Raw genomic sequence first — 54394 nt, 5'->3', positions numbered from 1 at the left:
GCGGGGGAAAAGCTCCGGTAGTCTTTGCCGATCACGGCAGCGGAGCCGGATGCGCTCCAGTCCACGGCGGCATAAACGCCGGGCTTCTTGTCGCCGGTGCCGGCTTCCCACCGGCAGGACTTCGGCCAGGCGCTGGCCACGGTGTCGTTGTGGTCGAAGTCGAAATACGGTTTCCGTTCCGTGCGCAGGTGCGCTTGCAGGGCGGCATTCACCACCGCCGCGGTGTCGGGGCCGATGGCAACCGTTTTTGTCACGGGCTCCCCGTCCTGGCTGGCGTTGATGGTATGGGTGCCGGCCGGGAAGATCATGATCTCGGCGGGGATTTCCGTTATGTCGCCCAGGGCTTGCGGCGTGTCGAAATGGGCGAGGATCGGCGCGGGCGAGGTGTCGCGGGCAAGTATTGCGTATTTCATTTCCGGTTACGGGTTGCGGTTTGCGGTTTGCGAAAGGGAGCGGACGGCGGCGGCTTCGGCGAAGCCGGTAAGGAAGGCGGGGGCGAGGATGCGCTCGAAGGCCGGCGCGGCGGCGGGCACGCGGGCCAGCGCCTCGCGGGCGAGCACCGGGAGCGCGGCGCGGAATTGCGCGAGGGCGGCGCGCTGGTCCGCCTCGTCCGGGATGTCGGAGATGGCGGCGAGGCGGCGCAGGATCGGCTCCACGACGCCGCGCACGGCCGGCGCGGCCTCCCGCACGGCTTCTGCGGTGTAGATGGCATCGCTCTCCCTGTCGGCGGCCAGCAGTTGCTTCGCCATGACTGGCGGCCGGGACTGCCCGCCCGGGGCGGCAGAGGGAACGCCGGGGCCGGCGGCGACGGGAGCGCGGCCGACGATGACGGCCTCGCCATCGACCGGCACGGGGATGCCGTGGCGGTCGTAGAACCAGGCGCGGGGAAGCTCGATGCCGGCATCGAGCAGCACCTTGTCGCGCTCCGCGAGCTTGAGCGGGTCCGGCTCGTCATCGACATCGGCGACGATCACCGGCGGCTCGTCGGTATTGCCCCAGTTGGCGCGCAGGATCGCGGGCACAAGCTGGTAATTGAGCAGGTCCGCGCACCACTGCGCGGCGCCTTGCAGGCGGTCGGCGCGCACGCTGCCTTGCAGGCCGGCCGCGCCGCCGCCGAGGCCGGCTTTCTGCGCCGCGCCGGAGAGCTCCTGGCCGAGGATGAGCAGGTCGCACGCCTTGTCCGCGAGCTCCTGGACGACCACCTGCGGGTTGCCGGTGGCGTTTTGCGCGGCTTCCTTGAACTCCAGTTTCGTGCCCTCGGGGAAAGCGCCATAGCCGCTCGCGCCCATCGCCGCCAGCATGTCGCGCAGGAGCGCGCCGAGATGCGGCTGGTTCTTGTCGTAGGTCGCCCAGCGGAAGGGCACGCCGAAAATCTGCGCATTGGAGAGCAGCCACTCCCAGCCGAACGTAATGCCGGCCCAGTACGGCACGAGGCAGCGCAGGATGGCCGTGGCACCCGGCGCACCGGTACGCGCCTGCCAGATGCCGACGAGGAAGCGATCGGGCGGGAAGGGTTGCCAGCCGGTGCCGTCCTGCGTGACCAGGCCCAGTTCGGTGCCGGTCGCATTCCAGCCGTAGCGGCGGGAGGCGAGGACGTGCGAGCAGCGCGGCAGGATGCCGTCCGGCGTGCGCCCCCAGTGGATTTCCAGCGCGGAGGTGCCCTTGCCGTAGGCATCGAGCGCGTGAAACAGCGTGTCCTCGAACGAGAGTTCCAGGGTGCCCGGCTTCGGCCACCACTGGCGCAGGGACTGGTCAACCAGCGCCGAGCGTTCCTTCGCGCTCGCCGTGGCGGGCTTTCCGCGCTCGGCGCAGGGGTTGACGATATAGGTTGCGCGGGAGGCGGCCCGGCGCAGTTCGGAAAGATTTTTCGACAGGCGCGGCCAGGTGTCCTCCATGAGCGCGAACAGGTCCCATTGCGCATCGAGGCTGCCGGCGGCCGCCTGCTCAAGGACGAGGCGCGCTTCGGCCGGGGACATGCGCCGGCTGGCGAAAAATCCGCCCGCCCGGAAGTCGAGCGTCGTGGCCTGCGTGACGGCCTGCTCCACCTTGCCCGAGACAAGCGCACGGCCGGCCTTGCCGACAAGGCGCAGGGAAGCGGAAAGGCGGGCGAGGATCGGCGCGCTCATGCCCTGCCCTCCCCGGCCGGCCGGCCGACGTTGCCCGAAATGCGGTTGGCGGTCGCTGCGCAGGACCGCTGCAAACGGCATTGCAGCGCGTTGCAAGGCATGTCCGGGCTCAAATATGGGGGTTGATGCCCCAAAAAGGCTTTAATCGCGTTTTTCGGCATTTTTAGAAATGGCAGTACGGGCGGGAAAAAACGGGGCCGTTGGGCTTGCCCAGGACCACGGCTTGCAGGTCGGCGACGGTGAAGGTGCCGGGGTGAAGGATGGGGGCAGCGGAGCCGATCGCCTCGGCGAGGCCCGAATAGGCGTTGGCGAGCAGGAAATGGTTTTCGATGTCATCGAGGTAATCGCCCACCTCGCCGGTCTTCTGGTTTTTCTCGCGTTGCGAGCCGGCGAGGAAATGCGATGACACGGTTTCGAGGATGCCCGGCGCGCCCGGCGTCTGGATGGGCAGACGCATGGCAGGATCTTTCCGCACGCTGGCCTTGCCGTCCGGCCCCTTCACCACTTCCACGACGTTCTCTGTCGGGGTCAGGAACTCCCGCACCACGCGATCGATGCTCTCGAACCGGTTGCAGGCGATCATCGGCACGAACTTGGTGAGACCGCCTTCGAGAAACTCCACCGCGCCCTGATCGATGCCCGCGCCAAGCTGGTTTTTGGTGAAGCGGACGACGGCGCAGCGCAGGCCGCTCCATTGCTGCGTGCGGCCATCCCACACCAGGCCGGAAGGAAATTCCACATGCGTCTCCTTGCTCTTCCAGTCCACGTTGCGCGGCCAGGCTTCGGCTTCGAGGTTCGACAGGCCATTGAGCAGCAGGGCGAGCGTGCGCGCCTCGCTGACCGCGGGGCGCTCGTCGATGAAGAGGGTGCTGATGCCCATCACCTCGCACAGGATGGACACACGGGAGACCACATCGGCAACGGCGATCTGCGCGGCATGGATGAGGCGCTTGTCCGCCGCGCTCTTGACCTCGCGGGCGAGGAACCAGCAGCGGTCGCCTGTATCCAGTCCGGCATAACGGGCCACATCCTCGCGCCGGGCGCTCATGTAGAACGGATCGACCTTGCGGGCGCGGTCGAGGATTTCCGGCGAGAGCGCCTGCGATGCGCTCTTGGGCATCGCCTGGCGGTCGCACCGGAAGGTGATCATCTCTTCCGCATCGCCCACGGCGCGCACCCAGTGGGCCACGATCTGTTGCAGGTCGATGGCCGGCGTGCCGATCTGCGCCACGCGGAACGTGAAAAGCTGCATGCGCAGCTTGCCCGGCACGCGGTGATGCCAGAGCGGGCGATCGCAATCCAGCGGCTCGCCCGTCTCCGGATGCGCATAATAGTAGTGACCGCCGGGCACGTAGGTGGCGACGACCTCGTCGCTGCCGGGGCGGCGGAAATCGCCCTCCCACCCGAACACGGGATCGTCCGGACGCGGCGTGCCGGTGACGGCGCACCGGCAAATCTGCGGCCACGACTCCTCCGGATTGATGAAGCCGGGCGGCACTTCCAGGACATGGCGATGTCCGTAGTCTGTTTTTACATACCTTTCGGCGTCGAATGTGTCCCAGGTGAGGGCGGTGGCGACAAGGGTGACGCCCTGCGAGCCGGATGCCCACACCTTGTTTTGCCCGGCCCCGTGCACGCGCTGCGTGCCGATCTCCAGGTGGAAGCGCGTGGCGGATGCCGTCATGCGGCCCGAGACGTATTTAGCCATCGCGGGCTTGATGTCGTCTTTCTCGTCCTCGATCACCACGTCGGCCGTGAACGAGGTCGGCGGTTTTTGCAGCCCGCGGAACATGCCCACCGCCTTGCGCTTGCCATCCGTGACGAGAAACGCGCCCTTGGTGTTGACGGCCTTGCCCGACTCGTTGACGGCCCGGCCTATCTTCGTCATCTGCGCGAACCAGCCGATCTGGTCGATCACGTCGGGCCGGAACTTGGCATCCACGATGTCATCGGCGAGGCCGTCATCGGGCAGGTAAACGATAGGGTTGAGGAAACGGCACGCGGAGACGTAGGCGGAAAGGGCAAGCTCCAGCGTGGTCTTGCCGAACTGCGCGCCGCCGGCCAGCGCCAGCTTCGCATCCTTGAGCGGCACACCGGTCTTGCTGCCGAGAATGTGATCTACGAGATGGACAATCTCCTCAAGCGCGGCGCGCCCCGTGAAAGTATAGGGGCCATACGTGCCCGCCGCCTCGCCGCTCTGTATGCGCACGCGCATGACTTCGGCGAGGAACTGGTGGAACGACGCCACGCGGGGCATGTTGGGCACGGCCTGCGGCGAGACCTTCGCATCGAGCCGGGCGAGCGCGGATTTTTTATGACGATCGCGATCGGCCATCAGTCATCCCCTCCCGCGCTGCGCATGACCGCCGCCTTGAATCGCTCGAAAAGCTGCAAGGCCTCGGCATTGCCCTTGATCTCCGCGTGCAGGGCGTCGAGTCCCTTTTCGATGTCGCTCTTCACCTGCTGGCGGAATTTTTCCAGGTTGAGCGCCAGTTCGCGTTTCTTGATTTCCAGCTTCGCGGATTCCCCCAGGACTTTCGCCAGCGTGGCGAGTTCATTGATGCTCTCCGCGCCTTCCATGCGGGCGAGAATGAACGCCTTTTCCCGGACGAGCCGGAGGGTGGCCTGCTCGAAGTTCGCCCCGTCGCCTTCCGCGCTGGCGCAGATGGCCTCGGCAAACTCCCGTGCATGGTCGCGCTCCTCCAGACTCCGGCAGGTGGCGTAAAAATTCTGTATCGCGCCTTTCGATACCTTCACGCCGAAATCCATATGCACGCGCTCACGGGCGTCCTCGTAGGACACGTTTTCCTCCAGCAGCCAGCGGCGAAGCGTCTCCTGCTGGTGTTGCGGGAGCGACTTGAGCTTGGAGTCTGAACGCGGTTTTTTCATCGGCGGGCGAGGCCCCCCCGGGTCAAAGGATTGCAGCCGGCCGGCAGCGTGGGGGGACAATGGAAAACCCCCGTATTGCTTTCGCACGCCAGGCAGCGTGCGCCCTGTGTCACCGGGGAACCGGCCGGCTGGTTATCATGGTTACGGCCCCGGGACGCCGGGGAAGCGGTAACGGTGATGCTACGACGGGCACGCACCACGGAGCGGTGTTGCAGCGAGAATGTCATGCGGTCTCCGGCTGGCGTGCCGGCGTCGTAGCAAATCTGGTCGGGAAAAATCATTTCAGGGAAAGCCTGCCGTTGGTGGTGATTTTCCAGGCGTTGAGGTCGCGATCCTGAAGGTCCCAGGTGTCGGCGACGTAGTCGGCATAGCCGTGATCGCGCAGCCAGACGAGCTCCTGCACGAGGTCTGCCTTGGTCACCTCGGGGATGCGCTGCTTGACGAGCAGCAGCAGCGAGCCCTCGGTCAGCATCTCGGGCGCGGAGGCAAGCTCGATGAGGATGGTTTTGCGGATGAGGACGGGATTCATTTTTTATCGCGTAGTGCGTTTGTGATTACACCGGTCAGGTGCCGGGTCTGTTCATCCATCTTGTCGTAGATGCGGATTATCCGCTTCTCGCCGTCGTCGGACACTTTCACCAGAGCGGCTTTCACCTCGCCGGAAAACAGCTCGAACTCGCGGCGGGTGACGAACTGCACATGCAGGGGCGGCTTCGCCCGCGGCTCCACTTCGCCGGCCTCCTCACGGGCGCTCTTGCGCAGCTTCATCCAGAGGAAGAGCATGATGACTGAGGACGCGACGAATTGCGCGAAGAAGAGCGGCGTGACGAAGGCGGGAAAATCCATCGGCGGGAGGGCGGGCGGGTGACGTGCGGGTTATTTGACGACGGCTTCCTTGACGGCCGTGGCCACGCCTTCGGCGGCGTCGCCGATGGCGGCTCCGGCGGCCTTCACGGTATCGCCGAGGGCGGCTCCAGCCTTGGCATTGTTCTCGCCGGCCACGGCGAGCGGCGCGCTGGCATTGCCGGTGATCGAGTCCGCGGCCAGGGCAATGTCACCGAAGCGCAGACTGAGGTTCTGAAATTGCGTGTCCTTGGCGATCGTGACGGCGTAGGAAGCGCCGGCGGGGGAGGTCACGCGGATCGTGGTCGCCGCATCCTGCGGCGAGTTGTGCTTGAGCAGCGAGCAGCCGGGAGCGGCGAGCAGCGCGGCGGCGAGGAGGGCGAGCGGGATCAGTGTCTTCATGGTGTCCTTGACATTCGGATACGGTTGCGGAGGTTTTTTCTCCACGCGACCCACCCGAAGGCGCGGACCGCGAGGTAGATGGTGGTGCGGGGCACGAGGCCCACGCCGAGGGCGCGCATGGCGCGCAGGAAGATGCGGTCCGCCAGCACGCGGGGGATGAGCGGCCAGCGGCTGTTGTGCGGGCAAAAATGCTGGTGCCGGTAGAGCCAGTCGTGGACGACGGCGGCGAGGGTGTAGCGGCCGAAGGGAGGAAGAATCCGCCAGAAGATGCGGGGGACCGACGCGAGGTCGGTGACAAAGCCTTTCTTTACAAAAAAGTACTCGAACTCGTCATGCACCGGGAAGTCCGAGAGCACGGCAAACTTGAGCTCGTACTCGGCGAGCACGCGCAGGCCGAGGGGACGGGGGAACGTGCGCTCGATGCGGCGGCGGCGCAGGGTGAGTGCGCTGGGCTCGTGGACGATCGGAACCGCAACACCCGCGCTTGAACCGGCGGCGGTTTTTTGCTGTAGTGGATTTTCGGTTGTGTCGGGCATCGGTTGGAAGGCCCCATGATGCACCGATCCCCGAAAAGCGGTTAGCCCCCCATTCCGTCCATTCCATCCATTCCCGGAAAATTTCACGAAAGCCGGAAAATCCGGGCACGAAAAAGCCCGCTGCGACTTGGCAGCGGGCTTGCAAGGGCGATGCAGGGGGCGGTCAGTTCGCCCACGAGCGCCAGCGCGTCAGCTTCCAGTCATTGAAATGGTAATACGTGCCGAGGCTCCCGTCGTGGTAGTAGCACACGAGGTTTCCGTCTTCCATCGCGCCGGCCACGGTAACGATGCCCATGCGGGGAAAGATGGCTTTGAGCAGTTCCCAATCCATGCCGGCGGCGGGCTTCCCGTTGCGGATGCGCTCGCGCAGGTCGTCGGACAATTCGGGATGCGCGGCAATGTAAGCCTCGCGGCTCTTCACGGCTTCCGCCGCCCATTCCTTCGACACGGAAGCGTTGAGTATCCTTTCCCTGGCCTGGGCCATTTCTGCGTTATGTTTTGCCAGGAAGGCCTGACGCTCGGCGACGCGGGCCGCAGTCGCGGCGCGGTTTTCGGCATACATCCTCTCGGCTTCCAGTTCGGATTTCGTCGGCGGCCTCGGCGAGGCAGAGGAGTAGAGAGGCTGTGGACCGGCACCATTCGCGCAGCCGCCCAGCAGGAGGCCGACGAGGGGGAGAAGTGTGAGGAACGTTCTCATGATAGGAAACATGACGTGTCGTGAATCACGACGGTTTCAAGCGGATTATGGGAGCGACGAGGGACTCGATGCCGTGCGACAGAAATTCATCCAAGGGATGGCGCGTTTCTCAATATACTGCAATCGGCGGGTAAAATCGGCCAACTGCTTTCTCATGCCATCAGCCTCTTCCTTCATGGCGGAGATTGTTTGTTCCCATCCTCCGGGCTCAGCCCTCATTTCCTCCGAAAGTGTATCAAGAATCATCTGACATTTCTTGTTGTTTCTTATGCCGGTGATAGCAGCGGAAACGGTGTTTTTGCCAAAGTTGTGCTTACGTTCCCATTCTCGCTGCGTTGTTCCCATACGGCGGAAAAACTCATGGGCTGATTTTGCTGTGATGTTGTAGCTTTGGACGGGCGGGGCTTCGCCGAGGCGAAGGCTCCGGTATTTATCCAGCACGCGCCAGTTGCGCCCATTGTTTACCCATCGGCGATAGTGCCGGTAAATGGATTGGTAGGAAAATCCAGGTCGTTTTTTCTCTCCGGCATCCGTCGTTTTGTAGTGCTCAGCAATGTACTGGGCGCGCTGGAATGGGGATGGTGATTTATCCATGTCCATCACCCAGTCGAGAAGATGGATGATATAAGTGCGTCGAGTTTCATCCAGAGCCTGAAACTCAGGGTCGTCCTCACATGGGCGATAAGGTTGTAGGGGCGACGGTTTTTTTTTCCGGCGGGACATGGCGGGATTCTTAGCCTGTTCGCACGCGAACAGTCAGCCTAAAATTTTTTGTCCTCCGGAGGAACTTCCAGTGCTGACAGGCGAGAAATATCCAAGTGGAGACACACTTGCCCCCATGCGAATCCCAGCCCGCCAGGGACGCGCTCGGCAGCATCCAGATAAGCAGACACGCGGGATTCGATTTGCTCGCGTGTGATTGACGGGGGAGGGAGGCCATAGTCAGCAGAGGGAAGAATCGACACAGGCGATTTCATACGTCCTCGAACATAATCAGACGTTACGGCTGGCTCCCGTTCAGCAACAATCCCTGCCCGTTGCTCCGCCTCAAAGAGCTTTTTCCATGCCTTCGTGGTAATCGGATTCCTCCCCCCTCGATAGCTGTAAAGCATCGCCCGAGAGATTCCCATCTTCGCGGGCACCTCCTCTAGCCCACCGAGACGCGCAGCAAGTCTGTCAGTGCGCAAAATAAATGTATGAAAACCGTCTGATTTTTCTTGCATGTCTGAAATCCTATGTCTGATTTTTTGGATGTTCGCACGCGAACTGTTCGCGAGCGACGCGAAAAAACACTCATGATGACCGCAAGAGAAGCCAAACGAATCATGCGCCGCCGGGGATGGAGTTACCGGACGGCGGCTCCCCGCCTCGGCGTGTGCTACCAGCACCTGAGCGATGTGCTCAACGGCCGCCGCTCCTCCCGCGCACTGATCGGACGCGTGGCGGCCTTGCCGGAACAGCGAAAGGACGCGGCCTGATCCCATGTCCGCCGAGCAGCTACAACTCTTTGCCAGTCTCGACTTCCCCGGCCGCAGTACGCTGATGCTCGGGGAGATCGCCGACCGGCTGGGCTGCTCGCACCGGCATCTGCTCAACAAGATCGATGACGGCTCGCTGGTGATCATTGACCTCGCCACCAGCGGGCGATCCCGCCGCACCGCTCGCGTGCCGATCGAAGCCTACCGCACCTTCATCGTGAAGCACCTGAGCGGCCCCATGGACGCACGCATGCAATTCCTGAAAGACCTGCCCCGCCCCGTTCTCGCCGAACTTTTCGAGGAAATCAAGGCGCTCCTGAAAGCCTGAAACACGTAACCAAAAACAAACTACATCCGATGAAACTCACCCTGTCCAACGATCTCGTTTATACCGTCTGCCGCAAGTGTGCGCGAGACCTCTATTCCTTCCGGCTTGCCCGGCTTAACCTCCTGCATGATCCGCAATGCGCCGCCCTCGGCGAGTATGACCGCGAGCGCGGCGAGCACGCCCGCGACGCCATCCGCGGGCTGCTCCAGTCGGCGGAATCCACCGATGACCGCCGGATGCTTCACATCTATCTCCGTGAGAATTTGCGCTTCTATCGCATCCAGGGGGATGTGCCAGCCCGCTGGCAGGATCAGACATCGCGTGTGCTCCTTGCCCACCCGGATCATGTGTCCGCCCGCACGCTGAACAAGCTCAACGGCAGCATCGCCGCCGGCACCTGGACTCCCGCCACCACCGCCACCCTTGCCGCCTGATTTTCGTATGGCTAAACCAATGACAACCGCTCTCGCTCTCGTCGCCGATCCCGCCCTTGCGGTGAAAGGCGACGACCTCGACAAACTCAAGTCCGACACCGCGCAGATGGTCGCTTCCGTCGCGCAGATGCAGACCAAGGCCGCTATGGCCGCCGTGCTCTCCGGCATCGCCCTGCACCGCGTCAAGGCCTCGCTCAAGCATGGGGAGTTCGGGAAGTGGATTAAGCAAATTCGCACCAGTGGTGCGAATTTGAAAACCGCTGACCGTCAATGTAACTACTACATGCGTCTTGCGACAGCCTTCCTCGAAAAGGCCAAGGCGCAGAAGCCGGCGCTGCTGGCCCTCCCGGGCGACCAGACGGCGCTGGAACTCGGCGACAACCACCCGGCCCGCGACCTGTTCACCAAGCTGGAAAGATTCGTCGGCGGATCGTCCCTCAATGAACTGCTGGACAAGCACGGCATCAAGTCCGCGCCGAAGCTCGGCGGCAAGCGTACCAAGGGAGAGGATACGGACGACGGCGAGGAGCCGGAGAAAATCTCGCCGGAGGAACTGGCGGCGGCGGCGAAGGAAGAGCTTGGCGAGTGGTTCGAGCGCGGGCGGCAACTGCTCATCACGGAAAACCTCTGCGCCCGCCTCGCCCCCGCCGACATTCGCTCCGTGGCAGGCAGTTTCGACGCCCTGCGCGCCGAGTGGCGCGACGCCTATAAAAAGACCCTCAAAGCCTGATCCCCCAAACCCTGAACCCGAAACGCTGAACTCCAAACCGTCACTGCCATGAGCATCCTGCCTTCCGTCGTGGACTCCTACTCCCTCGCATCCGCCGGCTCCGCTGCGCAGACCGGCCTCGCCGCCCCGCTGCGCTTCGCCGTGCCGCTGATCGATGCGGACGAGGTGGCGATGCAGCTCAAGCCCAAGGCCCGGCATGACCTGACGCTGACCCTGCGTATCCTCGAAAAGGTGCATGCCCTGCGAGGCGGCCAGAGGGATTTTGTGGCGCAGGTGCACGCGCTGGCGGCGGGCTACCGGCACATCCGCGGGCTGTCCGCCACGCGGCTGCTGGCGAAGTATTACGCCTTCATCGAGGCGGGCGGCAACTGGCGCGTACTGGTGAAAAACTACAAGTCGCCGAGCAAGCAGCCCGCGGAGTTTGTCAGCTTCCTGCAAGGGCTGATCGAGCAAAACCACCGCAGCGTCTCGGCGGCGATCGACAAGCTGCTGGAAATCCTCTGGCCGGAGGGCGCGGAAATCCCCGGTTACGGCACCTGGCAAAACTGGTTTGCGCGGACGTATCCCGACCAGGCCGTGCCGGCGCGGTTCCCCCGCGTGTATCCCGCCGGGTGGACGCGGGAGAACCTGCGCCGCTACGCGCCCAGCCGCGCCCACCGGAAAATGTTCCAGCAAGGCCTCGCCGCCGCCCATGCGCACCTGCCCAAAATCATCCGCGACACCTCGCGCCTGAAGCCGATGGAATGGATCGTCATCGACGACTTCCAGCTTGATTGTTACTGCGCCTTCCCGGGCGATCCGGAGCTTGGCTACAAGCCGCAAGTCGCGCCGGTTGGCGGCATCCTGGCGATGGATGTGGCCTCGCGCAAGGTGCTGGCGCGGATCATCGGCCCGCTCATCACCCGCAAGGTCAAGCAGCCGGACGGCACGGAAAAGGAAGTCCGCTTCAACGTCCGTTCCGTGCATGCGCAGGCGTTGCTTTACCAGGTATTCGAGACGCACGGCATCCCCGATTATCCGGTGACGATCATCTGCGAAAACAAGACCGCAACCATCCTGCCCGCGGTGGAACTCATGCTTTCGTCCATATCCGAAAACAGGATACGTGTTCATCGGACCTCGCTGATCGAGCACAAGACGCTTCCCAACGGGTTCGTGGAAAGAGGCGGCGCGCCCTGGGAAAAGGGCTGGATCGAATCCGGATTCAACGCCCGGTGGAACCTCATGGGCGACATGAAGGGCTACAAGGGAAGCAACGAACGACTCAACGGACCGGCAAATATGGAGGCGATGAAGGAATACTTCCTGAAACTGGTCGCCTACGGGGAAGGGGTCAACAAGCTGAACCTCCCGCCCGAGGTCATCGCCCGCCTGCGCACACCGTTCCCGTTTGTCGCCGAGGTGGAAAAGGTCTTCGACTTCGTGACAGCGTGGCAGGAACAGCGGACGAACCATCGCTGCCTCGGCTTCGACACCGTGCGGGAATATTACTGGCCGACGCCGAAGCTCCCCGCGCCCGGAGGCATCGACGCGCACGGCCCCAACTCGCCCGAAGCGCTCGCCTGCCTCACTCCGGAGCAGCAATGCCAGATGGTGCCGGACGAGCGCAAGGAATCGCGCCTGGAGCGCTGGGAACGGCTCTCCGCGATGCACATGCGGAGGGCATTCCCCGCCAGCGCGCTGAAGATTTTCATGCTCTCGCCGGTGAAGGCGACATGGATAAACCATGCCGTTCAATTCTCGTATGAGAAAAAACCCTACTCCTATATCGATGATGACGGTGTGATGGCCGGCGTGCCCGAGCGCACCGACGTGCTCGCTTACGTGGACTTCCAGGTCCCGGCTCGCGCCCTGGTCATGCACCTTGACGGGCGGATGCTCGGCATCCTGCGCCTGTTCGGCGACGATCCGCGAGGCGTGAGCGTCACCGACGAAGAGGCGATCCGGGAGCAGAAAGCCCGCCGCGCCATCATCGTTCATCGCATAATGGGAGAGATTCAGGATCGCCCGCTGCACCAAGCGGCGAACGAAGAACTTGCCGCCGACCGCGCCCACAATGACGCCGTGGTCGCCCGCTGGAAAGTAGGCACGGCCGAACTGACCAAAGCCGAGCGCGTAGGCGCGGCGATGGGCGAGGCCGCGCAAGGCGCCGCCGAGCAGGCGGAGGAGGCAAAGGCCGTCGCCAAGGTCGATGTGCAACAACTTTTGGCCCGCCGCGCAGCCCGTGCGGAAGCCGAGAAACAAACACACCCAGCCGCGTCAAACGACGACGCAAGCTGGGTGTGAGGACTGACAATGACAGACAAATCCCAAGGCAAATCATGGATACGATAATGACAGACACCACAACAAAAACGAAACCCGACCTGGCCGCGATCTACACGCCCGGCCAACTCGGGGTGATCAACGAACTGCGCCGGCTCCAGGACGAAGCCGGCCTCAACGACGGCAAGTTTGCCACGGCTCACCTGACCGTAAGCGGAACGACCTGGTATCGCATCAAGGAAGGCACCTACGGGGCCGATCCGGCACTCACGCTCAACAAGCTGGAACTGAACCTGCGCCAGATGCGCCTGCAACGCGCCCAGGCGGCCAAACTCACCGGGGGGGGCGTATTCATCCGCATCCCCTCGCAACAGGCCGTCTTTGACGCCGTAACGGCCTGCAAGCTCAAGCCGGAAGACGACTGCGAGCGCATGGTGACTTTCCTCGCCGAGACCGGCGGCGGCAAGACGCGCCTGGCCCGGCAACTCAAGGTGGAGCATGACGGCATCCTCGTGGAGGCGTCGGAGCCCTGGCGCAAAAGCTACTTCGCCGCGCTCTTCGACATCGGCCTCGCCGCCGGCCTCACGGAGACCGAGCTCGGCAACGGCGAGGCCACCGCGCAGCGGGCCGTGGTCAGGCGGCTGCGCGCCAATCGTCGCGTGCTCATCATTGACGAGGGCGAGTACTTCGGCCCGCGCACGACCAACCTGCTCAAACTGCTGCTCAACCAGACGCCCACGGTGGTCGTGGTGATGGCCATCCCCGCGCTGTTCGCCCGCTGGCAGTGCGCCGCCTGGGTGGAGTCCGCGCAGACCACCCGGCGCAACGAAAGCGTGATCGAGTCCAGCCCGGTTTTCCCCGACGACGTGGCCGCCCTCGCCGCCGGCCGCGTGATCTTTGCAGACACCGCGAAAGCCGCCTGCGGCCTCATTGCGAAGAACGCGAACGAGTTTGGACGGTTCTCTTTCGTGGAGCGCACCCTCAAGGAACTCGCCCCGCTCCCGCACGCGACGATCGAGGACGTGACCAAGGCCTGCCTCAACGTCAAAGCCCTCCTGCGCCGCAAGGCGTGAGGGCATCCCCCCCGTCCCGATTCCCAACCTGTATCAGGAATAAAATACAATGGACCCTTTGACTCTCCCCGTCCCCGACAAGAAACGCCGCCGCGCATCGTGGTTCGCGCCCGTGGTCCGGCTCTGGCAGCATGATCCCGATGGCGGCATCGTGCGCTGGCTCATGGTCAGCCGTTACGACGGCTGCATGTCCGCCGGCGACCTGCCGCGAGATTTTTACTGCCGTCTGGCGGACAACGATCCGCGCCCGCGTGGCATCGAAAGCATGCCCCGCCGGATGTATCCGGGCGCGAAGGGTGACGCCATGCGCCGCCACTCCGCCCGCGAGCTCCGCAAGCTGCCCTTCGGACAATGGATCGAAGTCACCTTCGATGCTGGTGAGGAGCAACCGGCGAAAGACAAGCCGGTCCTGCTCCTGGCCGAACACTCCACCGTAACCGGGAGGGCGGCATGAGCGACCTGTTCAAATCGACCCCGATGACGGACAAAAACCTCGACGGCGCCGCGCAGGCGACGTGCGCCCTGCGCGCCGTGCTGGAGCGCATCCGCGATGTGCCGGCCGTGGGCTGGCATATCGGCCTCGGCACCGAAACCTTCGGCAAGCTGACCGAAGCCTACGCCACGCTGACCAGCCAGCCGGTGGAAGGCATCCGCCGCGCCTACCTCCCGCTCAACGCCACCAATCCGAGGGACGACAAATGAACGACGACGACAACCCCCTCGGCCTCGACATCGGCACGCGGATGATCTGCGTGCGCCGGAACGAAGGCGCATATGTCGCCAGCACCACCGGCTGGCGGCGCAATACGAGCAGCATGGTATCGGCCCGCGTGGCGGCGGAACGCCTGGCGGTCCTGCTCTTCGACGTGCCCGACACGAGCACGCTCCACATCAAGGAAATCGCCCCCGCGATCTTCATCGCCGAACGAAAGGGGGCGGCATGAGCGTGACCCTCACAATCCCCGCCGGTCTCACCGGCGGAACCGATGACAGCATGCGCGCCCTCCAGGAGGCATCGCGCAACTACGAGCGCGCCTACGAGGCGTGCGTGATCGCCGCGGCCCGGTTTCGCGAGGCCATGGCCGCATTGCCCCGGCCGTCGATGCCGTCCGACCTGTCCGCCATCATGGCGATTGTCTGCAACTACCACTTGCTGACCTTCGACCAGTTGCGCGGGCGTTGCCGGGACCGGCAGCATGCCGAGGCGCGGCAACTGTTCTGCCACCTGGCGCGACGGCTCACCAAGCACTCGACAACGATCATCGGCCGCGTCCTCTGCCGCGACCATTCCGCGATCTGTTACGCGGAGTTCACCTGGCAGGATCGCCTCGACACGGAGGGGCCGGAGTTTCGCCGGGAGTACGACCGGCTTTTCAAGACCGCCGCCGCCGCGATCGCCGAACCGCTCAAAAAACCCGACCATGAAAACACCCGTCCCCTGTGACACCCGGCGCACGCCGTTCGCCGAAGCCCGGCGAAGCCTGCGCCTCGCCGTCGCCGTCATCGCGGCGATGCACCTGACCGCCCTCCTCTGGATCGTCATCGGCTGGCACCTCGCCGGCCGGTGACTCCTCACCCGAAACCCGCACCCGAAGTCAAGACAATGAGTAACGACAAACCCGATACAAAACCCGCCATCCCCGATGGCTACCGTGAAGACGCGCAAGGCCGCCTCGTGCCGCTGGCGCAGATCAAGGAAATCGACCTGGCCCGCGACGAGCTCATCGCCGAAATCGCCGCCAAGGCGAAACAGATCAACCACCTGCTGCGCACGTTTCGCCTGAACACCTTCGCCGACATCCAGGCGTTCGCCGAACTCTCGGCGGAAAAGTACGGCGCGAAGATCGGCGGGCGAAAGGGCAACCTGACGCTGACCAGCTTCGACGGCCGCATCAAGATACTGCGCGCCATCAGCGACCAACTGACCTTTGACGAGCGTTTGCAGGCGGCAAAAGTCCTGATCGATGAATGCCTCTCCGCCTGGACGGACGGGGCGCGCACCGAACTGCGCACGCTGATCAACGACGCGTTCAAGGTGGACAAGGAAGGCAAGATCGACACCGCCCGCATCCTCACCCTGCGCCGCATGGACATCAAAGATGAAAAATGGCAGCGGGCGATGTCGGCGATCGGCGACAGCCTGAGCGTGGCGAGCTCGCGCAGCTACATCCGCATCTACGAGCGCGCCGGCAATACCGACGATTACACCGCGATCAACCTCGACCTCGCCAACGCATGATCATCATCAAGACATGGCCGTTCGGCGCTCGCCGGAATGTCCGCCTCCAGGTGGTGACATCCCGCTTCATCCTGGGCAAAGACGAGGACTCGGGCGAGGGTTACGCCCTGCTCGGGGGCGAGCATGAGGTGCCGCCGGTCGTCGGCCGGCGCTACTGCATCGAGTTCATCCCCGGCGGCCCGCTGTGCGGTCACTGGCGAATCGTTAGCGAATTGGAGGAAAAATGAAAACCGCCCGTCATGTATTCATGTTTCAGCCGCGCTTTGCCCCGCTGGTGGAGTCCGGTGAGAAGCTGACCACGGTCCGCCTGACGCGGAAGCGCAAGGTGCGCACTGGCGATATGATCGATGCCCGCGCCTGGCTCGGCCGGCCGTACTGGAGCGCACAGCGCGAACTGCGCATGGCGCGAATTGTCCAGGTGTCGAAGATCGAAATGCCCGCCTTCGGCTGCGTTTACCTGGGCGGCCGGAAGCTGCCGATGGAAGAAATCCATGCGCTGGCCCGCGGTGACGGATTCCCGGACCTTCTCACCTTTTTCGGCTGGTTTACCCGCACGCACGGTCTGCCCTTCACCGGAACCTTTTATCGCTGGAAAAAATGAATACACAACAACTCCGCCTTTTGCGCCTGGAAGAAAGCCGCTGGCGCGCCGTCCGCAAGGCCGTCGCCAAGCCCTGCGACGATGCCGCCCGTCATGCGCTCTATCGCGCCGCGATCGGCCGCGACAAGAGCAGCAAGGATTTTTCCAACCGCGATCTTACCGCCGTACTCGCCAAACTCCGGGCCGAGAGCGATCCGGCGAACTTCGATGCGCAGATGCACGCGCAATGCGACGACGGCGAGCGCAAGGCTCGTTACGAGAGCGAATGCTACGCCGTCATGGGCAGGATGGTGGAATGCGGCGGAAAGGACTTTGCCGGGCCGGACGCGATGGCGCGCTACCTCAACGGCACGGCCTGGGCCATCTGCAAGGCCCCGGTGAAGGCGCTGACCGCGGAGCAAATGCGCGTAGTGCTCGGCGCGCTGGAACGCTCCCTGAAACGCATGTCGCCCGCCCCCGCCTACGTCCCGCCCGCGCCGGCCGAGGACGTGCCCTTCTAGCCATGCTTCCGTCTCTTCTCAACAGGCCGCTCGACCAGGCTTGTTTTCCAGTCCGCGACGGAAAAGCCGAACGTCGGAGCCGGTTTCGAATCGTGAAACCAGAAATCCGTGAAGGGTTTCACATCCGGCGCGCAATACCAGTTCGCCTGCCCGTTGGCATCCATAGCCCACCAGCGGGCGTTCCTCGGCGCTTTTGACCAGTCGATTTCCATGCGTCTCGCATGGCACAAAACAAAACCGTAACCAAGTAATAAATACAATGACCGAAATAAAAAACGACGCCCCCGCGTGGGCGATCATCGAACTGATGGGCCATATCCGCTACGGCGGGCTGGTCAGCAAGGATACGCAATTTGGCACGCCCATGCTGCGCGTGGACGTGCCGCAAGCGGGCGATTCGTTCGTCTCGCAACTCATCAACCCGGCGAGTCTCTATCGCATCACCATGTGCACGGAAGAGCTCGCCCGCGCCGCCGCCTCGCAGGGCGATCCGGCCCCGATGCAGCAATGGGAGGTCCGCCACCTGTTGCCCCCCACCGCTCCGGCCCCTGAGTCCATCACCGACACCCCCGAATATCCCGACGATGAATAAGATGAAGACATTCAAAAGGCACCGCACACTGAAAGAGCTAAAAGCCGTCTGCAAAAAACTCGGCTGGAAGCTGGACACCACCCGCTTTGACCACGAGGGCTCGGATCATGTCACCATCATCTGGCAAACCGGACGCATGACCGGGCGGACAATGTTTAGCACGGTCAACGGCCGCTTCTTTGGCAAGCTGAAGGATGGCCGCTTTTATTCGTCGGACGAAGCGAAACACGACAAAAAACCCTGGTTCCGGGCGCTGCTGAATGCGGTTTATGTCTAGCACCTCGGCGGAGGCACGGAAGCCATGAGTACCAATAACACCGATACAAGCGAATCTGCTGCCTCCCCCGCATTGGTGGCATGTTCCCTCGACTCACTTTTCACGATCACCTGTGGCCGGTGCAACAAAACATCCCCGGCCCTGCAATGGAGTGAGCGGCCAATCTCCGGAGAGTTGCCGGCCGGCGAATTCCAATGCCCGGAATGTGATTTCGCGTTTCGCCGCCAACGCGCCACCGGCAATCCATTCCGCAAGGTCGATGGGGAATGGAAATACCAACCGATCGACCTGATTCCGATCTCACCCCGGCTGTGACTCACCTTTACGCCATGAATAATCTGGACGCTCTCATAATTATCCGCGGTGCCGCCCGCGTCTCCGCGCAGATACATACCCGCCAAGGCCGCACCGCGCTCAAGGTCGTTGAGAAAAAGATACAATCCTTGCTCCGCAAAAAAGCATGGCGTGAGGGGACCGGCACGCCGGTCCACATGGGCAAGCCCGATTTCACATACCCGATCCCCGACGATCCGGTTACCGCTGCGCTCCGCGAACTCCTGGCCGCCGAAGCCGAATTTGCCGGGTCAATCCAGGACCTGCGCTCGCCTCGCCTTCGCGCTGCCGTCGAAGCCGGCAACGTCGCGCTTGCCGGTCTGGAAAGCGCCGCGCTCGCTGGCTTGGAGAGCACTCCAGCGGAGGCATGTAAAAATGGATAAATCACTACAACAACCGGAGGCCGTGACTGACTCAAGATGGCTGCTCATCAACTACGGGATCAACTGCCGAAGTGGTCGGCGCATCGAGCATCGTTACGGTAAGCTCCGCATCAAAGGCCGCTGGCTCAATGACGACACCATGCGCAAAATTCACACCCACATCCGCCGCCGTCATCCCGGCTGGCTGATCACCGGCTACTGTCTGCTTCGGTGAAGCGCTTGGTTCGAGGATTTTTCCCATGCAAATAATAACGATAATCTCTGTAATTTTATGCCCATTACATTTAGAATAAAAGATGACGATGAAATCATCCTCCCGGCTGCTGTCCTCGATAGTAAGCTCTCTATATCGGAAATCGGAACGCTGGTTTTCCTCGTCGCGCTGAATGAGGGATTCGTCAACTTCGGTCATGTGCGCATTCTCGATCCCGAGATGTCCGCAGCGATGAAGCGACTGAAAGAGCGCGGCATCGTCAAAGTGACCGTCAATCTCGGCAAGGTGACAATCGAGATCGATCTCGACAAAGCCATGCCACCGGAGGCCGAAGGCTAACACCCAAACGGAGGCACGGCCATGACATGCGACGAATGCTCACCGGAATTTGGATGCTGGAACGACAGCCAGCCATGCCGCAAGAGGCCGTTGCCTCGTGCGAATGGTTCGGCGTTGTCCACGGAAGAACTGATCGAGGCGTATAAACTGATGCTCACATGCGCATTCAAACTTGGCGAAAGAGACGCAAAGGAGGGTGTGACGGTGCCGCCTGCTGAATTCTCAGTCCGCACGCAAGCAGCCGAAGCTTTGCGGGAGCAATGGCTGGCTGGTTATCAGTCGGCGAACACCTCAGCGGAGGCACGCGATAATGGATAAAACACTACAACAACCAGAGGCCGCGTTGCCTCCTGCGAATGGTTCCGCTCCGATTCTGACCAGCGCTCGATCCACTGTGGCCACCACGCTCGCACGAATGGAGGCTCGCCAACAGCAGGCATGGTTTGCGGGCGACATTGAAGTGATGCGCAACCCGGATTACGCCGCCCGCCTGCGAAAAGTGACCGCCGACTTTAACTCCTACTGCGCCGCGCTCGATTTGCGGAACCACCCGAGGTGACTCATGACTGCGGCCCAACAGACTCTCGAATTGTCGCTCGGCGAAATGCCGCAGGCATTGAGTCGAGCGACTGGTTCGGCAGGGGTGAAGCTCGACGCCGACACCTATCGCCATCGCTACGGATCGAAGGGGTGGCGAGATGCCGAAGCGCGGCGCATCACGCGCGAGGATGCCGCACAACGCGGCTGGCGACGCGAACTCTACGACCGCCGATTCCTGCGGTGGGTAAAGCCATTCATCGAGCGTGGCGAACTGCCTCCGCGCTCCGAGTGGCCGGTGCCTTTCCGGCAACGTAACGGAATCCCTTTTTAATGCCGAACACCTGAGATGAAGAGCGCCGCCATAGAGCTTGACCTTGGATTGGATGCCCCACCGGCGTCTCTTCTGACAACTGGTTCGCCGTTGCGCGTGCTGGTGGCCTGCGAATACAGCGGAGCCGTCCGGGATGCATTTCGGGCGCTGGGCCATGACGCCATGAGTTGCGACTTATTGCCCTCCGACGCTCCCGGCCCGCATTACCAAGGCGACGTACGCGACCTCCTGGATTACCCGTGGGACGTGATGATTGCACATCCGCCTTGCACTCACCTGTCGGTTTCGGGAGCACGGCACTTCGTCGCAAAGCGATTGGACGGCAGACAGCAACGCGCGGTCAGCTTTTTCATGATGCTGGCCCGCGCTCCCATCCCTCGAATCGCAATCGAAAATCCGGTCTGCATCATGTCCACGCTCTGGCGACCGGCCGACCAAGTTATTCAGCCGTGGCATCATGGCCACCCTGAAACAAAGGCAACCTGCCTATGGCTGAAGAATTTGCCGAAGCTTGTGCCATCCGCCGAGGTGGAACCGGACTACATGCGGAAGCCGGATGGCACCTACTACCTCGACAAAAAGGGGAAGAGATACTCCCGAATCCACTTTATGAGCGGTCGGATGAAGGACTCCGAACGCTGGAAAGAACGATCGAGAACCTACGCGGGAATCGCCGCCGCGATGGCCGCCCAATGGGGTGGAGTAGTCCAGGCGAACACCTGATGCTGCGAACGCCCCTTCGTATATCGTGAACATGTTCCAAGCCCGCCTTGAAGATCGCCAGAATCACGCCCGCAAGCAGGCGGAAGCGGATGCGCGATGGCTGCAAGAGCGTGGCGGCATCAATCCCGCCGAACGCCTGGAGCGTTGGGATGCTTGGTTGGCCGACATCCTCGCGCAAACCCTGCGCTGGCCGGAGGACGAAACCCGCCGAGTCCGGCTGATGGGCAAATGCTCAATGGAAATCACCAGCCTGGTGCGCAAGCTCCGCGGCCGGGGGTGGCTCTTGGATGGCGCGGCCCTCGCCGAGCATGTCCGTGCTTGCCTCGCCCCGATCGCCGCCGCCCAGGCAGCCGGCAAGGTCCGCGACCTTTATCCATACCTTGCGCGCAGCGTTGGGGATTATGTCGGCCAGCATGCGGAGGAAATTCAGGCGCACGCCCGCCGGACCGGAGCCGACGAGGCCGCGCAGTCGGTCGGCATGATCTTGGCCGGCCTCGTCGGCGATCGGCTCAAGCCACGCCCGCCCAGCCTCACAGAACTGATCGTTGCACGCGCCGGGGAGGTCAAAGAGGCCCGAACCCTACGCGAGGCCCAAGCGGCGCGCCGTCGTGCCGCTAAAGCGCAGGAATCGGCAAATGCACCGTTCCTGCTAGGTCTCTGAAACCACCGTGCAGCCTTGTTGCAAGGAATCGGGCGGGCGGCGGATTTTTCTCAAACCATTGATGGCGGGCCAAAAATCGGCCGGATTTTTCTCATTCAGAGGGGAGAGCGGCGGATTTTCTGTAAGTGGTTGGTGCCCGGGAACGGACAGGCTGGTTCCCCCTAGTCCGGGGATTTTTCAAAGCTGATGCTGACCTTCAAGGCGTTGTCGGGGGCGAATGCCGCCGGGGTGGTCGAGGGGCCGCGGCTGAGTCTGTGTCTGGCGGGAACGGCCCGCTACGAGGTGTTGACGGAGGGCGAACGAAAGGTGGTGGAGGTGCGGCGCGGCGAGGTGATTTATGCGCTGCCTCGCTGTCTGATGAAGGTACATGAGGCTTCGCGCTACCTGTCGCTCGGGTTGGTGTTCAATCCGGGGATCACGCGCTTTCTGGTGGCGTTGAAGCGGTATCCGATTTCGGATACTTCGGCGGACGCGGGGCATGGATTGTCGCACCGGTTTTTGCTGACGCACCACACGCCGGCGACGATGGATGCCGATGGCCGGGCGTTTCTGGCGGCGATGGCCCGCTGTGGCCGGCAGGAGAGCGCGGACGAACGCTACGTTTGCCGGCTGCTGGAGGTCATCCTGCTGAAGGCGCGGACGCTGCTGGACGACCACACGGCGGCGCCGGCGGGCGGCAAGGCGTGGTTTACGTGGCAGGCGGCCTGCCAGTTTATCAGGGAGCACATGCACGAGCCGCTCGGGCGCGAGGCGGTGGCGGAGTTTCTGCGCTTGCATCCCAACCACGTGTCACGGTTGTTCACCCGGTTTGGTGGTCATTCGTTCCACCGGTACCTGCTGGGCGAGCGGATGGAGCGGGCGCGGGGGCAGATGGAAAATCCGGCGGCCAACATCAGTGAGGTGGCGCGAGCCTGTGGTTTCGCGGACGCGGGGTATTTTGCGCGCTGTTACCGGAAGTTTTACGGCACCCCGCCGAGCCGGGGGAGGCGGGGCGCGTGAGCGTAGTGGCAATGAACCTGATACGCTTGTCGCGCATATTTCACCAGAAACGGAGAGAACAGCGATATGAAGGATGGGTCCGGGGAGCGCAACATCCGTTACGCGCTCCAGATTTCAGGATGCTCTAATCTTTGCTTTTGTTGAAGGCAGTAAGGCGGTCATCGGTCAGGTAATCTTTGCGCTGAATACTTTTTACCGATCCATCAATGTAGAGAACGTTCGTGCTCGAATTCTTGTCGTGCGAAGCAGAGGTCAGGGCTTGCGGCACAAAATCCGTAATCACGGCCTGGACCGGGTCGATTTGGCTGACCGGCACTCCCATGCCCTTGCCGTTCCTGTCACGCGCACTATCGTAATACCTGTGCCCCGCCGTGTAAAAATAGGATCCGAAACCGTTGTTCGCCTCCCAACTCTCCGCAGTGGGATAATCGGGGCATCTGAATATCTTTGAACGATTGAGGCCCTTGATGCTTTTGCCGGTAACATTGCCCAGATAACCTTCATATTGCAGGTATCCATAAGCGACAGGTGATCCGCTTGCGTTATCACCATCCCAGATACAGCGACCATCACTGATGTACGCGGGAGGGATGTTGCCTGCTTTTCTGTCGTTGGCATAGGCAAGCAGGGCCACGCCCATCTGGTGCAGATTGCTGATGCATTGCGCCTTTTTCGCCTTCTCGCGAACGCTCCCGACAACGGGGATAAGTATCCCGGCGAGGATGCCGATGATCGCGATCACCGTCAGCAGTTCGATGAGCGTGAAGCCATGTTCGATGGCAACGTGGCGAGTCGAAGCAGGCGAGGGATGGGGTCCGGGGGAATCGGGTTTCATTTCTGTGTGCAATTGGAGTTTGATGAAATCATCGGCAGGGGTCTCCCGGGGACAAGATTTTCCCCGGTTATCACGATCACTGGCCTGACCTGTTTTGTTTGCCGGTCATGCCGGATGGATGACCAGGGCAGGCTGGTGAGTCCCGTGACGCCCGGGCGCCGGTTAGTGGAACGAGACCGTCGGGTAGCGTTGCGGTGATTTCGAGTCGGCAATGCCGGGCGCGATACACATGTAGCTTTCGCGCATTGGGCCGTCGTTGTCGTTGACGAGCAAATTGAAGCGAAAGCCGCGCCGGCCGGTATCCGCGGAAAGCCCGATGGCGGAAAACGGAATCGCGGCTTCATAGGTCGTGGTTTTGGCCGATTCGTCGCGACTGGCGGACAGTCTGATCGAGGCGGCGGTCCGGGCCAGGTCAAAACCGTCCGGCGCCAGCCAGACAAATGTCTCGCTCTCGCCGTCATCACGGAGCGTCAGACCGATTTCCCACAGGCCCGGCTGGCCGGGGAGCTGGAGGGCCATCTGCACGTTGTCGCCATTGTACACGCCGGAGCCGCGATGGGGTTGCACGTGGATGTCATCGGTGACAACGACCTTGAGCAAAAGGTTCTCGCGGTCGCGTCCAAGCCAGATGCGAGCACTCAGATCTTCCGGTCCCTTCCAGTAAAAAGGTTCGTTGGCGTGGGCGGAGGGAACCAGGCGGGTGACCAGGGAGGCGTCACGCAGGTCGAACGTGGGCGCGGACGAAAAACCGTTGCCGGGGATGGACACCGTGGTGCGCACTTCACGGGGAAGCGTGCCGGCCCACAGAAGGGAACCGTCGGATTTGCGCAGGTCGGCCTTCAGGAGAAGGGTCGCGGGACGCCCGGGGAGCGAACGGAAGTTGTCCGCCACCCGAAGCGGGAGGGCGAGCTCGTCGCTCTGGCCGGGCTGTAGGTGAATCCGTCGTTCGAGTCCTTTGCCGGAAAGACCCTTGGGCAACGTACATGTCAGTGAAAAAATCAGCTCATGTTTCGTCGGATTGCGGAGGCCCAGTCGGAAAGTTTGTTCACCGCCGGGCGTGATGTTGAGGACTCCGTCGCCACCGATGAATTCCCCGGCAATGACGGGTTCCGTATTCTGTCCGATGATACGAAGCGTCGCGGGAGTTGCCTCGATAGACCAGGCGAGGGAACCGTCGAGGACGGGAAGCGGCGTCTCGTTGCCGAAAAGATCGACCGACACGGCCTTGCCCGTGATGCCGGTGAGATGAAGCAGGCGGTCGCTCGAATCGTTGCTCCAGGCCGGGAGCAGAAAGCCGCCGTCGCGGGAACGGAAGAGAAAGGCCCTGACGGCGGGGTCCGGGTCGATGGTGCGAAGAAACCCGGCTTCGCGGAAATATCCGGCGAGCATGTTGTAAACACCATAGACGGGCTTGGGGGAAAAATCGTACGTGACCAGGCCGTAGTTGTGCTCGACGTTCTTCGGGTCGAAGCCGTCGTTGCGCAGGTCATACCAGGTGTAACCGACCGCGCCATTGGCCCAGCTGACCAGCAGCTTCTTGAACAGGGTCGGCCCCTGGCCGAATTCGCCGACCCAGTTGACGGGAGCCGCGGTCTCGTTGGGATACCACGGAGCGGTAATGTCGAATTCCTTGCGCATGTCGAGGAGGGCGTTCATGTGCGGCATGTAGCCGTTGATGGGGCCATGTCCGTGAAACGCGATGACATCGTAAAATCCCCTGGCCCCGGAGAGCACATGCCGGACAAAACCGGTTTGTCGTTCGGTGGAAACCGTCCCGGAAAAGCCGCCGGTGAGGATGGTCATCTCGGGGACAGCCTGCTTCACCTCGGCATAGGTGCGTTTGAGAACCTCGACATAGAATGCGGGGTCATTCCGGAAAGTGCTTTGGATGTCCGGCTCGTTCCAGACCTCCATATAGCGGATACGGTCCCGGTAATGTCTGGCCACCTCGCGGACAAATTCTCCCCAGTCATCCAGGACGCGATCCGTGAGGAACGACTGATGCGCCCATCCGGGCACATAGACATAGATGCCTTGCATCTCCATGTCGTATTTGTCGTAGACGCCCATCAGGGAATCGTAGCGATTCCATGTCCATGCGTCGCGGCGGGGCTGCACGTGGCGCCAATAGATGTCTTCCCGGTAAACCTTGGCCCCGCACCAGGCGGCGGCGAGGGCCTCGCGCTCCTGTACGGTCCCGGGATAGTGCTGGGAATGAACGGAAAGTCCGAAGAGGAAACCCTTGGCCCGGCCGGGCGTGGGGCCGGCCGGGCGCATGTAGGCATAGCTCAATCGCCTGGCATGGGATGGGGATGCTTTTGAGGTAATGTTTTTATTGATACCGGTGAGTTCGAACAATCTGGTGTCGATGGCATACACGCCGAACTTCGCGGGAGGGGGCAGCGCAATGCGCCTGGATTCGCCGGGGGCGAGGCCGAAGCGGCTCGCATTCCTGCTGATACGCTGTCCGCGAGCATCGTTTATACTGTATTCGAGCAACAATTCGCGGTTGTCGGGACGGCGATTGGTCACGCGCAGGGCGGCGGTCTTTTCCTCGCCGGGAATCATGACGTGGATCGCCGAGCCCGTCCCCGTCTCCAGGGTTATCTCGGGCGGAGCGGAAACGATGTCGAATCCGACATCGCCAAAGCCAAGCCAGCCGGGGCCGGTATCGGCCCGGAATTCGGACGCGAAGCCGACAAGACTCACGGGGAAGTCGATTTTCCGGTTGGCGTTCCTGCCGCCCGGCCACGTCCCGGCCTCGGGCGCCGTGTGGGAGTCGAGGGTGAACCGGATCGTTTGCCAGCCCGCCGTTCGGGTATCGAGCGGCATCCGGTATTGCAGGTGTTCGCCCTCGCTGTCGCGCAAACGGAGGTTGAGGTTGCGGGCCTGGCAATTTTCCGGGATGTAGATCTCGACGCTGGCGACGGCGTTGTCAAAGCGGGGCAGATACACGGGCTCGCGGATGGTAAATTCGAAATGCTCCGCGCGACTGCTGTCCCAATGGAAGCGCATGGCGGGTTTTCCGTCCGGCATCGTCTCATGGGAGGTGTCTTGCCGTTTTTCCTGCCGTTTTTGCACGATGATCTCGAAATCCAGCGGATCACCAAGGTTGCAGATAACCTCGGAGTAACCCGGAGACAGGCAGCAGACGGCGGTGAGAAAAACGGCGAGGGCTCTCATGGGAACACCTAAAAACAAACCAACCGCGAATGGATGCGAATGGACACGAATAAAAACGATGAAGCGGGATACCCTTGTCCTTTTGGCGCAACGAAGGGGGGGAGTCACCTGAGACGTCTGCGGGACAGGGCGATGGCCGCCAGGGCGACTGCGCCGAACACCAGGGCGACCGAACCCGGTTCGGGGATGGACGTGCCTGCCATCGTGCCTGTCACCAGCAGATCATCAAAGTTTGGATTGAAATTGGACCCCGATGGGCCTGTCCCGAATTTGCCGCCAAGTACTATTGTAGTGAATTCTGAATACGTGAGTGATGCTAATGTTACAGAAAACGATGCATTTGTTGAGTCTGAAAGCTTCGTATTCGTAAGCGTGAGATCGTTACCCTGGATTGAAAAGGCAAAGGAGTTTCTGTCGTTTAGGCCTTGCTTGAACCCTGTCTCTTGGGAACCAAGCAGCGTCCAGGAAGAGGTGTCGGAGGACAGGGTATCGACCTCGAAAAACTGGACGATCCCTGATCGGGAAACGGCTGCGATGTAACCTTGCCCGGAGGCATTGAGAACCCCGAAGTAGCTCCAAAGAAAGGCATCGCTGCTATTGCCGTTTGCCCACCAGGTCGTGACCGTGAGCGATGGATTATCAATATACAGACCGGCGCCCAATAGATTGCCGTCTCGAAAATCCCGTTTCACGAAACTTGAGACGCCCTCTGGCGATCCTGTCCAGCTTGCCTTGATACGACCATTGATGAGTTCCCATGTGCCTGTTTCGGAGTATTTGGAGAAATAGTCGTTGGCGCTGGTGGCTGTCGTGGTGATCTGTTTCGCGGAGGCTCCATGCGCGCTGAAGTCATTGCTGTAGGAGAAGGGTTGGGGCTCTGCGCCGGAGGTTACAACCGATAGGGTGCTCGCCAGAACTGCGGCGCATGCGATGCGGAATAACGAAACACTGGAATGAAGTAGTGGAGATGTCATGAGATGGGAGGTTTGGAGTTTTGACGAAACGAAAAGATTGCCACCGGGGCCTAAAAAGAAAGATTTCCTCCAGTTATCACGATCACCAAGGTCAGGCTCGCCGATGAAGACCATTGCCCCGACAACACTTCGCATGCCCACTACCCGGGAAATCGCCGCCGCCTGCGGATGCAGCCAGCCGACCGTGTCCTATGCGCTCAACGGACATCCGAAAATCCCCGCCGCCACCCGGGTGCGGGTGCTGGCGGTGGCGCGCCAACTGGGCTGGAAGCCGAATGCCTTTGCCTCCGCCTGGATGGCGCATTTGCGGACGCGGCGGACACCGGCATTTCAGGCGACGCTCGCGTTCCTTGTCGCCAACCGGCAAAGCGGACGGATCGGGGATCAGGGCATGCACATGCAGCGCCACTTCGCAGGCGCAAGGGCGAGGGCGGAGGAACTCGGATACGGGCTGGAACCGGTCTGGCTGCACGAACCGGGGCTCACCGCGCGCCGGCTCAACCAGATGCTTCGCAGCCGGAACATCCCCGGGCTCATTATCCCCGGACTGGTCGATGCAAGTGACATTTTCCAGGGGATTGACTGGGCTCATTTTGTGGCAGTGACCATGGCCTGGTCACTCAGGTCGCCCATGCTCAACCGGGTGGGTATCGATGCCGCGCACGGTTTTGACCTGATGCTGCGCAAGGCGGTGGAATTGGGCTACCGGCGCATCGGAGTGGCGGTGTCGGACGAATACGATGCGCGTGTGAATCACGGCGTTTTGTATCCGGTCTTCTATGCACGGGAACGCTGGGCGGCGGAGATGAGTGGCGTGGAAATTCGGGTTTGCCGGTTTGCCAGGTCTCACATGGACGAGATTCCCCGTATCCAGGAATGGCTTCGGGAAAACAGGCCGGATGTGGTGCTCGCGGAAGCCACTGTGGAACGCGCCATCAGGCAGATGAACTGGCGTGTGCCGCAGGACGTGGCGCTTGTCAGCGTGGATCGCGCGCCGGAGTATCCGGATCTTGGAGGCTTCAACCAGCATCACGAGCTGCATGGTTCGGTGGCGGTGGATTTGCTGGTGGGGCAGATCTTGCAAAACGAACGCGGCCTGCCGGCGATCCCGCGTGAGGTGCTGGTCAAAGGGGAATGGGCCGACGGGATCAGCGTGCCGCCGAAAGCGGAGATCGCGGCGCTCGGGAAGCGGTCGGCGCGATTGTGAGGTGTCGGGCGCTTTGCTTTTCGGGGTGATGGTTTCCAGAGCACTGCCGTCGCCTGGTTCGGAGAATTCGCAGTTGTACACCGGTAAGGGCGAGGCGCGTTGCGCCTCGTCGCAGCGGCAGGAATGCCGCCGCTCCGGGCTGGCCGACGCTCGTCAGCTCCGACGACGATTGCAAACCGCCGCTCCGCTCATTTTGTCAACGCACCATGCTTCCGCTCTGGGATACTCAACCGCACCGCCGGCCGCCGGTTTTTACGTTTCTGATCATCGCCGCCTGCATAGTTGTTTTCGGCTACGAAATGCTCCTGATGGTACAGGCTCCGGATTCGCTGGAGACTTTCATCCTCACGCATTCGCTGGTGCCGGCGCGCTTCGTCGGCGGATGGCGCGACGGGGGGCAGTGGCAGACGCTGTTTACCTCCATGTTCCTGCACGGCGGCGTGGCGCATGTTTTGGGCAATTGCTGGTTTCTCTGGATCTTCGGCCGCAGCGTGGAGGCGCGCACGGGGTCGGCCGGTTTTCTGTGCATCTACCTCGCCGGCGGCGTGGCCGCGGCGGCGGCGCAGACGGTTTTCTCGTGGGGATCGGTGATCCCGATGCTCGGCGCGAGCGGCGCGATTTCCGGCGTGCTCGGCGCGTATCTCGTGCTTTTCCCGACAGCCTGGGTGGTGGCGCTCGTGCCCTGGATCGTGCCGGTGGTGCCGGTGCCGGCGGTGGTGTTTTTGTTGCTGTGGTTTTTTGTGCAGATGTGGAGCGGCATCGGCGAATTGCTCGGAGCTGGCGGCGAGGGCGGCGTGGCCTGGTGGGCGCACGCGGGCGGGTTCGTCGCCGGGATGCTGATCGCGCTCCTGGCACGGAAAGCCGGCTGGCTGAAGGCAGCCGGGGCCGGCCGGGCGGGTTAGGAGGCAGGAGGCATTCGCTAATGCTATCGTGAGAAATTACCCGCGAAAGCGTATGATACCAAAGCCCCAAAGCCTTCGGATTTTTACACCAAGGCCGCAAAGAGCGCAAAGGATTGCCAGTTACCTTCTTCGCGTCCTTTGCGGCCTTGGTGTAAAATCAAAAACATTCGGGACGCTGGTATGATTTCCTTCTGTAACCCGATGCCTGTTTTCCGGAAATTGAACCACAAAGACACAGAGGCACAGAGCGGACCACAGAGCAGAATCAGGTTTTTCCTGACAGGAGGCTTTGTGGAGTTTGTCCTCCGTGTCTTCGTGTCTCTGTAGTTAACTTCCTTCGGTTTTGGCTCGGCTAATCCGGGTCACTACGCCCGCAGCGCCTTGGGAGTGTCGAGGATTTCCTTGAGGATGATGGCGCGGCGGAGACTGGAACGGTCGTGCAGGTCGGCGGCGAGAGAGACGGGCAGACCGGAACGGAAAGCGGGAGCCGGAGCGGTCTCGGGCTTGGGGGGGCGGGCGCCCCGGGCGCGTATTTCCACCGCCTCGTTGCGGACGGCGGCGCGTTGCGCTTCGAGCGCGGCCAGTTGTTCGGCCATCTGGCGCTGACGTTCGCGCACGGCCCGCTCTTCCGCCGTGTCATAGGCGTTGGAACGGGGCTCCCGGGTGCGGGCCGCGGGTTCGGCACGGGGCAGGGGGGGCGGGGCGACCGGGGCCGGCGGCGGCATGCCGGGAACCTCGCCGCGACGCTCGGCGATCTTGCGCCGGATCTCTTCCTGGATGCGTCGCGTGCGTTCGGCGTCCGCGCTGTCGGGTGCGTGACGCTGGAGCGGCGCGCCGCGCTGTTGTTGCGCCTGGCGCTGGCGGCGGGCTTCCATCGCGGCTTCGGCCTCGCGGCGGGCTTCGGCGGCCTCACGGCGCTTCTGTATCCAGAAGGCAACGACGCCGGCGATGACGAAAAGTATCTGGAAATGTTCGGTGATCCACTTCATGGCGGAGGGGGGGTCAGGGAGGAGAGCCCGCGAAGCCCGTGTAATGAGACGAAAAAGAAACCGGCTGTATTTCCGTTTTTCGTGTCATTGCGGGTGTTTCGCGGGCCGTTTCTGCAGCCGGGGCAGGCCGGCGTTACTTCTTGTCGTCGGTGCCGATCGACTTGCGCATGCCGGTGTCGGCCTGGATGTTTTCCATCTTGTAGTAGTCCATGACGCCGAGGTTGCCCTTGCGGAAGGCTTCGGCCATGGCGAGCGGGACTTCGGCCTGGGCCTCGACGACCTTGGCCTGCATTTCCTGCACGCGGGCTTTCATTTCCTGTTCGAGCGCGACGGCGGCGGCGCGGCGGATTTCGGCCTGGGCCTGGGCGATGGACTTGTTGGCCTGGGCCTGGGCTTCCTGGAGCTGGGCGCCGACGTTTTCGCCCACGTCCACGTCGGCGATGTCGATGGAGAGGATTTCGAAGGCGGTGCCGACGTCGAGGCCGCGCGCGAGCACGGTCTTGGAGATGCTGTCGGGAGATTCGAGGACCACCTTGTAGCTGTCGGCCGAGCCGATGGTGGTGACGATGCCTTCGCCGACGCGGGCGATGATGGTGTCTTCCTTGGCGCCGCCGACGAAGCGGTCGAGGTTGGTGCGCACGGTCACGCGGGCCTTGACCTTTACCTGGATGCCATCGCGCGCCACGCCGTCGATGGTCGTGCGTCCGCCTTCGGGGTTGGGGCAGTCGATGACCTTGGGATCGACGCTGGTGCGCACGGCTTCGCCGACGGACTTGCCGGAGCCTTTGGTGGCGAGGTCGATGGCGCAGGCGCGGCGCCAGTCGAGCTCGATGCCGGCTTTTTGCGCGGCGATGAGGGCCTGCACGGTGGGCACGACGTTGCCGCCGGCCAGGAAGTGGGCCTCGATGTCGTTGATCGAAATGTCGATGCCGGCCTTGCGGGCGGTGATGCGGGCGTCAACGACCAGGCCGTAGGGCACCTGGCGGAGCCGCATGGCGATGAGTTCGGTGAACCCGACGTAGGCTCCCGCCAGCCAGGCGCGCAGCCAGACGCTGAAGAAGGAGAAAACAATGAACGCGAGGACAAGGGCGGCGATAAGGCCGGCGATGCCGAGAACGGTGACGAGTTGGCCAGGCATGGTTGGTATGGTGGGTTGGTGTTACGGGTTGTTGGTGGAAAAATGAACGGAGTTCAGTGTTTGGAAGAAGGGGGCGCGGGTGGAACGGGCGGGAGGTAGACGGGTGCGGTGAGGAGATCGACGGGTTTGTTGAGGTCGTTGTCGGCCGGCAGGCCCGGTGTGACCGGCGGGCGCGTGGAGGATGCGGCAGGAGGGGGATTGTCGCCGGTGATTTTTTCGACGACGAGCTGAAAAGTCTCCGTGCCGATGACGGCGACGGGCGTGCCTTTTTCGATGAGCCCGGAACGCGAGGTGGCCTCGTAGCGCCGGCCTTCGACGAGGACGTACCCGGTCGGGGCGAGCGTGGTGAGGGTTTCGCCGGTGCGGCGGGTGATGGCGGCGGCATCGGCAACAGGTGGCTGGCTGCGGCTGTCGATGCTCTTGTGCAGGAAAAACCGGCGGCCCCAGCGGGTGCGCGGAAGGATGAGGAATTCGATGGCAAGCATCAGGCCGACGAGGAAGAGCGCGACGGCGACGGCCACGCCCCCACCCATCGGGCCGTGTTGCCAGAAGGCGATCACACAACCGGCCAGCATGGCGAGCGCGCCGAGGGTGCCGAGGACGGCTCCGGGGACGATCACCTCGGCGGCGAGCAGGATGATGCCGACAATGAAGAGAAGAATGAGGGTGGTCATCGGGAGAGGGGCAGGACTTGAAGACGAGAGACTGTGTGAGGGCGGGAGAGAGAGGGAGGGTGGACGGCGGCGGGTGGATGTCAGTCGTTATTGTTGCCGGTTTCTTCCTCGACAAGGAGTTCGAACCCCTGCCGGCCGATGACGCGCACGGGGCGTCCCTTGTCGAGGGTGCCGACGGCGACGCGGGCTTCGAAGTGGCGGTCGCCGAGCCTGATTTGTCCGGCGGGGCGGAGAGCGGAAACGGTGACGCCGGTCTGGCCGACGACAGGTGTTTCGGAACCGGGGGCGGCTTCGATGTCGTCGATAACCGCGCCGGAAGCACCGTCGATGGCGGCGCTGAGGACGAGGCGGTCGAGGAACCAGCCGCGCGGGAGAAACCGCATCAGCGCGATGCCCCCGATCACGGCGACGACGATGCCGCCGAGAAGGTTGAGCAGCGGACGGGTGAACATGCCGGAGGAAATCGAGATGGGCTCGTTGGGCCAGAGGTCGGTCATGGACCAGACGAGCGCGCCGAGCATGAGCAGGATGCCGGTCAGGGCGATGAGCACGGTGCCCGGGAAAAACAGCAGCTCCACGACGACAAGGATCACGCCGAAGGCGAAGACGATCCAGGCCTCGTTGCCGGAGAGGCCGGCGATGTAGTGGCCGAAAAAGACAATCGCCAGGAGGATGCCGCCGGCGATGCCGAAGAAGCCGAAGCCGGGCGTCTTCATTTCGATAAAAATGCCGAGCAGGCCGAGTCCCATGAGGATGGGGGCGATGGTCGTAATGTAGTGGGCGAGTTGCTCGGACCAGGTGAGTTCGAGCCGGGTGAACCGGTAGTTGTCCGCGCCGTATTTTTGCGTGAGGAGGTCGTCGATCGTGGTCGCGATGCCGGTGGCGAAGAGCGGGCGGGGCGGATCGCCGTAGGAGCGCATGGCCTCGGTGGCGGTGAGCGAGAGGAGCTTGTCGGCGGGCTTGATGACGGTGTCGTCGAGCTTGAACTCGATTTTCGGATTCATCATCGCCTCGAGCACCTTTTCGCGGAGGGGGTCGCTTTCCGAGTAGGCGCGGATTTTGGCGCCGAGGTAGCTCTCGACCTTGCGCTTCATGGATTCGTCCACGTCCTTGCCGTCGCCGTTGACGATCTCGGCGGCGCCGATGACGGCCTTGGGCGCGTACCAGATGTTGTCGGTGACGCCGGAAATGAGCGCGCCGGCCGACATGGCCTCGTCGTTGACGTACGTGATCGTCTCGCCGGGGAACTGGTCGAGCGCCTCCATGATGTCGAGGGTGACATCGACGCGGCCGCCGGGCGTTTTCATGTCGAGGACGATGGCGGTGGCGTTTTCCCGGATGGCTTCTTTCAGGCCGCGGCGGAGGACGTAGAGGACGGGCGGGGTGATCTGTTCGCGGATGGGGATGACGAAGATGCGGGCGGCTTCGCCATCGGGTCTGGCGTTCAGGGGTTGGGGTTTGACGGTATCGACAGGCGCGGCAACGGGCGCAGGTGCGGCGGTATCGGCCGGCGCGGGCGTTGCCGGAGCGGCGGATTCCGGCTCCGGAGCGGCGGACGCGGCGGCATCGGGTTTCGCGGGCGGCGTGATGCCGGTTTCGGAAGCGGGAGTCGCGGGCGGGGGAGCCGGGGTTTCGGTTGAAGATTGGGCAGGCGCAACGGCAACCGCGAGGAGCGGCCATGCGCAGACGATGCCGAGGAGGTACAACCGGAGGCGTTTCATAGCAAAGCCGACATGAACACCTTCCGGAGCGCGCCGCAAGCGCGGGAGACGAATCGGAGCGTTATAGTTTGCCGGGGGTTTTCCAGCAGGAGGGCGGCGGGCGGGAAAACCGTCCCGTTATCAGGGGGCCGCAGGCGTCGCGGCGGCCGGCGCGGGCGCTTTTTCGGCATAGGGCCGGCCGGCGGTGCCGGCGACGAACATGACCAGCCGGGCGGGTCCGGGACCGGGGTTGGTGCCGTTGTGCAGCACGTTGACGACTTCGGCAAAGGCCTCGCCGGCCCGGAAGGTCCGGGTTTCGCCGCCGGCGAGTTCGACGCGCACCTCGCCTTCGAGCATGTAGCCGAAGCAGGGCACCGGGTGACGGTGCCAGTTGGTCTGGCGGCCGGGGGCGATCTCGACGAGGACGGCGCTGACTTCGGCGGGACCATCGGCCGGATAGACGATCGGCTGGCCGGCGCCGTCGGTCCGGGTTTTCAGGAGGGGCGTGACGGCGACGGCCTTCGCGTAGGGTGAATCGGCTTCGGCGGCGGCGGTGGCGGCACGGAGCGCTGGCGCGACGAAAAACGGCAGGAGGGAGGCAAGGATGGCGGCAAGGAGGAGTCGGGAGCGGACGGTAATCATGGGAATAAGGATACAGGAGGAGGAACGGGCGGAAAAACAAAAGTAAACCAACAGAGAACCGTATGCAGCTCTGTTGTGCAAAGGGACGCTCCGCTGACATCAGATTGAGTCGCATCCACGCTCCGGTATAGAGCAATTGGACGCACGGAAAATCGCGGGAAACCTTTATCCCCGTCATGTCACGGCGGCACTGGAAACAGCGATGGGTGACACGCCTGTCGTCTGCCTGCCGGGCGCCGCGGCAGACGGGGAAATCCACGCTGGCTCAGCAACTCTCGCCGGAACGCGCGTATTTCAGCCTCGATGATGCCGAGACATTTTCCCTGGCGCAAACGGCCCCCGCAGGCTTCGTCGCCGCGCTGCCGGAACGGGTGACCGGCCCTGCGGTCGACAGATTGCTGGCGATGCCTCTCTCCGCGCTTTGGGAAATGTGAAAAAGCCTCCGGACTGCGAAATCAGGCCGGGCCTGGGCCGGAGGGGGAGGGCGGAATCAGGAAGCGGCGAGCACGGCTTGCAGGTCGGCGATGTAGACGCGGCGGGTGTCGCCGTCCATGCCGTTGAAGGTGATATAACGCCAGGTGCGGTCCCAGGCGGGGTGGGGGTCGCAGCGGAGCACGGAGTGGATGGCCGCGGCGGGATTGCGGGCGTTGATGCGCACGAGGCATTTCTCGGTGCGCGTTTGCAGGTCGATCCAGCGGAGCGGCACGGTGCCGTCGCCGAAGGCCGTCTGCTCGTTGGTGTAGGTATCCGTGAGAATATGACGTCCGTCGGGATAGACAGTGGGGTGGCCGGATCCGGGGATTTTGGGGTGATCGGTGCCGGGGATGATGCGCAGGCCGGTGCCGTCGGCGTTGACTTCGACGAGACGAAGTTCGTTGCCGGAACCGGCGGAAGGGAGCGCGAGATTTTGCGAGATGCGGCGTCCGTCGGGAAACCAGGTGGCGTGGTGGCCGGGGTGTTGCCAGAGTTCGGGGCCGGTGGCGCAGCGGAGCGAGGCGAGGTCGGGCTCGCCGGTGGCGGGGTCGATGCGGAGCGTGACCCAGGCGAAGCACACCGATTGGTAGTTGACCTTGAACATGTCCCAGCCGGGCGACTCTCCGGCGGGAAACCAGCGCAGGCTGAGCATCAGGGCGTCGCCCTGCGGGTTGAACTTGCTGTGAAAGCCGATGATTTCGCAGCGGTCGAGGTCGGTGGGCGGGTTGGTCTCGCCGCATCGCAGCGGCGTGGGATGGCCGGGAGCGGACAGCGTATCCACGATTTGCCTGATGGATACAAGGAGGCGCCGTTTGCCGGTGCGGGTGTCGGTCAGCCAGAAACCGTCATCGTCGGTCGGACCGATGCGCCAGGGCGGGCAGGCGGATTCCGGGACGACAACGCCGTAGCCGCACTGGGTTTTGCGGGTGAGCACCAGGTTGGACGAGATGAGCCAGCGTCCATCGGGCGAAGCATGATAAACGGTGCCTTCAAGCCGCTGGCGCGTGCCGGCGAGCGGATCGAATTTCCACGAAAAGGGCGTCCACGTGGCGGTGTCCACGTCGTTGAAAAACAGTTCGTGGTCGGAACCGCCCCAGTTGAGATTGGCGCCGAGCTGGTGTTCCCAGCCGCGGGTGTCGGCGAGGACGGTTTCAGCGCCGGTCTGAAGGTCGACAAGGATGACGTGCGCGACATCACCGGGCGCGGGCTGGCGATCCTCGAACGGGAGGCGGAGGAGGGCGAGGTAACGGCCCGAGGGGCTGATCGGCGAGGTGTCGAAGAAGCGGTGGGTGCAGTGACCGGCGTGCGGCGTGACGCACCAGACGGGGACGAGCGGGTCGTATGTTTCGTAGCGGGGGAAGTGGCGGTAGAGGCTGGCGGCGAGGTTCATGGTCATAGTGTTATGGGAAAATGTGAGGTGTGTCAGCGGGAAGCCTGCGTATGGCCGAGGGCGGCGGCGAGCTGGCCCATGAGGCCCATGCCCATGGGCGAGAGGACGCGGTAGGGGGCGCGTTGCAGGGCCTCGCCACCGCGGTTGCTCTGGGCGGTGCCGTCGAGGAGGCCGTCGGGCGTGAGATGCGGAAGCAGGCCGGACCAGCAGCGGCGGGCGGCGGTTTCCGCTTCCGCCGCGTCGACAAAACCCGCGCGCGCGGCGCGCATGATCGCGGCGGCGATGCCGGCCGAGCCGGAAGTGTCGGGCGGGCAGGCGGGGTCGTCGGCGAAGCAACCCCAGAGGCCATCCTCGCGCTGGAGGGCGAGCGTCCAGGCGACGGCGGCGCGGAGTTCCGCCTCCGGTTCGCCGGTATCGGCGAGACCGCGGAGATGCTCGAGCGAGCGGCCGAGGCCGAGCAGGTACCAGGCGATGCCTCGCGCCCAGGAGCGGAAGGTGCGCGAATCGTCGGGATGGTGGCGGAGCCAGAGTCCGTCGGGCCGCCGGAGACGTTCCTGGCGCTGGCGGAGAACGTTGATGGCAAGGGAGGCGAGGGAGTTGTCGCGACGCTGGCCGGCGATGACGGCGAGAGGGTAGGCGATGGTGTAGCTGCCTTCTGCCGTGTAACTTTCCGGGCGGCGAAAGGTGCCGTCGGGGTGGAGGTGGTCGCGGTACCAGGCGAGCAGCGTATCGAGGAGAGGATGATGGGGCGCAACCTTGGCGAGGACGGCGAAGGGCAGGGTGCCCTCGATGCCGTAGATGCGGTCGTCGCAGGGGCGTCCGCGCGGGTCTTCGTAAACGAGACGGCCGTCGGACGTGAAAAACAGGGCGAGGTGCGCATCGAGCGCGGCGCGCCAGCGGAGGGCGTCGGTGGTGCCAGCCGTGGCGGTCCGGAGATCGTGGAGGGCGTCGAGGATGCAGCCTTCCATCCAGCCGAAGGTCTGAACGGAGCCGACAGAGCCGAGCACGCGGAAAAATGCGGCGGTGGCGGCGCCGGGTGAGGTCGCGTCGACGGGGGCATCGGGCAGGAGATGGGGGGCCAACACCTCCGCGCCAGCCGGAAGGGCGGGGGCGAAGAGCCAGAGCGGGGTGGAGCCGTGCGTAAGGGTGAGGCGGATACCCTGTTCGAGCGCGGCGGCCAAGGTGGTGGCGTTGAGCTGGATCTGCCAGGGTTCGATGGAGTGGGAATAGCGGAGGTCGAACTGGCCGATCATGGCGCCGGTGCGGGCGAGGCTGGCGGTGACGATTTTCTGTTCGCGGTCATCGACCGAGACGCCGATCCGCAACCAGCCGCCGCGCGAAGCGCCGGGGGAAGATGCGGTGTTGCCGGCGTGCGGCCAGGTGAGGAGCACGCTGCCGCCGGTCGCGGATGTGCCCGCGGGCGGAGCGAGCCCGACGGTCGGCCAGCCGAAGGGGGCGCGAAGCGGGGGCTGGACGGGGAGGCCGGAGGTATCGGTGGCGGCGAGGAACATGCGGGAAAAGGATGGCGACAGGGTGCAGGGTGAAGGCGGACGCCGGACCGGGCAGGTTTGATGTTGTCCAAACGTTTTCAGACCCGGCGGGCCTGATGTTCCGGATTTTACACAAAGGTCGCGAAGACCGCGAAGTTTTCAGGCAACGGGATCTTCGCGTTTTTTGCGCCCTTTGGGTAAAAATCCGGAGATTTCTGACTCAGATAAACGAAAGCGAGCGCAGGAACGCGGTCTGGATCGAGACGGCTTCGTCGAAAATTTGCCGGTTGTGTTTGAGATAGCCATGCGTGCCCGTCGGGTGGGGATGGAAATCGCAGCGGTTGCCGGCGGCGGACATGGCGGCGGCGAACTGTTTCGCACCGGCGACGGGCGTGGTGGTGTCGGCCTCGCCGTGGAAGAGCAGGGTCGGCGGGAGGCCGGGGCGCACGGTGTGGAGCGGCGAGAGTTCGCGCCAGCGAGGGCCGAGGCGGGCGCAACCATAGCCGGCGGGCGAGGTGTCGATGACCGGGTAATGCAGGATGAGCGCCTGGGCGGCGGCGGATTCGCTGACGGATTCGCCGGGTTCGTCGAAAAGGGCGCCGTCGAGGAGCGTGGTGGTCGCGGCGAGGTGCGCTCCGGCGGAGCCGCCGCCGGCGACGATTTTTTGGGGGTCGATGCCGAGACTGGCAGCGTGGCGGCGCAGGTGTCGCATGGCGGAGCGGGCGTCGCGCACGCAATCGAGCACGCTGGCGAATTCGTTTTCGCCGCGGGCGAGTTCTTCCGGCGTGCGCGGGCGGGAGAGCCGGTATTCGAGGCCGAAGGCGGCCAGGCCGAGCCGGGCAAACGTATCAAGCCACGGATACACGACGCGCGGGCCGTTGTTGATCCAGCCGCCGCCGTGGATGAACAGCACGGCGGGGCGGCCGGCGGGCGGAGGGGGAGCGGCACCGGCGGACGGGGCGCGGCGGGCGGGGTCGAAGAAATGGAGCGAGAGGGAGCGGCCGGCGATCTCCTTGTACGGCAGAATGGCATCGGGCCGCAGGGTTTCGCAGAGGTGGTTGAAGTGGTTGTCGGTGTGCATTACCGGAGAGCATGTGGAAAGCGATCGGACCGGCTTCCGGCAAATGTAAATACGACTCAGGGGGAAGGGGAAACATTGAGGACGGGAAGCGGTGCCCCGATATCATCGGCGGCCATGCCGGCCTGCCAGGCGCCGCGGTCGCGTCCGCCGGGGAAGTCGGTCACGCTGTCGGGCCAGCCTTGGCGGGAGGGATAGTCGGAGCCGTCTCCGCAACCCGGCGATCCGGCGCGCAGGCGCAGATCCCGGGGACCCGGCCCGGCGGGCTGGCCGGCATCGACAAAGCGGTCGGCGAGGTCGGGCACGGTGAGCGCGGCGGGCTCGTCGGCGGGACGGTCGTGGTTGTAGAGATTCGCCTCCCAGTGGTTGTCCCCGCCGGTGTCGGTCGCCCCGGCGCCGCGGAAGTTGACGTTTTGCGGGCGGCTGCCGAAGGAATAGAAGACGTTGTTGACGAAGTCGTAGCCGTGCCAGCGGTTGGGGAGGGGATCACCGAGCTTTTCCCAGACGCTGAAGCCCTGGCTGTAGAAGGTATTGTGGTAAAACTTGATATTCCTGGCGAGGCCGAGGGAGTCGTGGCCGCTCTTCACTCCGTAGGAGGCGGAGCGCCCGCTGCTGGCGCCGGGACGGGTGACTTCGACGACGTTGCGATAAATATGAATGGGACCGGGGCCGTTGGAGGTGACGCTGATGCCGGCGAAGGCGTCGTGAATGTGGTTGTTGGAAAACGTGATGTCGGCCTGCTCGGGCGACTCGAGTTCGACACCGTCGTCCATGATGTGGCGAAAGGTGTTGTGGTGGATGCGCACGCGTCGGCTGCGCTTGATGCCGAGGCCGTCCCACTGGCCGCTGACGAGGCTGCCGGAGACTTCGCTGTCGCGCAGGTGGATAAGGCGCAGGCCGAAGCCGCGCCAAGGGGCGAGGGTGTCGGAGTTGTTGACTTCGGACTGTCCCATGCCGGAGCGGTAACCGCCCGACCACGGCCAGGAATCGACGACACCGTTGAGGATGCGGACTTCGCGGATGCGCACGTCGAAGCCGACGCCGGTGCCGGTGGAGATGCCGCGGAAGCTGTTGCGCACGGTGACGCGGGCGATCTCGACATCGCGCCAGGCGGGCGATTCGGCGGGCGGGGGGAGTTCGTCGAGGTCGGCGGTGCCGCCGGCGAACTGGGCGTCAGGAGCGCCGTCGGCGGCGGCAAGGTAGATGCCGGTCCAGCCGCCGTTACGCACTTCCAGATCGGTGATGCGCAGGTGGCTGTGGCCGCCGGTGTCGATGACGGCGAGGGCGCGGCCGATGCTGAGCGGAACGGTGTTGGGGTCTTCGTTGCCGGCCAGCTTCACATGGACGTGGTCGCGGTCGCGAAAACTGCCTTCGCCACGCGGGGCCGGGTCGAGGAGAGCATCCGGGGTAGCGTAGGCGGCGATCAGGCGGTCGCTGCGGTTGGTGCCGGGTGTGCCGAAGCGCGAGATCCAGGTGCCGATGGCCGCGCCGGGGGTGGCTTCGTCGGCGAACGGCAGGGCGGTCCGGTAATAAACGTGTCCGTCGCGCTCCAGGCGTTCCCACCTGCCGGCGGGCGTCTGCTGGTAATCGGCCGCGGCGCCGTCGATGATCGCGCCGGGGCCGGTGAGAGTGATGGGGGCGGAGGGCGTGCCGGAGCGGCGGAAGACGACGTTTTCATGATAAACGCCGGGGGCGATGCGGAGGGTATCGCCGGGTTGGGCGGCATCGAGGGCATCCTGAATCGTGGCATGGACGGTCTCGCTGTGGGAGCCGGTGCGGGTGACGGCGGCGCGGGCCGGGAGAGACGCCCCCAAAGCGAGGAGCAGCGCGAAGCGGGGAAGCGTGGAGAGGGTGAAGGACGCGGACATGAGAGTCAGTCGGCCGGGGTGGCGTTGAGGAAGGCCGCGGGCGCGCCGATGGCGTCGGGGGCCATGCTGGCCTGCCAGGCGCCACGGTCGCGCCCGCCGGGGAAGGCGGTCACGCTGTCGGGCCAGCCTTGGCGGGCGGGATGGTCGGAGCCGTCGCCGCGGCCGGGCGAGCCGTCGCGCAGGCGCAGATCGCGGGGGTCGGAGGCGTCGGGCGTGAGCGGATCGACGAAGCGGCCGGCGAGGTCGGGATCGGTGAGGGCGGCGGGTTCACCGGCGGGGCGGTCGTGGTTGTAGAGATTGGCTTCCCAGTGATTGTCGCCGCCGGTGTCGGCCGTGTCGGCGCCACGGAAATTGACGTTCTGCGGGCGGGCGCCGAAGGAGTAAAAAATGTTGTTGACGAAGTCGTAGCCGTGCCAGCGGTTCGGGGCGGGGTCGCCGAGTTTTTCCCAGACGCTGAAGCTCTGGCTGTAAAACGTGTTGTGGTAAAATTTGATGTTCTCGGCCACGCCGAGGTTGTTGTGCCCGCTTTTTATCCCGTAGGAGGCGTAGCGGTTGCCTGAGCCGGGGGAGGCCTTGCTGCGACGGGTGGCCTCCACGACGTTGCGATAGATATAAATGGGGCCGGGGCCGTTGGGGGTGACGCTGATGCCGGCGAACACGTCGTGAAAGTGGTTGTTGTAAACGAACACGTCGGACTGGCTGGCGGACTCGAGTTCGATGCCGTCGTCGATGATGTTGCGGAGGGTGTTGTGGTGAACGCGGACGTTGTGGCTGGATTTGACGGTGAGGCCGTCCCACTGGCCGCTGACGAGGCTGCCGGAGATTTCGCTGTCGCGAGCGTTGGTGAGCGAGATCCCGAAGCCGCGCCAGGGGGCGAAGGCGTCGGAGCCATCCTGGGGATGTTGGCCAACGCCGCTGGTGTAGCCGCCATTCCACACCCAGCCGGGGGCCGGAGGCATGCCGTTTTCGATGTGGACGCCATGGATGCTCACAGCGGCGGTGGTGTCACCGCGGGTGGTAATGCCGCGGAAGCAGTTGCGGATGACGAGATCGGACAGGTGGATGTCGGTGGCGGGCCCTCCGATGACAACACCGGCCCAGGAGGCGTTGCGGAGCTCGAGCCCGCGAATGTGCAGATGGCTGTGGCCGTTGAGATCGATGACGGCGTGGGCGCGGGCGATGTTGAGGCCGACGGTATTGGGATTCTCGCCGCCATCGAGCTTCACGTAGAGGGCGTCGCGTTCGCGGAAGGTGCCTTCGCCGCGGGGGGCATCGGCGAGACCTTGCAGGCTGGCATAAGCGGCCAGCAGCCGGTCGCTGCGTCCGGTTTCCTCCGAGGCCGTTCCGTGGCGGGAAATCCAGGTGGTGATGGCGTGTCCGGGGAGGGGGGCAATCAGCGGAGGACTGGCGCGCCAGAAGCCGGAGTCGGGGTCCTGCTGCCAGCGTCCGGACGGGTCGGATTGGAAGAACGGATCGGCGGCGTCGATGACGACGCGGGCGTTGTCCTCGGCGGTGAGGGTGACGGGGCGGCCGGGCTGGCCGGAGACGCGGAAGGTGATCGGCTCGTGCCAGGTGCCGGCGGGGAGCCGCACGGTGTCGCCGGGCCGGGCGGCGTCGAGGGCGGCCTGGATGGTGGCGTGGGTGGACGTGGCGCCGTTTTCGCGCAGCAGAGTGACCGCGGGAGGCGGAGGATCGGCAGGAGGAAAGACCGGGTCGGGGATGTCCGGAGGCGGGACCGGAGCGTCGAGAGTCAGCGAGAGCTGAATCGGCGAGTAGAGGGTGTTTTCCTTGCTGGCGAAGGCGATGACGTTGGGGCTGTCGCCGGGTTCGCGGAGGACGAGGGTTGCGCTGCGCGACGGAGCGGTGCGGACCTGTTCGAGGAAGGTGACGAGCGCGGGCGTGGAGAGGGAGAAGATAGCCCCGCCCGAGGCGCCTCCGGTGGCGGGCACGGCGATGGACCCGAGGAGGATGGCGTTCGCCGGCGCTTCGTGGGCAGAGGTCGCCGGCCAGGCGGCGTTGGCGTTGGTCAGGGTGGCCTCGTCCCAGTCGGGCGCCGTGCCGGGCGCCAGTCCGAAGATGTCGAGGGTGGAGGCGGGGCGCCCCCGGTAAATCGAGGCGAGGCTGAGGTTGAGCGTGGCGGCTTGGATACGGTGTGCGGCTTGGGTCAGGTCGAAGCGCAGCCACGCGAGGCGCTGGTAGCTGCGGTTGCGGGAGCCACGGACGTGGAGGGTGGCGTTGCCGCCGAAGTTGGTATCGGCCTGATCGCCGCCTTGGAGATAGGTGTCGGCGACAGGGGCGAGATCGAGGACGGCTCCGGCGGCTTGCGCCCGGACCGCCGCGCTGGTGATCATGAGCAAAGCCAGCAGGGCGGACAGACGCAGGCTACGCTCCCTGGAGGGAAAGGGGGACATGGGAAAAGGAGACGAAAAGAATACCCGGGAAACTTTAACGACGAAGGCGTAGCGCAATCACTCCCGCCAGAGCGAGGGCACCGGCGAGTGCGGCACAGGTGGAAGGTTCGGGAATGACGCCGTGAGTGATCGACAGGGATGGGGCGTCATAGGTGACGTTTTCTTTGGAGGCGAATTGGAGGTAGCCGCCTGCACCCGAAGCGTTTTCCCGGATTATGAAAGTCAGGTTGCTGGAACCGCCGGCGGCAAGGTAGTCGTTGAGAAACGAGGTCAGCGCCGTGCCGGTGATCGTGTAGGTGGTTCCGCGGGAAGCGAGCAGGCCGGAGATGTCGAACGTGCCCACGAGGGCGGCAGCGGAAATATCAGGGGCGTTGTTGTAGGTCAGGTCTGTTTCACCCCAATCGAAACCGAGTTGCTCCACGGTAGCGGTATAATCGGCATTGAGAGCATAGACATTGATCGCGGCATTCCCGCTGTCGCGGGTGCTTTGATTGCCCGAGAGTGTGATGCTGAACGAGGCATCGGACACCGTGACGCCGCTCAGGCTGGTGAGGTCGCTGATGTCGAAACGCACATAGAAGTCCCGGCGGAAGTTTGTATGGCCGCGCACCTGTATGTTTTCGTCGGTCCCGTAGTTGATGCCTGGTGAATCGGAGCGGATGCCGCTATCCGCCGCGGGGGTATATTGGTTCGCGGCTGCAGCAGATGTCGCCAGAGTCAACGTGGAGGTTCCGGCAAGCAGCAATGCCATCAGACGGACGATACCCCCGCCCGACTCAAGGAGGGATGTTTTTATTGTATTCATTGTATCCATTTCTTGTTACATCAAGGGTTTGGTTTTTCAGTGGTGGTGTGTGGAAGTTTGCCAAGGAGTTACTTGAGCGAGTCCCACAGAGTGGAATTGTTGGCGACCTCGCTGCGCTGGCGGCTGTTCACGTGGCCGTCCCAGTAGGCGATGTTGATTCTGCCGCCGTGCCTGTAGGCGACGGCCTGTGTGGTTTTGGCAGCCCCGGTGTATTTGTCGGAGTTGGTCTTGTTGACCTGGTAATCAACGGCGTCGGCAAATGCGAGTGTCTGGCTGGGACGCGGGATTTCTGTCTGGCTGATGCCTTGCGCCTGTGCCTCCGGGCCAAGACCTGTAAAATTGTAACCGTAGGCAGTGTGATCGGAATCGGTTTGGGCCGGATCTTCCCTGTCCGGGCAACGCATGGAAAGGGGAAGCTTGCTCCCGCTGGATTTCGAATCACCGAGATAACGCAAAAATGTACTGGTGTCGTGCCACTTGCCGGTACCATCGGTATTCTTGACACGCATGAACCTCCCCTTGTTGTCATTTGCATACAGGATGTTGGCGAGTTGGAGCTGGCGCAGATTGGAGAGGCACTGCGTCTGCCGGGCCTTGGCCCGGACGTTGCCGAGGGTCGCCAGGATGATCGCTGCCAGCACGCCGATGATCGCGATGACCGCGAGCAATTCGATCAGCGTGAAGGCCCGACGGGAGTGACGGCGGACGACGGGAAATGCGAAATGGGTAACGGTGCTCATCGTGGCGGGGGGATTCGGGTTGCGACGGGGAACAGGGATGCGTCAGGTCGGTCATCAAGTCAATAAAATTTTTATCAAAATGCTGTCCACTCCTTCGATGAGGCGGATCAGGGATGGATTTTTCCTGAATAAGAAGCGTGACATGGAGGCGAAAATAAAGTTTTTATCACTTTTATCATGATAACGCCCTCCGAAGCTCCCGCCAAATCCGTGACGATGACGGAAATCGCCCGCCATGCCGGGGTCTCCGTGGCGGCGGTGTCGTCGTTTCTCAACAACCGCAACTACGGCATCCGCGTGAGCGAGGGCACGCAGCAGCGGATCGTCGCGGCGTGCCGGAAACTCAACTACCAGCCCAAAAGCCAGGCGGCACGGGCGCGCATCCATCCGCAGCTCGGGGCCGTGTGTTTCATGGTCAACAGCCGCACGCCCGACGGCGCGCAAAACCATTATTTCGGCCGGATGCTCGCCGGCGTGATGGGGGCGATGAAACAGAGCGAGCAGCAGGTGACGTATGCGTTGTACGATCTCGATACGGATTACGTGCGCCACCCGGAGCGCTTGCCGCTGCCCCTGCGGGACGAGAGCGCGAGCAAGTTTGTCGTGGCCAGCGCGCCGAACCCCTCGCTCGTGCAGCATCTGCTGGCGAGCGGACGGCCGTTTGTGTACCTCGGGCAGCACCTGGAGATGCCCGGCTTCCTGAGCATTTGTCCGGACTACGCGGAGGCTTCGCGCCTGGCGGTGCATCATCTGTACGGGCTGGGGCACCGGAACATCGCGTTTATCACCGGGCCGTTCGGCAGCACGCTCTACAACCAGACGGAAATCGAGCGCGGCTTCGCGCTGGGGATGCGCGAGGTGGGGCTGACCTTGCTGCCGCATCTGCTGTGTCATGGAAATCTGGCTACGGAAGAGGTGTCCGCGGCGGTGGATTATTGCATGGCGCAGGAGCAGGCGGTACGACCGACGGCGCTCTTTTGTTTCCACGACACGGCGGCGATCTGCGCGGCGGGACGGCTGCAGGCGCGGGGATTTCGCGTGCCCGACGAGGTGAGCGTCATGGGGCTCAACGACGAGGCGGGCGCGGCGACGAGCCACCCGGCGATAACGACCATCCATTTTCCGCTGGAAGAGATGGGGCGGGCGGGTCTGGCCGAGGTGGAGCGCCAGGCGCTGGAGGGGCGCCCGGCCGCGAGCGGCAAGATCGTGCTGCCGGTGCGGCTGGTGGAGCGGGCTTCGTGCGCGGCCTCCGGGAAATCCTGAGCCGGCACGAACCGGGGGGGGGGCTGGCGGCGCGGTGCGCCGGTTCAGGGAGCGGTGCGGGTGAACTGTTCGCCCCGCGCCGTGCCGGTATGGCCGGCTCCCTGCGTGTAAACGATCTCGCGGGAGCCCCGGGCGTTGTTGAACAGGGCGGCCATGCCGGAGGGCGGACAGACGTAGTCGCCGAGGCCGGCGAGGAGCTTCAGGCTGCCGCTGTATCTGCGAATGTGGTACACGGGATCGTAATAGAAAAGGGCGGGGGTCGGCTTGATGTGCCAGGTGCCGCGCAGGTGTCCCATGGCCGCGCCGCCGACGTCGCACATCCAGGGCTGGTTGGCGATGCAGCGGGTCACGGCGGGATCCAGTCCGGCAGCCAGGGCGGCTTGCAGGCCGCCCTGACTGTGGCCTTCCACGGTCAGATCCCGGCCGTTCCATTCGGGCAGGCTTTTGACGTATTCGAGCGACCGGATGAGGCGCAGCATCATGCCGTTGAAGTAGGTGGTCTCGGGGTTTCCGTTTTCCTTTTCGTTGAAGGCGTAGCCCTTCAGCTCTCCCTGGCTCAGGTCCCGGTAATACTCCCTCGGCTGGCCGTTGAGGAACCCGTGCGCGTTGACGCTGAGAACAATGCTGTCTTTGGCCGCGCCGTCGTTTTTGGAAACCGGATACACGCCATAACCGAAATAGATGATTTTGGCCGGCAGCGACTTCGCCTGCGCGCCCTCCGGAAGGCAGAGGTAGCCGGACAGCGGTTTGGCACCGGCGCTGCTGACCTTGATATCGTAACCGAGTACGCCCGCCGTGCCGACCTTGACCGGGACGCGTTCGAGTTCTTTCAGGGGCACCGCAGCCACACGCGCCTTTTGCCGGGCCCAGAAGGCGTCGAAATCGGCCGGCTCGGGCGCGACTTCGAACTTCGCCGTATCGGCGGCCGCCCCGGCGGTGTACGCGACGGCGCGTTCACCGTTTTTGAGCGGGTTGCCATCGGCATCCAGCGCCTGGAGTTTCAGGCGGATGAAGCCGGGCGTTTCGCTGCGGGTGGTGACGACAAGAGGCGTATCGGGCGAGGCGGACGCTTCGCCTTTTTCAACCTGGCGATCATCGCCCTCGCGTATCCAGGTGATTTTCGGACCGGTGGCAGGCTGGCCGTCTTCGAGGAGACGGGCGGTGAAGACGATCGGTTCGCCGATGGCGTAATCCACGGCGGGGCGGTCGGTCTTCACCTCGAAGGTGAAATTGCCGGCCTGGAGGGCGGACGCGAGAACGAGCGAGGCGAGGGCGGAGAGGAGGGAGCGTTTGCGCATGATGGCAGGATGACGAAGCGGGATGCGGCTGCCGGCGTCGGCCGGCGATACGGCATTGGCGAAGCGTCCGATTCGGGCGGGCGGGGGGCAGCGTTGCAAGTCCGGAGATATGGTTGGCCAGAGTCGGTCGGCAGGGGCCAACTCCCCGTTCACCGGGGGTTTTCGGTGGAGACGGGGAAGGTGTCGGTGCGGAAGGGGACGGCAGGAAGGCCGGCGGCACTATAGAGATTGCACGTGGGATTGTCGGCCCAGGCATAGCGGACGGCAACCGGGCGCGGCACGGCGTCGGACCAGACAAGGACGGTGTCGCCCTCGATGCAGGCAGTCGCCCAGGTCCAGCGGGCGTCTTCACCACAGATGGAAAAACCTTCGAGCTGGCTGCCGGCAGGAGCATTGCGGACCAGGGGGATCTCGCCGGCACCGGCAGTGGAACGGACGCGGTAGGTGGCGGGCAGGGGACGGGCCACAAGTCCGTCATATGTATTTATAAAATGGATGCGAATGCGTCCGGCGGATTCGCCGGGCGGCGCGGGTATTCGGGTACTTTTCAGGTATACGGGACCGGAGGCGGGGGCGTCCGGACGGCCATAAGCGACGGAGAGGGCGGTGTCGGCAAGGCGTCGGGCGGGTGTGCGTTTGTCGCGCGGGTGGATGTCGAGCTCCTCGCCCAGGTCGATGAGGGTGGCAAGGCCGGTGTGGGGAAGGGCGAGAGCAAGGGTTTGCGCTTCGCGGAGTTCGGCGATGCGACTGGGCGCGGCAGGATCGGCGGTTTTGGATCCGTAATTGGCAAGCTGGCAGACGAGAAACGGGAAATCACCCTGCCCCCATTGCCGTCGCCAGTCGTTGATGAGGCGGGGAAGATCGGTGCGATATTGCCAGGCGTGACCGGTGTTGGACTCGCCTTGATACCAGATGGTGCCGCGAATGGCATAGGGGATGAGGGGAGCGATCATACCGTTGTAAACGAGAGAGGGGGTTTTTCTGCGTTCGGGAGGCTGGACAGGCCGCCGGGGAAGGGAGGCGCGCTGTTGGGGCGAGAGGGGGGGAAGGGAGAATTCGGTCCGGACATACCAGGGGCCGGCAAGCGGGATCGTCCCGGCACGAAAGGGTCCGCCGGTGAGGCCGGGTTTTTCGACAGGATTGAAAATGCGCACGGCGAGGATCGAGTCGCCCGTGCGAACGCGGGAACTGCCAACGATGACGCGGACAAAGGGGGTGGTTCCCTGACGCGGCGTGGAGCGTCCGGCTTCCTCGCCATTCCAGTAAACGGTATGGAATCCGTCGATACGTCCGAGGTCGAGAACAAGGGCAAGATTGGCGCGTTCCGGTGGAAGTGTGATCCTGCGGGCGAGCCAGATGGCGCCGGCCTCGGGGAGACCGGCCGCACGGTCGAGGCCGGGAAGGGTGACAGGCATCCATGTGCTATCGATCGGCTGATGGAGCGACGGCAGGGAAGCAACGGATTGCGCAGTCGTTTTGTCGATACGCTGGTATTTTTCCATCCAGCCTTGCATGGCGCGGGCGTAGACGCGAATGCGGGCGGGGAAGGTCAGGACGTCGTCACGCTGGCGCTGGATGTCGGCGGCGTTTGCGGAGTCGCGGGCAAAAGCGTCGGCGCTGGTCCAGGATGCAATGGGTGTGCCGCCCCAGCTTGCGTTGATCAGGCCGACGGGGGTGTCGAGTTCGTGCTGGAGTGTCTTGCCGAAGTACCAGGCGATGGCACTGAAGTTGCCGGAGGTTTCCGGAGCGGCGATTTCCCAGCGGCCTTCGAGGGAGGTGGAGGGAGTGTCGGACGTTTTCTTTTTGACTGCGAAATGGCGCAGGCGGGGGTTGGAGGAAGCAGCAATCCCGGCAGCAGCGTCAGTGGTCTTTTGCAACGGCCATTCCATGTTGGACTGACCGGAGGCGAGCCAGACTTCACCGACGAGGACGTCCGGGACGACGAGGGTGTTGGTGGCTTGAATGACGAGTTGGTGCGGACCGGGGGCGTGAGTGGAGAGGTCGAGGGTGGTACGCCAGTTGCCATCGGGGCCGGTGGTGGCGAGAGCGGTGGCCTTGTCGAGTGTGATGGTGACGGTCTCACCGGGCGTGGCGCGACCCCAGACGGGAACACGGGGGGATTTCTGGAGAACGGCGTGATCGGAGAAAAGTGCGGGGAGGGTGACATCCGCGCGGGCGACGACGGTTGCCGCGGTAAGGATCATGGCAGGCGCGAAGATCCGGAACACGGAATACGCGAAGTTTGAAAATGGATACATGCCGGAGAGAGGCTGGTCAGAGGGGGCGGCGCTCGACGTGGGCGTCAAAGAACAGGAGGTGCTGGACGTCGCCCCAGATGGTGCTGTTGTCAGGCAGGGGAGAGTTGGCGGCATCATCGCTTTTTCTGATGTCACGCAGGGCGAAGGCCCTGGTCGGCCAGGGGATGGCCTCGAGGGTCATGGGGTCCTTGCCGAGCGAGGTGTTGCCGAAGGGATAATACTTGTTGCCGGAAGGGTCGGAGCCTTCGCCGTAGGCGAGGCGATAGATGGAGGCGTCCGGCACCCGGGCGAGCAGTTCACTCCATGCCCGGGGACGGCAGGCCGTGATAATTTCGCCGTTGGGGGTGGATGGCGCTCCGAGATAGGGACCGATGTGATGGAGGAGGGTTCTGGTATCGGACCGGTAGATGGCGACCTGTTTCAGGTACAGGGGGCCGGGGAGTTTGCCTTTGTGGTCGTTGGCATAAAGAAGGATGGCCTGGCCAACGCCGCGAAGGATGGCGACCCCTTCGGCCCGGGCGGCGGAACGGCGGACCTTTCCGACGGTGGCGATGACGATTGACGCCAGCACGGCAATGATCGCGATGACGGCGAGGAGTTCGATCAGGGTGAAGGCGGTGGTGTGTCGGGGCGTTTTCATGATGATCGGGGAGTCGGGTCAGCGGGTCCGGCGGCGGGTGAGAAATGTGAGGGGGGCGAGGGCGATGATCAGGGCAGTGGCAAGGGCGGTCACGGCAGGCTCGGGGATGGCGGTGACGATGAGGTTGAGATTGTGGGTGCCGCCCGCCGATTGCCAGTCGAGTGCATAGGTGAAACCTGCGGGAAGAGTGCCAAGGATGAGACCGTTGTCGACAAGCGTGGCTCCCGTGATGCTGAGGAGGGTCCAGGTGCCCGCGTCGAATCCCTCGACGGCGTTGATGTCGAGGATTCCGTCGAGAGTCAGGGTGCCGCCGGTAATGTTGATGCGGTCGTTACCCGCCGGACCGATGTCAAAGGCAAGGACGGAATCGGAGGCCAGAGTGAGGCCGGAGGCAAAGGTGAGGAGACCGATGAGACTGTCGCCGCTGGCCGGGTCGATTTCGCCAGCCGAGAGGATGGCGCCCGACTCGAGGGTGACGGCGCGTCTTATGGTGCCATTGTTACCTCCGAGGATGGCGTCCTTCCGGACGGTCACGGCTGCTCCGTCCGCGCTGAGCGTGCCGTTGATCAGGAGGGTGCCGGCAGTGACGTTCGTGGCTCCCTTGTAGGTGTTGCCTGCGGCGTGGAGGGCGACGATGCCGGCGCCGGTTTTGTCGAGAGTGCCGGCTCCGGTGGCGGATGTGGAGTCGGTGACGTTGCCGGTTATGTCAACGCGGCCACCGGCGGCCGCGGTGACGGAGAGCGTGATGTCGTCCTGGGTACTGGCCAACTGGATACTGCTGTAGCTGGAGGTGTCGGCGGAGCTGCCTCCGAGCGTGTAGGTGTTGCCGGAAGCATGGGCGAGGTTGATCCGGTTGGTGACGCTGGCGGCGGTTTCGGTGAGGATGGAAAGGTTCTGCCCGGGGACGGAGGCGTAGCCCAGGGTCACGGTGCCGCTCGTACCGAATGCGCCCGAGGAGGTTGCGATGCGCAGTGAACCGCTGCGGATGCGGGTGCCGGCGGTGTAGGTGTTTTCCGCCGTGATGAGGTAGTTGCCGGAGCCGGTGTATTCCACGAGGGTGGCGGAGCCGCTGATCTCGCCGGCCAGAGTAATGGTGCGGCCGGCGAGGGCACGGAAGTAGGCTCCGCTGGAGTTGAGGTCGATTTTGCCGAGTTTCATGTCACCGGAGACGGCGGAGAAACGGGTGCTGCCAAGAAGCTTGAGGCCGGCATTGATGGTGAAGGGATTGGCGGAGTTGTTGGTGACAGCATCCGCGCTGCTGCCTGCGCCGTGGATGGAAAGGATTTTGTCAGAGTCGGTGTTGAGGATGAAGGCTCCGGCGTCGCTGGCGATGGAGAGTGTCCTGAGGGTGTAGTTCTCGTTGAGGTTGATGGTCGTGCGGGTGGTGCCGGCGAGGGTGATGGCGGTGTCGTTCGCACCCGGGACCAGGGTGTCGCCGGTCCAGTTGGCGGGATCGGTCCAGTTGGAGGTGGAGGCGCTGCCGCCATCCCAGGTGGATTCGGCTGCGACGAGGGGAGGAGTGATGACGAGACTGGCCGAGGCAGCCAGAACGAGGGCCGCGAATGCGGTGGTGGCGAGGTGGAGGCGGGCGGGATTCATGGTTTGTGACATCGGGAGTTGTGTTCGGGAGATGGATACGGAGCCACATGTGCGGGCGCACAGCAGGGCTATGCGGGCCGCCGGACGGGCGGGGGCCGGGGGATGTGGCCTGGGTGATAATCGGGTGAAAAGTGGTCAGCCGGAGCTGGCACGCACGACGAGTTCTCCGCGGAGTGGAACATCGAGGGGTGGCACAGGAGTGTCCCCGAGGAGGTTGTCGAGAAGCTCGAAAGCGTGTTCGCCCATGCGTTCGTAGGGAACGTGATAGGTGGTGAGAGGAGGGGTGGCGACGGCAGCCGGAGCGTAATCGTCGATGCCGACGACTTTGAGATCGCGGGGGACGTGGCGTCCGAGGGCGCGTGCGGCGCGGAGCATCCCGAGCGCCAGAAAGTCGCTGGCGCAGACCACGGCCTCGACTTCGGGGTGGCGTTGCAGGTAGAGCCGTCCCATCCGTTCGGGCTCCGCAAGCGGGTCTTCGAAGCTGGGCTGCATCTCGGCATCCCGGTGGGCGAGAGCAGAGGCGATGTCGGTGAGGCCGGCTTCTTCCATGGCGCGCGAGTAGCCGGTGTGTTTGTTCTGGGCGACGGGAATCCAGGCCTGGTTGGCGATGAAGCCGATGTTGCGCAGTCCCTGGTCGAGAAGATGGCGGGTGACGGTGTGGCCGGCATGGAAGCCGTCGAGAACGACAGAAGGGCGGCGCATGGCAGTCATGCCGAGCGTGACGAGCACGACGGGGAAACGGCAGGCGAGGAGCATCTGGGCGTAATAGACATAGTCCTTGGGGTTGAGGACAACGGGGAGGAGAACCGCGCCCTTGACGTCGAATTCGGCGAGGCGGCCGACGGCCTCGGCTTCACGGCGAAAATCGGTGCCGGTGGAAAGCATGACGGTCTGGCGGTGTGCGCGATGGGCCGCGATCTGGAAACCGGTCATGATGCGACGAACGCCTTCGTGCTGCTCGCTGGGGTAGATGAAGGCGCAGGCGTCAAGATTGAGGGGGGCGGGGGCGTCGGTCTTGCCGGGAGTGGCGCGGAGGACGCGGGTGCCGGCGCGCGTTTTGCGTTCGACCCAGCCGTCGTGTGCGAGCCAGGCAAGGGCCTTGCTGACAGTGGAACGGCCGCATTCGAATTCTTCAGCGAGTTCCATTTCGGTGGGAACTTGTGTGCCAACGGGCCAGACGCCGCTGGTGATGCGGTCTTCAAGGAGCTGATAGATGGCCTTGAGCTTGGTGGTCTGGCCGGAGGCAGGGCGGGTGGCGGGTGTGGCAGTGGTGGCGGGCATGATGGTGTGCAGTGTGCGGACCCGGGTATTCAGGGGCGAGCGGCGGCGGGTTCCACGTTAAATGCTCCGGGCGCGGGCGCCGCGGTGGGCGAGGTCGGATCTTGACTGCGGAGTTGACCGTAAAAATCGCGGTTCACTTGCATGCGTTTGTCGGAGGGGTCGAGATAGCGGGTGGTTGTGGCAGGACCGGGGAAGGCGCTGCTGTTGCCGGACGCGGGGTTTTGCAGGAGGCGGTAGTCGTCGGCGGCGTAGTTGGCGAAGTGGATGGCGCCGGGGTCGACAAGCGCGCTGCCGGTGTCGGAGTCCGTGGCCCGGCGCCAGTCGTCGAGGGTTTTGTATCTGGCGCCGTCGCGGGCAGTGCGCAGCCAGGTGAGATTGGAAAGCGAGAGAGCCCAGGTGTTGAAAGCGGATTTGAAATGGAGGTATTTGTCCGGCGCGGCGTCCTTGTTGGCGTAATACACGGTGAACGGGGAGGCGTCGGCGGGGGAGGGCGCGGGTCTGTAGAGAAGGGAATTGGCGAGATGGGTGGGGGCGCCGTAGTTCCAGAGACTGGCGTAGCCGGAGGCTCCGCGACGTGCGAGCTCACGAAAGGGCACGGGGGCTTTGGCAAGGTCGTAGATGCAGGTGTTGTGGACGTAATGAACGTCGTTGGCGGCTCCTTTGTGGTAGTCGGCGAGCTGGGTGTTGATGAACAGATTGTTGGCGTAAAAGAGGGTGTTGGGGCCAGGAGCGGCGGCCGGGGTTTTGATGAACGTGACGTTGCGCAGGATATTGCGTTCGACGCGAAAAAAGCGGTCCTGGTATTCGGGTTCCGCGCGGCGGAATCCGATGTCGAATCCCCCGTCCATGGGCGGATGAAACCAGTTTTCCACTACATTGTTGAAGAGGACGCCGTGACCGGGGTGATGGATGAGGACGGCGTCCTGGTTGCGCCATTCGCCGCCGTCGCTTTCGGTGCCGTCGTGAAAGTAGCTGTTCTGGATTACCTGCCAGCCGGGCATGCGGGCGTATTCGGTCCAGAG

The 54394-nt window shown here is 63.9% G+C and carries 62 protein-coding genes (2 of these 62 running past the window's edge); 29 read left to right on the top strand and 33 right to left on the bottom strand.

The annotated features are described in order from the left end of the window. From OPIT5_08310 to OPIT5_08265, 10 genes are all read right to left on the bottom strand, one after another. On the bottom strand, positions 1-413 hold the 5' portion of the coding sequence (locus OPIT5_08310; protein AHF94213.1) for a hypothetical protein. Its footprint begins 1519 nt before the window's first position; only the first 413 of its 1932 coding nucleotides appear in the window; its start codon is at positions 411-413; the stop codon falls past the left edge of the window. A gap of 6 nt (positions 414-419) precedes the next feature. Further along, positions 420-2207 (bottom strand): hypothetical protein, encoded by a 1788-nt coding sequence (locus OPIT5_08305; protein ID AHF94212.1) that lies wholly within the window; start codon positions 2205-2207, stop codon positions 420-422. 82 nt (positions 2208-2289) lie between these two features. Continuing rightward, positions 2290-4461 carry a hypothetical protein gene (locus OPIT5_08300; GenBank protein ID AHF94211.1) on the bottom strand — a complete coding sequence of 724 codons (2172 nt, stop codon included), beginning with the start codon at positions 4459-4461 and terminating at the stop codon, positions 2290-2292. Beyond that, a complete protein-coding gene (locus OPIT5_08295) occupies positions 4461-5015 on the bottom strand; it encodes a hypothetical protein (GenBank protein ID AHF94210.1) in 555 nt (184 codons plus the stop codon). Before OPIT5_08295 ends, OPIT5_08300 begins: the two co-directional genes overlap by 1 nt. A 277-nt stretch (positions 5016-5292) precedes the next feature. After that, entirely contained in the window at positions 5293-5544 is a 252-nt protein-coding gene (locus OPIT5_08290; protein ID AHF94209.1) for a hypothetical protein, read from the bottom strand. Beyond that, positions 5541-5861, bottom strand: coding sequence for a hypothetical protein (locus OPIT5_08285; GenBank protein ID AHF94208.1), 321 nt, complete (start codon positions 5859-5861; stop codon positions 5541-5543). The genes OPIT5_08290 and OPIT5_08285 overlap by 4 nt, the downstream gene beginning before the upstream one ends. Before the next feature lie 30 nt (positions 5862-5891). Beyond that, positions 5892-6260 carry a hypothetical protein gene (locus tag OPIT5_08280; protein AHF90208.1) on the bottom strand — a complete coding sequence of 123 codons (369 nt, stop codon included), beginning with the start codon at positions 6258-6260 and terminating at the stop codon, positions 5892-5894. After that, positions 6257-6796 carry a hypothetical protein gene (locus tag OPIT5_08275; GenBank protein ID AHF90207.1) on the bottom strand — a complete coding sequence of 180 codons (540 nt, stop codon included), beginning with the start codon at positions 6794-6796 and terminating at the stop codon, positions 6257-6259. Before OPIT5_08275 ends, OPIT5_08280 begins: the two co-directional genes overlap by 4 nt. A gap of 163 nt (positions 6797-6959) precedes the next feature. Then, positions 6960-7505 (bottom strand): hypothetical protein, encoded by a 546-nt coding sequence (locus OPIT5_08270; GenBank protein AHF94207.1) that lies wholly within the window; start codon positions 7503-7505, stop codon positions 6960-6962. Positions 7506-7538: 33 nt separating this feature from the next. After that, positions 7539-7838 carry a hypothetical protein gene (locus OPIT5_08265; GenBank protein AHF94206.1) on the bottom strand — a complete coding sequence of 100 codons (300 nt, stop codon included), beginning with the start codon at positions 7836-7838 and terminating at the stop codon, positions 7539-7541. Between the two features lie 980 nt (positions 7839-8818). On the opposite strand from OPIT5_08265, the gene OPIT5_08260 reads away from it, so the two are divergent. From OPIT5_08260 to OPIT5_08190, 15 genes are all read left to right on the top strand, one after another. After that, positions 8819-8971 (top strand): hypothetical protein, encoded by a 153-nt coding sequence (locus tag OPIT5_08260; protein ID AHF90206.1) that lies wholly within the window; start codon positions 8819-8821, stop codon positions 8969-8971. 4 nt (positions 8972-8975) lie between these two features. After that, on the top strand, positions 8976-9299 hold the full coding sequence (locus OPIT5_08255; protein ID AHF94205.1) for a hypothetical protein: 324 nt from the start codon (positions 8976-8978) through the stop codon (positions 9297-9299). Between the two features lie 29 nt (positions 9300-9328). Continuing rightward, a complete protein-coding gene (locus OPIT5_08250; GenBank protein ID AHF94204.1) occupies positions 9329-9733 on the top strand; it encodes a hypothetical protein in 405 nt (134 codons plus the stop codon). Positions 9734-9752: 19 nt separating this feature from the next. Further along, positions 9753-10463 carry a hypothetical protein gene (locus OPIT5_08245; protein AHF94203.1) on the top strand — a complete coding sequence of 237 codons (711 nt, stop codon included), beginning with the start codon at positions 9753-9755 and terminating at the stop codon, positions 10461-10463. A 48-nt stretch (positions 10464-10511) separates the two neighbouring features. Then, positions 10512-12749, top strand: coding sequence for a hypothetical protein (locus OPIT5_08240; GenBank protein ID AHF94202.1), 2238 nt, complete (start codon positions 10512-10514; stop codon positions 12747-12749). 47 nt (positions 12750-12796) lie between these two features. After that, a complete protein-coding gene (locus tag OPIT5_08235) occupies positions 12797-13801 on the top strand; it encodes a hypothetical protein (protein AHF94201.1) in 1005 nt (334 codons plus the stop codon). A gap of 49 nt (positions 13802-13850) precedes the next feature. Further along, entirely contained in the window at positions 13851-14255 is a 405-nt protein-coding gene (locus OPIT5_08230) for a hypothetical protein (protein ID AHF94200.1), read from the top strand. Further along, positions 14252-14503: a hypothetical protein gene (locus OPIT5_08225; protein ID AHF94199.1), complete on the top strand. Its 252-nt coding sequence runs from the start codon at positions 14252-14254 to the stop codon at positions 14501-14503. Before OPIT5_08230 ends, OPIT5_08225 begins: the two co-directional genes overlap by 4 nt. Beyond that, on the top strand, positions 14500-14745 hold the full coding sequence (locus tag OPIT5_08220) for a hypothetical protein (GenBank protein AHF94198.1): 246 nt from the start codon (positions 14500-14502) through the stop codon (positions 14743-14745). The genes OPIT5_08225 and OPIT5_08220 overlap by 4 nt, the downstream gene beginning before the upstream one ends. After that, positions 14742-15245 carry a hypothetical protein gene (locus tag OPIT5_08215; GenBank protein AHF94197.1) on the top strand — a complete coding sequence of 168 codons (504 nt, stop codon included), beginning with the start codon at positions 14742-14744 and terminating at the stop codon, positions 15243-15245. Before OPIT5_08220 ends, OPIT5_08215 begins: the two co-directional genes overlap by 4 nt. Beyond that, positions 15223-15369, top strand: a complete 147-nt coding sequence (locus tag OPIT5_08210) for a hypothetical protein (protein AHF94196.1) — start codon at positions 15223-15225, stop codon at positions 15367-15369. The genes OPIT5_08215 and OPIT5_08210 overlap by 23 nt, the downstream gene beginning before the upstream one ends. Positions 15370-15437: 68 nt before the next feature. Then, positions 15438-16040 carry a sulfate transporter gene (locus OPIT5_08205; protein ID AHF90205.1) on the top strand — a complete coding sequence of 201 codons (603 nt, stop codon included), beginning with the start codon at positions 15438-15440 and terminating at the stop codon, positions 16038-16040. After that, complete coding sequence (locus OPIT5_08200) at positions 16037-16267, top strand: hypothetical protein (GenBank protein AHF94195.1); 231 nt, start codon at positions 16037-16039, stop codon at positions 16265-16267. Before OPIT5_08205 ends, OPIT5_08200 begins: the two co-directional genes overlap by 4 nt. Next, positions 16264-16641 carry a hypothetical protein gene (locus OPIT5_08195; GenBank protein ID AHF94194.1) on the top strand — a complete coding sequence of 126 codons (378 nt, stop codon included), beginning with the start codon at positions 16264-16266 and terminating at the stop codon, positions 16639-16641. The genes OPIT5_08200 and OPIT5_08195 overlap by 4 nt, the downstream gene beginning before the upstream one ends. After that, positions 16638-17141, top strand: a complete 504-nt coding sequence (locus tag OPIT5_08190; GenBank protein ID AHF94193.1) for a hypothetical protein — start codon at positions 16638-16640, stop codon at positions 17139-17141. The genes OPIT5_08195 and OPIT5_08190 overlap by 4 nt, the downstream gene beginning before the upstream one ends. Here the strand turns inward: OPIT5_08190 and OPIT5_08185 are convergent. After that, a complete protein-coding gene (locus OPIT5_08185; protein ID AHF90204.1) occupies positions 17138-17401 on the bottom strand; it encodes a hypothetical protein in 264 nt (87 codons plus the stop codon). The two genes, OPIT5_08190 and OPIT5_08185, sit on opposite strands and share 4 nt — an antisense overlap. On the opposite strand from OPIT5_08185, the gene OPIT5_08180 reads away from it, so the two are divergent. The 4 genes from OPIT5_08180 to OPIT5_08165 all read left to right on the top strand — a co-directional run bounded on the left by OPIT5_08180 (position 17401) and on the right by OPIT5_08165 (position 18726). After that, a complete protein-coding gene (locus OPIT5_08180) occupies positions 17401-17733 on the top strand; it encodes a hypothetical protein (GenBank protein AHF90203.1) in 333 nt (110 codons plus the stop codon). The two genes, OPIT5_08185 and OPIT5_08180, sit on opposite strands and share 1 nt — an antisense overlap. A gap of 1 nt (position 17734) precedes the next feature. Then, positions 17735-18010 (top strand): hypothetical protein, encoded by a 276-nt coding sequence (locus OPIT5_08175; protein ID AHF94192.1) that lies wholly within the window; start codon positions 17735-17737, stop codon positions 18008-18010. Positions 18011-18184: 174 nt separating this feature from the next. Then, positions 18185-18325 carry a hypothetical protein gene (locus tag OPIT5_08170; GenBank protein AHF94191.1) on the top strand — a complete coding sequence of 47 codons (141 nt, stop codon included), beginning with the start codon at positions 18185-18187 and terminating at the stop codon, positions 18323-18325. A gap of 14 nt (positions 18326-18339) precedes the next feature. After that, positions 18340-18726, top strand: coding sequence for a hypothetical protein (locus OPIT5_08165; protein AHF90202.1), 387 nt, complete (start codon positions 18340-18342; stop codon positions 18724-18726). 31 nt (positions 18727-18757) lie between these two features. On the opposite strand, the gene OPIT5_08160 is transcribed toward OPIT5_08165, so the two are convergent. Beyond that, positions 18758-19138, bottom strand: coding sequence for a hypothetical protein (locus OPIT5_08160; protein ID AHF94190.1), 381 nt, complete (start codon positions 19136-19138; stop codon positions 18758-18760). Here OPIT5_08160 and OPIT5_08155 point away from each other — a divergent pair, their 5' ends adjacent. From OPIT5_08155 to OPIT5_08130, 6 genes are all read left to right on the top strand, one after another. After that, positions 19139-19279 carry a hypothetical protein gene (locus OPIT5_08155; GenBank protein AHF94189.1) on the top strand — a complete coding sequence of 47 codons (141 nt, stop codon included), beginning with the start codon at positions 19139-19141 and terminating at the stop codon, positions 19277-19279. A 310-nt stretch (positions 19280-19589) separates the two neighbouring features. Beyond that, the gene (locus OPIT5_08150) at positions 19590-19838 is read left to right on the top strand and encodes a hypothetical protein (protein ID AHF94188.1); all 249 of its coding nucleotides are present in this window, start codon (positions 19590-19592) and stop codon (positions 19836-19838) included. 84 nt (positions 19839-19922) lie between these two features. After that, complete coding sequence (locus OPIT5_08145) at positions 19923-20150, top strand: hypothetical protein (GenBank protein AHF94187.1); 228 nt, start codon at positions 19923-19925, stop codon at positions 20148-20150. A 90-nt stretch (positions 20151-20240) separates the two neighbouring features. Then, a complete protein-coding gene (locus OPIT5_08140; protein AHF90201.1) occupies positions 20241-20873 on the top strand; it encodes a hypothetical protein in 633 nt (210 codons plus the stop codon). Between the two features lie 31 nt (positions 20874-20904). After that, positions 20905-21534 carry a hypothetical protein gene (locus OPIT5_08135; GenBank protein ID AHF94186.1) on the top strand — a complete coding sequence of 210 codons (630 nt, stop codon included), beginning with the start codon at positions 20905-20907 and terminating at the stop codon, positions 21532-21534. Positions 21535-21720: 186 nt separating this feature from the next. Next, positions 21721-22533, top strand: coding sequence for an AraC family transcriptional regulator (locus OPIT5_08130; protein AHF90200.1), 813 nt, complete (start codon positions 21721-21723; stop codon positions 22531-22533). Between the two features lie 124 nt (positions 22534-22657). Here OPIT5_08130 and OPIT5_08125 read toward each other — a convergent pair whose 3' ends face one another. The 3 genes from OPIT5_08125 to OPIT5_08115 form a co-directional block, all read right to left on the bottom strand. Beyond that, positions 22658-23368, bottom strand: coding sequence for an N-terminal cleavage protein (locus tag OPIT5_08125; GenBank protein AHF90199.1), 711 nt, complete (start codon positions 23366-23368; stop codon positions 22658-22660). 162 nt (positions 23369-23530) lie between these two features. Continuing rightward, on the bottom strand, positions 23531-26551 hold the full coding sequence (locus tag OPIT5_08120; protein ID AHF90198.1) for a beta-1,4-xylanase: 3021 nt from the start codon (positions 26549-26551) through the stop codon (positions 23531-23533). A 104-nt stretch (positions 26552-26655) separates the two neighbouring features. After that, complete coding sequence (locus OPIT5_08115; protein ID AHF90197.1) at positions 26656-27525, bottom strand: anchor protein; 870 nt, start codon at positions 27523-27525, stop codon at positions 26656-26658. A gap of 103 nt (positions 27526-27628) precedes the next feature. Here OPIT5_08115 and OPIT5_08110 point away from each other — a divergent pair, with 103 nt between their 5' ends. Next, positions 27629-28732: a LacI family transcriptional regulator gene (locus tag OPIT5_08110; GenBank protein AHF90196.1), complete on the top strand. Its 1104-nt coding sequence runs from the start codon at positions 27629-27631 to the stop codon at positions 28730-28732. Between the two features lie 206 nt (positions 28733-28938). Further along, a complete protein-coding gene (locus OPIT5_08105) occupies positions 28939-29634 on the top strand; it encodes a peptidase S54 (GenBank protein AHF90195.1) in 696 nt (231 codons plus the stop codon). A gap of 365 nt (positions 29635-29999) precedes the next feature. Here the strand turns inward: OPIT5_08105 and OPIT5_08100 are convergent, their stop codons facing one another. The 5 genes from OPIT5_08100 to OPIT5_08080 all read right to left on the bottom strand — a co-directional run bounded on the left by OPIT5_08100 (position 30000) and on the right by OPIT5_08080 (position 34777). Continuing rightward, positions 30000-30623: a hypothetical protein gene (locus OPIT5_08100; protein AHF90194.1), complete on the bottom strand. Its 624-nt coding sequence runs from the start codon at positions 30621-30623 to the stop codon at positions 30000-30002. A 133-nt stretch (positions 30624-30756) separates the two neighbouring features. Further along, positions 30757-31761: a hypothetical protein gene (locus OPIT5_08095; protein AHF90193.1), complete on the bottom strand. Its 1005-nt coding sequence runs from the start codon at positions 31759-31761 to the stop codon at positions 30757-30759. A 53-nt stretch (positions 31762-31814) separates the two neighbouring features. Next, positions 31815-32435, bottom strand: a complete 621-nt coding sequence (locus OPIT5_08090; protein ID AHF90192.1) for a serine protease — start codon at positions 32433-32435, stop codon at positions 31815-31817. 80 nt (positions 32436-32515) lie between these two features. Further along, complete coding sequence (locus OPIT5_08085; protein AHF90191.1) at positions 32516-34156, bottom strand: hypothetical protein; 1641 nt, start codon at positions 34154-34156, stop codon at positions 32516-32518. Between the two features lie 120 nt (positions 34157-34276). Continuing rightward, on the bottom strand, positions 34277-34777 hold the full coding sequence (locus tag OPIT5_08080) for a hypothetical protein (GenBank protein ID AHF90190.1): 501 nt from the start codon (positions 34775-34777) through the stop codon (positions 34277-34279). Positions 34778-34953: 176 nt separating this feature from the next. On the opposite strand from OPIT5_08080, the gene OPIT5_08075 reads away from it, so the two are divergent. Beyond that, positions 34954-35211, top strand: a complete 258-nt coding sequence (locus OPIT5_08075) for a hypothetical protein (GenBank protein ID AHF94185.1) — start codon at positions 34954-34956, stop codon at positions 35209-35211. A gap of 56 nt (positions 35212-35267) precedes the next feature. On the opposite strand, the gene OPIT5_08070 is transcribed toward OPIT5_08075, so the two are convergent. The 7 genes from OPIT5_08070 to OPIT5_08040 form a co-directional block, all read right to left on the bottom strand. Further along, on the bottom strand, positions 35268-36641 hold the full coding sequence (locus OPIT5_08070; protein AHF90189.1) for a hypothetical protein: 1374 nt from the start codon (positions 36639-36641) through the stop codon (positions 35268-35270). A gap of 32 nt (positions 36642-36673) precedes the next feature. Then, complete coding sequence (locus OPIT5_08065) at positions 36674-38152, bottom strand: glucuronyl hydrolase (protein ID AHF90188.1); 1479 nt, start codon at positions 38150-38152, stop codon at positions 36674-36676. A gap of 199 nt (positions 38153-38351) precedes the next feature. Continuing rightward, the gene (locus OPIT5_08060) at positions 38352-39212 is read right to left on the bottom strand and encodes a lipase (GenBank protein ID AHF90187.1); all 861 of its coding nucleotides are present in this window, start codon (positions 39210-39212) and stop codon (positions 38352-38354) included. A 56-nt stretch (positions 39213-39268) separates the two neighbouring features. Next, positions 39269-41077 (bottom strand): hypothetical protein, encoded by a 1809-nt coding sequence (locus tag OPIT5_08055; protein ID AHF90186.1) that lies wholly within the window; start codon positions 41075-41077, stop codon positions 39269-39271. A 5-nt stretch (positions 41078-41082) separates the two neighbouring features. Continuing rightward, entirely contained in the window at positions 41083-43488 is a 2406-nt protein-coding gene (locus OPIT5_08050; protein ID AHF90185.1) for a hypothetical protein, read from the bottom strand. 34 nt (positions 43489-43522) lie between these two features. Continuing rightward, positions 43523-44239 carry a hypothetical protein gene (locus OPIT5_08045; GenBank protein AHF94184.1) on the bottom strand — a complete coding sequence of 239 codons (717 nt, stop codon included), beginning with the start codon at positions 44237-44239 and terminating at the stop codon, positions 43523-43525. A 122-nt stretch (positions 44240-44361) separates the two neighbouring features. Further along, positions 44362-45033, bottom strand: coding sequence for an N-terminal cleavage protein (locus OPIT5_08040; protein ID AHF90184.1), 672 nt, complete (start codon positions 45031-45033; stop codon positions 44362-44364). A 216-nt stretch (positions 45034-45249) separates the two neighbouring features. On the opposite strand from OPIT5_08040, the gene OPIT5_08035 reads away from it, so the two are divergent. Further along, positions 45250-46296: a transcriptional regulator gene (locus tag OPIT5_08035; GenBank protein ID AHF90183.1), complete on the top strand. Its 1047-nt coding sequence runs from the start codon at positions 45250-45252 to the stop codon at positions 46294-46296. A gap of 44 nt (positions 46297-46340) precedes the next feature. Here the strand turns inward: OPIT5_08035 and OPIT5_08030 are convergent, their stop codons facing one another. From OPIT5_08030 to OPIT5_08005, 6 genes are all read right to left on the bottom strand, one after another. Then, on the bottom strand, positions 46341-47594 hold the full coding sequence (locus tag OPIT5_08030) for an acetyl xylan esterase (protein ID AHF90182.1): 1254 nt from the start codon (positions 47592-47594) through the stop codon (positions 46341-46343). 149 nt (positions 47595-47743) lie between these two features. Next, the gene (locus tag OPIT5_08025; GenBank protein ID AHF90181.1) at positions 47744-49852 is read right to left on the bottom strand and encodes an acetylesterase; all 2109 of its coding nucleotides are present in this window, start codon (positions 49850-49852) and stop codon (positions 47744-47746) included. A gap of 16 nt (positions 49853-49868) precedes the next feature. Continuing rightward, positions 49869-50492, bottom strand: coding sequence for a hypothetical protein (locus OPIT5_08020; GenBank protein ID AHF90180.1), 624 nt, complete (start codon positions 50490-50492; stop codon positions 49869-49871). Between the two features lie 18 nt (positions 50493-50510). Then, the gene (locus tag OPIT5_08015; protein ID AHF94183.1) at positions 50511-52091 is read right to left on the bottom strand and encodes a hypothetical protein; all 1581 of its coding nucleotides are present in this window, start codon (positions 52089-52091) and stop codon (positions 50511-50513) included. 135 nt (positions 52092-52226) lie between these two features. Beyond that, positions 52227-53372 (bottom strand): GntR family transcriptional regulator, encoded by a 1146-nt coding sequence (locus tag OPIT5_08010; GenBank protein AHF90179.1) that lies wholly within the window; start codon positions 53370-53372, stop codon positions 52227-52229. Positions 53373-53401: 29 nt separating this feature from the next. Beyond that, a protein-coding gene (locus tag OPIT5_08005; GenBank protein AHF90178.1) for a hypothetical protein crosses the window boundary here: on the bottom strand, positions 53402-54394 show its 3' portion. Its footprint extends 741 nt past the window's final position; only the last 993 of its 1734 coding nucleotides appear in the window; its start codon lies beyond the right edge, outside the window; the stop codon is at positions 53402-53404.

The sequence above is a fragment of the Opitutaceae bacterium TAV5 genome, assembly GCA_000242935.3.
Classification (GTDB): domain Bacteria; phylum Verrucomicrobiota; class Verrucomicrobiia; order Opitutales; family Opitutaceae; genus Geminisphaera.
Note: the sequence above shows the minus strand (reverse complement) of the source record. Positions and strands in the feature narration are given on the sequence as shown.

What these genes read in the sequence shown, in the direction of transcription:
- OPIT5_08260 (AHF90206.1), top strand. Translation starts at nt 8,819, where the DNA reads ATGCGCCGCCGGGGATGGAGTTACCGGACGGCGGCTCCCCGCCTCGGC.
- OPIT5_08135 (AHF94186.1), top strand. Translation starts at nt 20,905, where the DNA reads ATGTTCCAAGCCCGCCTTGAAGATCGCCAGAATCACGCCCGCAAGCAG.
- OPIT5_08130 (AHF90200.1), top strand. Translation starts at nt 21,721, where the DNA reads ATGCTGACCTTCAAGGCGTTGTCGGGGGCGAATGCCGCCGGGGTGGTC.
- OPIT5_08225 (AHF94199.1), top strand. Translation starts at nt 14,252, where the DNA reads ATGAGCGACCTGTTCAAATCGACCCCGATGACGGACAAAAACCTCGAC.
- OPIT5_08245 (AHF94203.1), top strand. Translation starts at nt 9,753, where the DNA reads ATGACAACCGCTCTCGCTCTCGTCGCCGATCCCGCCCTTGCGGTGAAA.
- OPIT5_08190 (AHF94193.1), top strand. Translation starts at nt 16,638, where the DNA reads ATGAATACACAACAACTCCGCCTTTTGCGCCTGGAAGAAAGCCGCTGG.
- OPIT5_08045 (AHF94184.1), bottom strand. Translation starts at nt 44,239, where the DNA reads ATGGCATTGCTGCTTGCCGGAACCTCCACGTTGACTCTGGCGACATCT.
- OPIT5_08030 (AHF90182.1), bottom strand. Translation starts at nt 47,594, where the DNA reads ATGCGCAAACGCTCCCTCCTCTCCGCCCTCGCCTCGCTCGTTCTCGCG.
- OPIT5_08070 (AHF90189.1), bottom strand. Translation starts at nt 36,641, where the DNA reads ATGAACCTCGCCGCCAGCCTCTACCGCCACTTCCCCCGCTACGAAACA.
- OPIT5_08055 (AHF90186.1), bottom strand. Translation starts at nt 41,077, where the DNA reads ATGTCCGCGTCCTTCACCCTCTCCACGCTTCCCCGCTTCGCGCTGCTC.
- OPIT5_08265 (AHF94206.1), bottom strand. Translation starts at nt 7,838, where the DNA reads ATGGGAACAACGCAGCGAGAATGGGAACGTAAGCACAACTTTGGCAAA.
- OPIT5_08300 (AHF94211.1), bottom strand. Translation starts at nt 4,461, where the DNA reads ATGGCCGATCGCGATCGTCATAAAAAATCCGCGCTCGCCCGGCTCGAT.
- OPIT5_08255 (AHF94205.1), top strand. Translation starts at nt 8,976, where the DNA reads ATGTCCGCCGAGCAGCTACAACTCTTTGCCAGTCTCGACTTCCCCGGC.
- OPIT5_08200 (AHF94195.1), top strand. Translation starts at nt 16,037, where the DNA reads ATGATCATCATCAAGACATGGCCGTTCGGCGCTCGCCGGAATGTCCGC.
- OPIT5_08110 (AHF90196.1), top strand. Translation starts at nt 27,629, where the DNA reads ATGAAGACCATTGCCCCGACAACACTTCGCATGCCCACTACCCGGGAA.
- OPIT5_08180 (AHF90203.1), top strand. Translation starts at nt 17,401, where the DNA reads ATGACCGAAATAAAAAACGACGCCCCCGCGTGGGCGATCATCGAACTG.
- OPIT5_08125 (AHF90199.1), bottom strand. Translation starts at nt 23,368, where the DNA reads ATGAAACCCGATTCCCCCGGACCCCATCCCTCGCCTGCTTCGACTCGC.
- OPIT5_08020 (AHF90180.1), bottom strand. Translation starts at nt 50,492, where the DNA reads ATGAAAACGCCCCGACACACCACCGCCTTCACCCTGATCGAACTCCTC.
- OPIT5_08105 (AHF90195.1), top strand. Translation starts at nt 28,939, where the DNA reads ATGCTTCCGCTCTGGGATACTCAACCGCACCGCCGGCCGCCGGTTTTT.
- OPIT5_08235 (AHF94201.1), top strand. Translation starts at nt 12,797, where the DNA reads ATGACAGACACCACAACAAAAACGAAACCCGACCTGGCCGCGATCTAC.
- OPIT5_08075 (AHF94185.1), top strand. Translation starts at nt 34,954, where the DNA reads ATGTCACGGCGGCACTGGAAACAGCGATGGGTGACACGCCTGTCGTCT.
- OPIT5_08210 (AHF94196.1), top strand. Translation starts at nt 15,223, where the DNA reads ATGAAAACACCCGTCCCCTGTGACACCCGGCGCACGCCGTTCGCCGAA.
- OPIT5_08305 (AHF94212.1), bottom strand. Translation starts at nt 2,207, where the DNA reads ATGCCGTTTGCAGCGGTCCTGCGCAGCGACCGCCAACCGCATTTCGGG.
- OPIT5_08280 (AHF90208.1), bottom strand. Translation starts at nt 6,260, where the DNA reads ATGAAGACACTGATCCCGCTCGCCCTCCTCGCCGCCGCGCTGCTCGCC.
- OPIT5_08010 (AHF90179.1), bottom strand. Translation starts at nt 53,372, where the DNA reads ATGCCCGCCACCACTGCCACACCCGCCACCCGCCCTGCCTCCGGCCAG.
- OPIT5_08275 (AHF90207.1), bottom strand. Translation starts at nt 6,796, where the DNA reads ATGCCCGACACAACCGAAAATCCACTACAGCAAAAAACCGCCGCCGGT.
- OPIT5_08050 (AHF90185.1), bottom strand. Translation starts at nt 43,488, where the DNA reads ATGTCCCCCTTTCCCTCCAGGGAGCGTAGCCTGCGTCTGTCCGCCCTG.
- OPIT5_08285 (AHF94208.1), bottom strand. Translation starts at nt 5,861, where the DNA reads ATGGATTTTCCCGCCTTCGTCACGCCGCTCTTCTTCGCGCAATTCGTC.
- OPIT5_08115 (AHF90197.1), bottom strand. Translation starts at nt 27,525, where the DNA reads ATGACATCTCCACTACTTCATTCCAGTGTTTCGTTATTCCGCATCGCA.
- OPIT5_08165 (AHF90202.1), top strand. Translation starts at nt 18,340, where the DNA reads ATGAATAATCTGGACGCTCTCATAATTATCCGCGGTGCCGCCCGCGTC.
- OPIT5_08040 (AHF90184.1), bottom strand. Translation starts at nt 45,033, where the DNA reads ATGAGCACCGTTACCCATTTCGCATTTCCCGTCGTCCGCCGTCACTCC.
- OPIT5_08035 (AHF90183.1), top strand. Translation starts at nt 45,250, where the DNA reads ATGACGGAAATCGCCCGCCATGCCGGGGTCTCCGTGGCGGCGGTGTCG.
- OPIT5_08175 (AHF94192.1), top strand. Translation starts at nt 17,735, where the DNA reads ATGAAGACATTCAAAAGGCACCGCACACTGAAAGAGCTAAAAGCCGTC.
- OPIT5_08065 (AHF90188.1), bottom strand. Translation starts at nt 38,152, where the DNA reads ATGTTCCTCGCCGCCACCGATACCTCCGGCCTCCCCGTCCAGCCCCCG.
- OPIT5_08120 (AHF90198.1), bottom strand. Translation starts at nt 26,551, where the DNA reads ATGAGAGCCCTCGCCGTTTTTCTCACCGCCGTCTGCTGCCTGTCTCCG.
- OPIT5_08095 (AHF90193.1), bottom strand. Translation starts at nt 31,761, where the DNA reads ATGCCTGGCCAACTCGTCACCGTTCTCGGCATCGCCGGCCTTATCGCC.
- OPIT5_08100 (AHF90194.1), bottom strand. Translation starts at nt 30,623, where the DNA reads ATGAAGTGGATCACCGAACATTTCCAGATACTTTTCGTCATCGCCGGC.
- OPIT5_08220 (AHF94198.1), top strand. Translation starts at nt 14,500, where the DNA reads ATGAACGACGACGACAACCCCCTCGGCCTCGACATCGGCACGCGGATG.
- OPIT5_08085 (AHF90191.1), bottom strand. Translation starts at nt 34,156, where the DNA reads ATGAAACGCCTCCGGTTGTACCTCCTCGGCATCGTCTGCGCATGGCCG.
- OPIT5_08290 (AHF94209.1), bottom strand. Translation starts at nt 5,544, where the DNA reads ATGAATCCCGTCCTCATCCGCAAAACCATCCTCATCGAGCTTGCCTCC.
- OPIT5_08060 (AHF90187.1), bottom strand. Translation starts at nt 39,212, where the DNA reads ATGCACACCGACAACCACTTCAACCACCTCTGCGAAACCCTGCGGCCC.
- OPIT5_08160 (AHF94190.1), bottom strand. Translation starts at nt 19,138, where the DNA reads ATGACCGAAGTTGACGAATCCCTCATTCAGCGCGACGAGGAAAACCAG.
- OPIT5_08230 (AHF94200.1), top strand. Translation starts at nt 13,851, where the DNA reads ATGGACCCTTTGACTCTCCCCGTCCCCGACAAGAAACGCCGCCGCGCA.
- OPIT5_08080 (AHF90190.1), bottom strand. Translation starts at nt 34,777, where the DNA reads ATGATTACCGTCCGCTCCCGACTCCTCCTTGCCGCCATCCTTGCCTCC.
- OPIT5_08270 (AHF94207.1), bottom strand. Translation starts at nt 7,505, where the DNA reads ATGTTTCCTATCATGAGAACGTTCCTCACACTTCTCCCCCTCGTCGGC.
- OPIT5_08250 (AHF94204.1), top strand. Translation starts at nt 9,329, where the DNA reads ATGAAACTCACCCTGTCCAACGATCTCGTTTATACCGTCTGCCGCAAG.
- OPIT5_08195 (AHF94194.1), top strand. Translation starts at nt 16,264, where the DNA reads ATGAAAACCGCCCGTCATGTATTCATGTTTCAGCCGCGCTTTGCCCCG.
- OPIT5_08015 (AHF94183.1), bottom strand. Translation starts at nt 52,091, where the DNA reads ATGAATCCCGCCCGCCTCCACCTCGCCACCACCGCATTCGCGGCCCTC.
- OPIT5_08215 (AHF94197.1), top strand. Translation starts at nt 14,742, where the DNA reads ATGAGCGTGACCCTCACAATCCCCGCCGGTCTCACCGGCGGAACCGAT.
- OPIT5_08150 (AHF94188.1), top strand. Translation starts at nt 19,590, where the DNA reads ATGGATAAAACACTACAACAACCAGAGGCCGCGTTGCCTCCTGCGAAT.
- OPIT5_08025 (AHF90181.1), bottom strand. Translation starts at nt 49,852, where the DNA reads ATGTATCCATTTTCAAACTTCGCGTATTCCGTGTTCCGGATCTTCGCG.
- OPIT5_08295 (AHF94210.1), bottom strand. Translation starts at nt 5,015, where the DNA reads ATGAAAAAACCGCGTTCAGACTCCAAGCTCAAGTCGCTCCCGCAACAC.
- OPIT5_08090 (AHF90192.1), bottom strand. Translation starts at nt 32,435, where the DNA reads ATGACCACCCTCATTCTTCTCTTCATTGTCGGCATCATCCTGCTCGCC.
- OPIT5_08240 (AHF94202.1), top strand. Translation starts at nt 10,512, where the DNA reads ATGAGCATCCTGCCTTCCGTCGTGGACTCCTACTCCCTCGCATCCGCC.